45 protein-coding genes and 2 pseudogenes (2 of these 47 cut by a window edge) are annotated in these 57671 nt (G+C 57.8%); 28 read left to right on the top strand and 19 right to left on the bottom strand.

All coding sequences use genetic code 11. From position 1 onward, the window contains the following. Nucleotides 1–272: the end of an alpha/beta fold hydrolase gene (locus AABC73_RS05665; protein ID WP_065835007.1), read on the top strand. It extends 385 nt beyond the left edge of the window; 272 of the gene's 657 nt are visible here — the last part of the coding sequence; the start codon falls outside the window, past its left edge; the stop codon is at nt 270–272. A 126-nt stretch (nt 273–398) separates the two neighbouring features. Then, the gene (rhlB, locus tag AABC73_RS05660) at nt 399–1892 is read left to right on the top strand and encodes an ATP-dependent RNA helicase RhlB (protein ID WP_341522797.1); all 1494 of its coding nucleotides are present in this window, start codon (nt 399–401) and stop codon (nt 1890–1892) included. 125 nt (nt 1893–2017) lie between these two features. Here rhlB and moaE read toward each other — a convergent pair whose 3' ends face one another. From moaE to AABC73_RS05635, 5 genes are all read right to left on the bottom strand, one after another. Continuing rightward, nucleotides 2018–2467 (bottom strand): molybdopterin synthase catalytic subunit MoaE, encoded by a 450-nt coding sequence (moaE, locus tag AABC73_RS05655; RefSeq protein WP_341522796.1) that lies wholly within the window; start codon nt 2465–2467, stop codon nt 2018–2020. A gap of 2 nt (nt 2468–2469) precedes the next feature. Then, a complete protein-coding gene (locus tag AABC73_RS05650; RefSeq protein WP_341522795.1) occupies nt 2470–2715 on the bottom strand; it encodes a MoaD/ThiS family protein in 246 nt (81 codons plus the stop codon). Further along, nucleotides 2715–3200: a cyclic pyranopterin monophosphate synthase MoaC gene (moaC, locus tag AABC73_RS05645; RefSeq protein ID WP_065835003.1), complete on the bottom strand. Its 486-nt coding sequence runs from the start codon at nt 3198–3200 to the stop codon at nt 2715–2717. Before moaC ends, AABC73_RS05650 begins: the two co-directional genes overlap by 1 nt. 160 nt (nt 3201–3360) lie before the next feature. Next, a complete protein-coding gene (locus tag AABC73_RS05640; RefSeq protein ID WP_065835002.1) occupies nt 3361–4755 on the bottom strand; it encodes a PhoH family protein in 1395 nt (464 codons plus the stop codon). 332 nt (nt 4756–5087) lie between these two features. After that, nucleotides 5088–6224, bottom strand: coding sequence for a polysaccharide deacetylase family protein (locus AABC73_RS05635; protein WP_341522794.1), 1137 nt, complete (start codon nt 6222–6224; stop codon nt 5088–5090). A gap of 269 nt (nt 6225–6493) precedes the next feature. On the opposite strand from AABC73_RS05635, the gene yaaA reads away from it, so the two are divergent. The 13 genes from yaaA (at nt 6494) to AABC73_RS05570 (ending at nt 24663) form a co-directional block, all read left to right on the top strand. Continuing rightward, a complete protein-coding gene (gene yaaA / locus AABC73_RS05630; protein WP_341522793.1) occupies nt 6494–7273 on the top strand; it encodes a peroxide stress protein YaaA in 780 nt (259 codons plus the stop codon). Nucleotides 7274–8075: 802 nt separating this feature from the next. Then, nucleotides 8076–9392, top strand: a complete 1317-nt coding sequence (locus AABC73_RS05625; protein WP_341522792.1) for a nucleotide sugar dehydrogenase — start codon at nt 8076–8078, stop codon at nt 9390–9392. 167 nt (nt 9393–9559) lie between these two features. Then, nucleotides 9560–11044: a mannuronan synthase gene (gene alg8 / locus AABC73_RS05620; RefSeq protein ID WP_177325468.1), complete on the top strand. Its 1485-nt coding sequence runs from the start codon at nt 9560–9562 to the stop codon at nt 11042–11044. A 40-nt stretch (nt 11045–11084) separates the two neighbouring features. After that, on the top strand, nt 11085–12257 hold the full coding sequence (locus AABC73_RS05615) for an alginate biosynthesis protein Alg44 (protein WP_341522791.1): 1173 nt from the start codon (nt 11085–11087) through the stop codon (nt 12255–12257). Nucleotide 12258: 1 nt separating this feature from the next. Further along, nucleotides 12259–13668 (top strand): alginate biosynthesis TPR repeat lipoprotein AlgK, encoded by a 1410-nt coding sequence (algK, locus tag AABC73_RS05610; protein WP_341522790.1) that lies wholly within the window; start codon nt 12259–12261, stop codon nt 13666–13668. After that, complete coding sequence (locus AABC73_RS05605) at nt 13665–15164, top strand: alginate export family protein (protein WP_341522789.1); 1500 nt, start codon at nt 13665–13667, stop codon at nt 15162–15164. The genes algK and AABC73_RS05605 overlap by 4 nt, the downstream gene beginning before the upstream one ends. A 26-nt stretch (nt 15165–15190) precedes the next feature. Then, nucleotides 15191–16801 (top strand): mannuronan 5-epimerase AlgG, encoded by a 1611-nt coding sequence (algG, locus tag AABC73_RS05600; protein ID WP_341522788.1) that lies wholly within the window; start codon nt 15191–15193, stop codon nt 16799–16801. A gap of 13 nt (nt 16802–16814) precedes the next feature. Then, nucleotides 16815–18254, top strand: a complete 1440-nt coding sequence (locus tag AABC73_RS05595) for an alginate biosynthesis protein AlgX (protein ID WP_341522787.1) — start codon at nt 16815–16817, stop codon at nt 18252–18254. 8 nt (nt 18255–18262) lie between these two features. Next, nucleotides 18263–19378: a mannuronate-specific alginate lyase gene (locus tag AABC73_RS05590; RefSeq protein ID WP_341522786.1), complete on the top strand. Its 1116-nt coding sequence runs from the start codon at nt 18263–18265 to the stop codon at nt 19376–19378. 207 nt (nt 19379–19585) lie between these two features. Beyond that, entirely contained in the window at nt 19586–21163 is a 1578-nt protein-coding gene (locus AABC73_RS05585; RefSeq protein ID WP_341522785.1) for an MBOAT family protein, read from the top strand. 10 nt (nt 21164–21173) lie between these two features. Further along, nucleotides 21174–22349 (top strand): alginate O-acetyltransferase, encoded by a 1176-nt coding sequence (locus tag AABC73_RS05580; protein ID WP_341522784.1) that lies wholly within the window; start codon nt 21174–21176, stop codon nt 22347–22349. Between the two features lie 55 nt (nt 22350–22404). Further along, complete coding sequence (locus AABC73_RS05575) at nt 22405–23070, top strand: alginate O-acetyltransferase AlgF (RefSeq protein WP_341522783.1); 666 nt, start codon at nt 22405–22407, stop codon at nt 23068–23070. Between the two features lie 141 nt (nt 23071–23211). After that, the gene (locus AABC73_RS05570) at nt 23212–24663 is read left to right on the top strand and encodes a mannose-1-phosphate guanylyltransferase/mannose-6-phosphate isomerase (protein ID WP_341522782.1); all 1452 of its coding nucleotides are present in this window, start codon (nt 23212–23214) and stop codon (nt 24661–24663) included. A gap of 106 nt (nt 24664–24769) precedes the next feature. On the opposite strand, the gene AABC73_RS05565 is transcribed toward AABC73_RS05570, so the two are convergent. Further along, on the bottom strand, nt 24770–27496 hold the full coding sequence (locus AABC73_RS05565) for an RHS repeat-associated core domain-containing protein (RefSeq protein ID WP_341522781.1): 2727 nt from the start codon (nt 27494–27496) through the stop codon (nt 24770–24772). A 257-nt stretch (nt 27497–27753) separates the two neighbouring features. Then, nucleotides 27754–30576: pseudogene (locus AABC73_RS05560) on the bottom strand (RHS repeat-associated core domain-containing protein). A gap of 340 nt (nt 30577–30916) precedes the next feature. Here AABC73_RS05560 and AABC73_RS05555 point away from each other — a divergent pair. The 5 genes and pseudogenes from AABC73_RS05555 to AABC73_RS05535 all read left to right on the top strand — a co-directional run bounded on the left by AABC73_RS05555 (nt 30917) and on the right by AABC73_RS05535 (nt 34025). Next, nucleotides 30917–31300 (top strand): hypothetical protein, encoded by a 384-nt coding sequence (locus AABC73_RS05555; RefSeq protein WP_341522780.1) that lies wholly within the window; start codon nt 30917–30919, stop codon nt 31298–31300. A 365-nt stretch (nt 31301–31665) separates the two neighbouring features. Next, nucleotides 31666–31776 (top strand): annotated as a pseudogene (locus AABC73_RS05550) (multidrug transporter); the annotation flags it as partial. A gap of 331 nt (nt 31777–32107) precedes the next feature. Continuing rightward, nucleotides 32108–32506, top strand: a complete 399-nt coding sequence (locus tag AABC73_RS05545; RefSeq protein ID WP_341522779.1) for a hypothetical protein — start codon at nt 32108–32110, stop codon at nt 32504–32506. A 220-nt stretch (nt 32507–32726) separates the two neighbouring features. After that, entirely contained in the window at nt 32727–33191 is a 465-nt protein-coding gene (locus tag AABC73_RS05540) for a multidrug transporter (protein ID WP_341522778.1), read from the top strand. 12 nt (nt 33192–33203) lie between these two features. Beyond that, a complete protein-coding gene (locus tag AABC73_RS05535) occupies nt 33204–34025 on the top strand; it encodes an SDR family oxidoreductase (RefSeq protein ID WP_341522777.1) in 822 nt (273 codons plus the stop codon). Nucleotides 34026–34302: 277 nt separating this feature from the next. Here AABC73_RS05535 and AABC73_RS05530 read toward each other — a convergent pair whose 3' ends face one another. The 4 genes from AABC73_RS05530 to AABC73_RS05515 all read right to left on the bottom strand — a co-directional run bounded on the left by AABC73_RS05530 (nt 34303) and on the right by AABC73_RS05515 (nt 39398). Beyond that, complete coding sequence (locus tag AABC73_RS05530) at nt 34303–35163, bottom strand: HlyD family secretion protein (RefSeq protein WP_341522776.1); 861 nt, start codon at nt 35161–35163, stop codon at nt 34303–34305. Nucleotides 35164–35172: 9 nt separating this feature from the next. Then, a complete protein-coding gene (locus AABC73_RS05525; RefSeq protein WP_020294396.1) occupies nt 35173–35373 on the bottom strand; it encodes a DUF1656 domain-containing protein in 201 nt (66 codons plus the stop codon). Beyond that, nucleotides 35363–37549, bottom strand: a complete 2187-nt coding sequence (locus AABC73_RS05520) for an FUSC family protein (protein ID WP_341522775.1) — start codon at nt 37547–37549, stop codon at nt 35363–35365. The genes AABC73_RS05525 and AABC73_RS05520 overlap by 11 nt, the downstream gene beginning before the upstream one ends. 337 nt (nt 37550–37886) lie before the next feature. Then, nucleotides 37887–39398: an efflux transporter outer membrane subunit gene (locus AABC73_RS05515; RefSeq protein ID WP_341522774.1), complete on the bottom strand. Its 1512-nt coding sequence runs from the start codon at nt 39396–39398 to the stop codon at nt 37887–37889. 181 nt (nt 39399–39579) lie between these two features. On the opposite strand from AABC73_RS05515, the gene AABC73_RS05510 reads away from it, so the two are divergent. The 3 genes from AABC73_RS05510 to AABC73_RS05500 all read left to right on the top strand — a co-directional run bounded on the left by AABC73_RS05510 (nt 39580) and on the right by AABC73_RS05500 (nt 42768). Beyond that, on the top strand, nt 39580–40527 hold the full coding sequence (locus AABC73_RS05510) for a LysR family transcriptional regulator (RefSeq protein WP_341522773.1): 948 nt from the start codon (nt 39580–39582) through the stop codon (nt 40525–40527). Between the two features lie 142 nt (nt 40528–40669). Continuing rightward, entirely contained in the window at nt 40670–41644 is a 975-nt protein-coding gene (locus AABC73_RS05505; protein WP_341522772.1) for a D-glycerate dehydrogenase, read from the top strand. Nucleotides 41645–41778: 134 nt separating this feature from the next. Beyond that, nucleotides 41779–42768, top strand: coding sequence for an IS5 family transposase (locus AABC73_RS05500; protein WP_341521129.1), 990 nt, complete (start codon nt 41779–41781; stop codon nt 42766–42768). Between the two features lie 185 nt (nt 42769–42953). Here the strand turns inward: AABC73_RS05500 and AABC73_RS05495 are convergent, their stop codons facing one another. The 3 genes from AABC73_RS05495 to AABC73_RS05485 form a co-directional block, all read right to left on the bottom strand. Further along, a complete protein-coding gene (locus tag AABC73_RS05495) occupies nt 42954–45680 on the bottom strand; it encodes a TagA domain-containing protein (RefSeq protein WP_341522771.1) in 2727 nt (908 codons plus the stop codon). A gap of 421 nt (nt 45681–46101) precedes the next feature. Further along, a protein-coding gene (locus AABC73_RS05490) for an IS3 family transposase (protein ID WP_341522770.1) occupies nt 46102–47279 on the bottom strand; the annotation gives its coding sequence in 2 pieces (ribosomal slippage) (nt 46102–47006 and nt 47006–47279; 1179 coding nt in all). A gap of 120 nt (nt 47280–47399) precedes the next feature. Then, entirely contained in the window at nt 47400–48299 is a 900-nt protein-coding gene (locus AABC73_RS05485; protein ID WP_341522769.1) for a DMT family transporter, read from the bottom strand. A 134-nt stretch (nt 48300–48433) separates the two neighbouring features. On the opposite strand from AABC73_RS05485, the gene AABC73_RS05480 reads away from it, so the two are divergent. Next, nucleotides 48434–49303, top strand: coding sequence for an AraC family transcriptional regulator (locus AABC73_RS05480; RefSeq protein ID WP_341522768.1), 870 nt, complete (start codon nt 48434–48436; stop codon nt 49301–49303). A 12-nt stretch (nt 49304–49315) separates the two neighbouring features. Here the strand turns inward: AABC73_RS05480 and AABC73_RS05475 are convergent, their stop codons facing one another. From AABC73_RS05475 to AABC73_RS05465, 3 genes are read right to left on the bottom strand one after another with little or no spacing between them, the layout of a single operon-like run. After that, on the bottom strand, nt 49316–49648 hold the full coding sequence (locus AABC73_RS05475; protein WP_341522767.1) for a DUF3325 domain-containing protein: 333 nt from the start codon (nt 49646–49648) through the stop codon (nt 49316–49318). After that, a complete protein-coding gene (locus AABC73_RS05470; protein ID WP_341522766.1) occupies nt 49648–51255 on the bottom strand; it encodes a PepSY-associated TM helix domain-containing protein in 1608 nt (535 codons plus the stop codon). Before AABC73_RS05470 ends, AABC73_RS05475 begins: the two co-directional genes overlap by 1 nt. Beyond that, complete coding sequence (locus AABC73_RS05465; protein ID WP_341522765.1) at nt 51252–51605, bottom strand: DUF3649 domain-containing protein; 354 nt, start codon at nt 51603–51605, stop codon at nt 51252–51254. The genes AABC73_RS05470 and AABC73_RS05465 overlap by 4 nt, the downstream gene beginning before the upstream one ends. 244 nt (nt 51606–51849) lie before the next feature. Here AABC73_RS05465 and AABC73_RS05460 point away from each other — a divergent pair, with 244 nt between their 5' ends. From AABC73_RS05460 to fecA, 3 genes are all read left to right on the top strand, one after another. After that, on the top strand, nt 51850–52353 hold the full coding sequence (locus AABC73_RS05460; RefSeq protein ID WP_341522764.1) for a sigma-70 family RNA polymerase sigma factor: 504 nt from the start codon (nt 51850–51852) through the stop codon (nt 52351–52353). Further along, the gene (locus AABC73_RS05455) at nt 52350–53327 is read left to right on the top strand and encodes a FecR family protein (RefSeq protein ID WP_341522763.1); all 978 of its coding nucleotides are present in this window, start codon (nt 52350–52352) and stop codon (nt 53325–53327) included. Before AABC73_RS05460 ends, AABC73_RS05455 begins: the two co-directional genes overlap by 4 nt. A gap of 225 nt (nt 53328–53552) precedes the next feature. After that, nucleotides 53553–55910, top strand: a complete 2358-nt coding sequence (gene fecA, locus AABC73_RS05450; RefSeq protein ID WP_341522762.1) for a TonB-dependent Fe(3+) dicitrate receptor FecA — start codon at nt 53553–53555, stop codon at nt 55908–55910. Nucleotides 55911–55912: 2 nt separating this feature from the next. On the opposite strand, the gene AABC73_RS05445 is transcribed toward fecA, so the two are convergent. After that, nucleotides 55913–56281, bottom strand: a complete 369-nt coding sequence (locus AABC73_RS05445; protein ID WP_341522761.1) for a hypothetical protein — start codon at nt 56279–56281, stop codon at nt 55913–55915. 163 nt (nt 56282–56444) lie between these two features. Between AABC73_RS05445 and AABC73_RS05440 the strand changes: the two genes are divergently transcribed. Beyond that, nucleotides 56445–56873: an HPF/RaiA family ribosome-associated protein gene (locus AABC73_RS05440; protein WP_341522760.1), complete on the top strand. Its 429-nt coding sequence runs from the start codon at nt 56445–56447 to the stop codon at nt 56871–56873. A gap of 103 nt (nt 56874–56976) precedes the next feature. Here the strand turns inward: AABC73_RS05440 and AABC73_RS05435 are convergent, their stop codons facing one another. Then, nucleotides 56977–57671 carry the 3' portion of a FecR family protein gene (locus tag AABC73_RS05435; RefSeq protein ID WP_341522759.1) on the bottom strand. Its footprint extends 268 nt past the window's final position, so only the last 695 of its 963 coding nucleotides appear in the window; its start codon lies beyond the right edge, outside the window — the gene reads right to left on this strand; its stop codon occupies nt 56977–56979.

The following is a 57671-nucleotide window of genomic DNA, read 5'->3' as shown; positions in this document are numbered from 1 at the left end:
AGGGTCCGTTGGGCGGCGTACTTGCGCTGTCGACTTATGCGCCGACATTCAACGAGCAGATGATGCTTTCTGCCAGTCAGCAGCGCATTCCGGCCTACTGCCTGCATGGCATAAACGATGATGTGGTTCAGTACGGCATGGGACGTGACGTTTATGAGCGGCTCCAGACGCTGGGCGTCACCGTCACATGGCAGGAATACCCAATGGGCCACGAAGTGTTACCGCAGGAGATTTCCGACATCGGTAGCTGGCTAAGCAACAAACTTCGGTAACACCGTTTATAAAGCCTCTGGAAGGCGCCTTTCGAACACATCGTGTAGCCCATTCCGGATGACACTACGCCGAGCCCGATTCTTGCTTTACACTGCTCGGCGTACATTCCCTAATCAATTGACGAGATGACCGTGCTCAAAGCACTTAAAAAGATGTTCGGTAAAAGCGAGGCTGAGCAGCTCGCGCCTAGCCCTGTTACATCCTCCCCCGCCCCTATCAGCCCTGTTGCTGACGATTCTCAGGATCGTCATGCCCAGGTTTCGGCTGCGCCCAGCGCATCGGTTGCTGTTCAGGAATCGCGCGAGGAGTCCGTCAAGGCCGAACCGGTCAGCTCCTCCAAACCAAAGTCCGAGCGCCCACGTCGCGAGCGTGCACCCAAGCCGCCAGTGGTGGTCTGGAACCTTGCAGATTTCGTCGTTGAGCCGCAGGAAGGCAAGACCCGCTTCCATGATTTCGACCTGGCACCGGAATTGATGCACGCGATTCAGGATCTGGGTTTTCCGTATTGCACCCCGATTCAGGCAGAGGTGCTGGGGTTCACCCTTAAAGGTCAGGACGCCATCGGCCGCGCCCAGACCGGTACCGGCAAAACCGCAGCGTTCCTGATTTCGATCATCTCGCAGCTGACCCAGACGCCGCCGCCCAAAGAGCGCTACATGGGCGAGCCTCGGGCGTTGATCATCGCGCCGACCCGCGAGCTGGTCGTCCAGATTGCCAAGGACGCCGCCGACCTGACCAAGTACACCGACCTGAACGTCATGACGTTTGTGGGCGGCATGGACTTCGATAAACAGCTCAAGCAGCTTGAAGCTCGTCATTGCGACATTCTGGTGGCAACACCGGGCCGTCTGCTGGACTTCAACCAGCGTGGCGAAGTGCATCTGGACATGGTCGAAGTGATGGTTCTCGACGAAGCCGACCGCATGCTGGACATGGGTTTCATCCCTCAAGTGCGTCAGATCATTCGTCAAACCCCGCACAAGGGCGAGCGCCAGACATTGCTGTTCTCCGCGACCTTCACCGAAGACGTGATGAACCTCGCCAAGCAGTGGACTACCGAACCGGCCATTGTCGAAATCGAAGCCCTGAACGTCGCCAGCGAAATGGTCGAACAGCATATCTATGCCGTGGCCGCTGCCGACAAGTACAAGCTGCTTTACAACCTGGTTACCGAGAACAACTGGGAACGGGTGATGGTCTTTGCCAACCGCAAGGACGAAGTGCGCCGCATCGAAGAACGGCTGGTGCGCGATGGCGTAAACGCCGCGCAGCTTTCCGGTGATGTGCCGCAGCACAAGCGCATCAAGACCCTGGAAGGTTTCCGCGAAGGCAAGATTCGCGTGCTGGTGGCGACGGACGTTGCCGGTCGCGGGATTCACATCGATGGCATCAGCCACGTGATCAACTTCACCCTGCCGGAAGTGCCGGACGACTACGTGCACCGCATCGGCCGTACCGGTCGTGCCGGCGCCAGCGGTGTGTCGATCAGCTTTGCCGGCGAAGATGATTCGTATCAATTGCCGTCGATTGAAGAAAAGCTCGGCCGCAAGATCAGCTGCGAAACCCCGCCAGCGGAGTTGTTGAAGCCGGTGGTGCGCAAGCCAGCGCAGCCGGTGTAACGGGACTTCGCTGTCTTGTAGAGCAAGCTTGCTTGCGAAATCGGTGTTTCAGGCTCAACCCATGTGCCTGATACCGATTTCGCGAGCAAGCTCGCTCCCACACAGGCTGCACACAGCATGTCGGCTCACTTCCAGCGATTTGCCGCCGCATGATCACTGTCCCGCCCTTCTACCCAACGCGGCCCGTCTGAAGTGGTTTCCTTCTTCCAGAACGGCGCGCGGGTTTTCAGGTAGTCCATGACGAAATCGCAGGCTTCGAACGCTGCCTGACGATGGGCGCTGGCCACGCCGACAAACACAATCGGTTCACCCGGCTCCAGAGCGCCCACTCGATGCAGCACCTCCAGCCTGAGCAACGGCCAGCGCTGTTCGGCTTCTTCAACAATCTTGGCCAGGGCTTTTTCGGTCATCCCCGGATAGTGTTCGAGAAACATCCCCGCCACGTCCCGGCCATCATTGAAATCCCGCACATAGCCGACGAAACCCACCACCGCGCCGATGCCAACATTGGCGGCATGCAGCGCGTTGACTTCCGCTCCCGGATCGAAAGGAGCCGCCTGGACCCGAATCGCCATCGTCAGCCTCCCGTCACAGTCGGGAAAAACGCCACTTCATCACCCGCCTGCAACGGCTCGTTCAGCGAACACAGTTCCTGATTACGGGCGCACATCACGCTTTGTTCGGCCAACACTTGCCAGGCCCCGTCGCGCTGCAACAGGTGCTGACGCAGGTCGTCGATGGTGGCGAAGTCGCCGGTGACTTGCTCGCCATCCAGGCCGAGCAGTTCACGATAACGGGCAAAATACTGGACTTGCAGGGTCATTACGCCTCCGCTTGCGATTCATCGGCTATGAAATGGCCGCTCTTGCCGCCAAGTTTCTCCAACAGACGCACGGATTCTATGACCATGCCGCGATCAACGGCCTTGCACATGTCGTAGATGGTCAGCGCGGCAACGCTGGCGGCGGTCAGGGCTTCCATCTCGACGCCGGTCTGCCCGGACAATTTGCAGCGCGCGAGGATCAGTACGGTGTCTTCACCTTCGGCGCTGAGTTCGACCTTGATGCTGGTGAGCATCAGCGGGTGGCAGAGCGGGATCAGATCGCTGGTTTTCTTCGCCGCCTGTATGCCGGCGATCCGCGCAACGGCGAACACATCCCCTTTGGGATGACCACCGCTGACAATCATTTGCAGGGTTTCAGGCCGCATGCGAATGCGCGCCTGGGCCACGGCTTCACGAAACGTCACGGATTTATCGGTGACGTCGACCATATTGGCGCGACCTTGGGAATCGAGGTGAGTCAGCACTTGCCTTACTCCTGAACAGGAGTGGCGATTGTAAACCTAAAACAAAGAGATGGATCGTAGGAGCGGCTTCAGCCGCGAGAAGGTCGGCCCAGATAGAAGATCTATGCTGTTCATACCGGCGTCCTCGCGGATAAATCCGCTCCTACGGTGAGTTCATCGACTACAGATGCGACTCCGCATACTCGGCCAGAATGGAGCGTGGCACGCCTTGCAGCGAGATGTGCACGCCGTTGGGGAAGTCTTTGAAACGCTCCGTCAGGTACGTCAGCCCGGAACTGGTGGCCGACAGGTAAGGGGTGTCGATCTGCGCCAGGTTACCCAGGCAGACCACCTTGGAACCGGCACCGGCACGGGTGATGATGGTTTTCATCTGGTGCGGCGTCAGGTTCTGGCATTCGTCGATGAGAATCAGGCTTTGCTGGAAGCTGCGACCCCGGATGTAGTTGAGGGATTTGAACTGCAACGGCACTTTGCTGAGGATGTAGTCGACGCTGCCATGGGTGTTTTCGTCATCCATGTGCAAGGCTTCGAGGTTGTCGGTGATCGCGCCGAGCCACGGCTCCATTTTTTCCGCTTCGGTGCCGGGCAGGAAGCCGATCTCCTGATCCAGGCCCTGCACGCTGCGGGTGGCGATGATGCGGCGATAGCGTTTGCTGACCATGGTCTGCTCGATGGCAGCGGCCAGCGCCAGGATGGTCTTGCCCGAGCCTGCGGCGCCGGACAGGTTGACCAGATGGATATCGGGATCGAGCAAGGCAAACAGCGCCAGGCCCTGATAGATGTCACGCGGCTTGAGGCCCCAGGCTTCCTGGTGCATCAGCGGTTCCTGGTGCATGTCCAGAATCAGCAACTCGTCAGACTTGATGCCTTTGATCCAGCCGACGAAACCCTGTTCGTCAATGATGAACTCGTTGATGTGAACCGCTGGCAGGTTATCGGTGAGCTGCACGCGGTGCCAGGTGCGACCATGATCCTGACGGGTTTCGACCTTGCTGACGCGATCCCAGAACGAACCGGTCATGGTGTGATAGCCACGGGACAACATCGACACGTCGTCGACCAGTTGATCGGTGCTGTAGTCTTCTGCGGCGATCCCACACGCCCGCGCCTTGAGGCGCATGTTGATGTCTTTGGTGACCAGCACCAGGCGCAAATCCTTGTCGCGCGTGTGCAGGTCGATCAATTGATTGATGATGATGTTGTCGTTCAGGTGTTCCGGCAGAAGGCTGTTGGGCTCCTCGCGCTTGCTCATCAGGATGGACAGGAAGCCTTTGCGCACACCGGTACCGCGATCAATCGGTACGCCGAGTTCAACCTCCTCGGGTGTGGCATCGCCCAGGGTTTTGTCGATCAGGCGAATCGCCTGGCGGCATTCGGCGGCAACCGAGTGTTTACCGGCCTTGAGCTTGTCCAGCTCTTCGAGGACGGTCATGGGAATGGCGACGCGGTGTTCTTCGAAATTCAGCAGGGCATTGGGATCGTGAATCAATACGTTGGTATCGAGCACGTAAAGGATTGGCTGGTTTGAGGAAGGGGTGCGTCCGTGATCATCCATACTCGCTCACCTTTATAAAAGCCAAGCGACGCAGAACCACAACAATACTGCGCCACGAAAAGGCCGCCGGGCTCTTCCCTTCAGTCAGGGGAGAAATGCTCAAGGTGGGTCTGGGGGGACGCCACCTGTGTTGCAGGTTTCGGCGGTCTGTAGTGGTAATACCGCAAAACCCATGACAGAAAAAAGCTCTTTGACACTTTTTTGAAGTTTATTTCACAGTATGACGAATAGCCCTTGGCGACCTGCGTCAGTGCGCTTACAGTCGGAAGTCCGCCCCGCTCGAAATATGCCCGAAATTCCGGCAGACCCTCCATTCAAACGCGTGCAAGCCCTTATTCTGCGGGGCTCTCAGGGATGTTGCGGCAATCGTCCCAAATAAGCTCGCTTTGCGCCGTATTGGCCAGCAGCAGCGGCACTGCCGATTGCACTCTGGCACTGGCGTCGTGAAACACCACCGTCCCGCGTCGCCATAACAGCATCAGGCTGATAATCCGGTCACTGATCTGCTCGGCGGAAAGTCGACCGTTGGCATCCTGGGCATCAATCGTCCACAGCGAAACACGCAGATTCTGATCGCGAAAGAATTGCCCGCTGTCCGCGCGGCGATGGCCATACGGCGGGCGAAACAACGGCACGTAGTTGTCCGGCAGCAGTTGCTGGGTCAAGCCAGCGCTGCGCAGCACTGAACTCTGCCATTCCAGCCATTGGCTATGGGAACGATACTCCCAGCCCTGAATGCCCACGCATTGCAGTCGGTACAGGGAATGCAAGGCCGTTACCGACCCGGCTTCGAGGCGTTCCTGCAGGCTTTTGCCCAGCACAAAAAACGTCGCGGTCATCTTCTGCTGACGCATGAAGTCGGCGAGCCAGTCCGTGCCGCCATCGGCGTCGGTCGGTCCGCCGTCGAAATTCAGCTGAAAGGTTCGATCCGCCATTGCATCACCGCTCAACTCATCGGAGTTGTAGCGAGCAATTTCGCTGCTGGTCTGCGGAAACAGCGCAGCCTGAAACAGCAGCTCATTGAGATAACGCTCATGAAAGGCGGCACTGGGCGCCGCCCACTTGGCGTAGAAGGAGTCATCGGCGATTTTGAACTCGGCGGCACGCGCGCGCAGCATGTCCATGTCTTCGACCAGCACGCAAAACGACGCGTCCTGCGGGCAGCTTTTTTGCGCGCTCTGGTAGTTCTCCAGCAAGCGGTTCCAGAGCCGGTTACGGATCAGGTTCAGCGATTGAAGGTTGACGTACCGAAGGCCCAGACGTTTCTTCAGGCCTTCTTCGTCCAGACCTTCGCTGAGATACAGCGCGTGGGCGAAACCGAGAATTTCGGCCCGCGACGCTACGTCGAACAGATCGGCGGTGACCAATGCCTCGGGCCACGCGCTGCGATCGATGGTTGCCACCTCGGGCAATGCCGCGTGAGCCTCAAGCCCGAACAGACACGCGCAAACTGCTAAAAACTTACGCAAAACCAATCGCTCCCTTAATCGCCAGATTAGCGCGGCACTATAGCCCAAATGCCCGTTATGGCTGATGTCGAGGGTGATACAAAGCACAGCCGTTTGTGGGAGCGAGCTTGCTCGCGAAGCAATGCGTCATACGAAACAGTTTTGTCTGACCCGACGCCATCGCGAGCAAGCTCGCTCCCACAGGGACATTTCACCAGGCGTTATACGTTTTATTGGCTCCCGCAGGCCGAAGTACCTAGAATCGCGCCACGATTAAAGGAGACGACTTTATGCTGATGGTGATTTCCCCAGCGAAAACCCTCGATTTCGACACCCCGCCGACCACTGCCAGCTTCACTCAGCCGCAATACCTGGACCACTCCCAGGAGTTGATCACCCAGCTGCGCGAGCTCAGCCCGGCGCAGATCAGCGAGTTGATGCACCTGTCCGACAAGCTCTCCGGCCTCAATGCCGCGCGCTTCGGCAGCTGGAACCCGGCATTCACCCCGGAGAACGCCAAGCAGGCGTTGCTGGCGTTCAAGGGCGATGTGTACACCGGGCTGCAAGCCGAAACCCTGAGCGAAGCCGAGCTGACGTATGCCCAGAACCACTTGCGCATGTTGTCCGGCCTGTACGGCCTGCTGCGCCCGTTGGACTTGATGCAGCCGTATCGGCTGGAAATGGGCACCCGACTGGCCAACGCTCGCGGCAAGGACCTTTACGCATTCTGGGGCACGCGCATCAGCGAATGGCTCAACGAGGCGCTGGCCGAGCAAGGCGACGACCTGCTGCTGAACCTGGCGTCGACCGAATATTTTTCCGCAGTCAAACGCCCTGCCTTGAAGGCCCGGATCATTGACACCGAGTTCAAGGACTTCAAGAACGGGCAGTACAAGATCATCAGCTTCTATGCGAAAAAAGCCCGAGGCATGATGAGTCGCTTCGTGATTTCCGAGCAGATCAATACACCCGATGCACTAAAACAGTTCGACGCTCAGGGCTATCGCTACAGCAGCGAACAGTCCACGCCCACCAAGTTAGTGTTCTTGCGGGAAACGCCCGAATACTAAAGTCCCTTGTAAAGCGCAACGGCAAGTCTGGTTGCGCTGACGCCCCCTTTATCGCGACGCGTTTTTGACGAATTAATGACGTCAATATTAAGTCTTCAGTATTTTCAACTTTCCATTCTCAAAAAATTAACAAATTTTTTGCCTGCTAGCATTTTGCTTTTTCGCGATAGTGGCTTTTCTATATTAAGGCGCTAAAACCCCTTGTAACTATGGCCCAAAAAGAAAATGCCATCATTGTGCAACTACTTATTTGGGCGGTTTGAAATCGACGAATCTCAAAAAGAGGACGAGTGGCCAGGAACTTATCTCGAAATCAGGGGCTCCTACATCCCGTAACAATTCTCGCTGACCTTGTGAGAGATCACTTACAGAGAAGGTGGGAAAACTGGAAGTTGCCGGCCACGATGTTTGACCTGACGGGTCAAGGCGGTAGGTATCTGGAGATAAATGCACCATTTGGCAACGTTTGGTTATTGGGCAAAGCACTATCGAGGTGCACACAGCGAGACTCAGGAACGACCGCAAAGGCTTTAGCCCGCGCCTCTGACCTAGAGACCACTGGGGACACCGACCGGAGTGGCTTGCCGCGTCCCAGAGCGAGATCCTGTACCGTTACATACAGGTTACTTGCCACGAATACTCAGCAGTACTTGAGTCTGCCTTAACTATTTGGCGCTCACCTTTCAACTATGCCTGCGTTCGATATGTGACTTCAACTAGTCACGTTTTTCGAGCGCGCGATAACTGCTGGTCAAATTTTAATATCCAGCCAACTTATGGCGTGAACATCGAGGAGAATACGATGCGTATCAGCATCTTTGGTTTGGGTTATGTCGGTGCAGTATGTGCCGGTTGCCTTTCTGCGCGGGGTCATGATGTTGTTGGTGTGGATATCTCTGCAGCCAAGATCGACCTTATCAATAACGGCAAATCGCCAATCGTAGAACCTGGCCTGGAAGACCTCCTGGCGCAGGGTATTCGTAACGGCAAGCTGCGCGGCACCACAGACTTCTCCGAAGCCATTCGGGCCACCGACCTGTCGATGATCTGCGTCGGCACGCCGAGCAAGAAGAACGGCGATCTGGAACTCGATTACATCGAATCCGTTTGCCGCGAAATCGGCTTTGTTCTGCGCGACAAGACTTCCCGCCACACCATCGTGGTGCGCAGTACTGTATTGCCAGGCACGGTTGCCAACGTGGTTATCCCGATCCTGGAAGATTGCTCCGGCAAAAAAGCAGGCATCGATTTCGGCGTTGCAGTGAACCCTGAGTTCCTGCGTGAAAGCACCGCGATCAAGGACTACGACCTGCCACCGATGACCGTTATCGGCGAATTCGACAAAGCTTCCGGCGATGTCCTGCAGTCCCTGTACGAAGAACTCGACGCGCCGATCATCCGCAAGGACATCGCAGTGGCCGAGATGATCAAGTACACCTGCAACGTGTGGCACGCCACCAAAGTGACCTTCGCCAACGAAATCGGCAACATCGCCAAAGCAGTCGGCGTTGATGGTCGTGAAGTGATGGAAGTGGTTTGCCAGGACAAGACACTCAACCTGTCCCAGTACTACATGCGTCCAGGCTTCGCCTTCGGCGGCTCTTGCCTGCCAAAGGACGTTCGCGCCCTGACCTACCGCGCCAGCACCCTGGACGTGGAAGCGCCGCTGCTCAACTCCTTGATGCGCAGCAACGTGTCCCAGGTGCAGAACGCCTTCGACATCATCTCCAGCCACGACACTCGCAAAGTCGCCCTGCTGGGCCTGAGTTTCAAGGCCGGCACCGACGATCTGCGTGAAAGCCCGCTGGTAGAGCTGGCCGAAATGCTGATCGGTAAAGGCTTTGACCTGAGCATCTACGACGCCAACGTTGAATACGCTCGCGTCCACGGTGCCAACAAAGAGTACATCGAGTCGAAAATCCCGCACGTTTCGTCCTTGCTCAACTCGGACTTCGACACCGTGATTGGCGACGCTGACGTGATCATCCTGGGTAACCGCGACGAGCGCTTCCGCGCCCTGGCCAACAATGCGCCAGCCGGCAAGCACGTTGTCGATCTGGTCGGCTTCATGACCAACGCGACCAGCGAAAGCGACCGTACCGAAGGTATCTGCTGGTAAATCAGCCGCAAGCTGTAGGAGCGAGGCTTGCCCGCGAACGGAACGACGCGGACGGTCTTCATACCGCGCAACGTTCATTCGCGGGCAAGCCTCACTCCAACGGTTCCCTGTCCAGCCCCGCGTTTGAAACCGGGGGCTTGAGGCTTGCAACTGACTTTGGGATACAGATTATGCACAGGCTAAAGACCGGCCTTTTACAGGCCGCCGGTTGGCTGTTCTACCTGAGTTTATTGATGGGCCTCGCTCTGGCGCTGCCTACAAGTATCTTCGACGCCGAGTCGAAGAACTTTATTTTCCTGATTGGCGCCGTGGGTATCTGGCGCTACTCGATGGGTGCCACGCACTTTCTGCGCGGCATGCTGTTTCTGTACGTGGTTTATCCGCACTTGCGCCGCAAGGTTCGCAAGCTCGGCAAATCCGCGGACCCGTCCCATGTGTTCCTGATGGTCACCAGCTTTCGTATCGATGCGCTGACCACGGCCCAGGTGTACAGCTCGGTGATTCGCGAAGCCATTGACTGCGGTTTTCCGACCACGATCGTGTGTTCGCTGGTGGAAATGTCCGATGAGCTGCTGGTCAAGGCGATGTGGGAGAAGGCCAATCCGCCTGCGCACGTGAAGCTGGACTTCGTGCGCATCGCCGGTACCGGCAAGCGTGACGGCCTGGCTTTCGGCTTCCGCGCCATTTCCCGGCACTTGCCGGATGACCGCGCTGTGGTTGCCGTGATCGATGGCGATACCGTGCTCAGCGAAGGCGTCGTGCGCAAGACCGTGCCCTGGTTCCAGCTGTTCGGCAATGTCGGCGGCCTGACCACCAACGAGTTCTGCGAAGTGCGTGGCGGCTACATCATGAGCGAATGGCACAAGCTGCGTTTCGCCCAGCGTCACATCAACATGTGCTCGATGGCGTTGTCCAAGCGCGTGTTGACCATGACCGGCCGTATGTCGGTGTTTCGTGCTTCGGTCGTGACTGACCCGGCGTTCATTGCCGACGTCGAGAGCGATTCGCTGACTCACTGGCGCCTGGGCAAGTTCAAGTTTCTGACCGGCGATGACAAGTCCAGCTGGTTCAGCCTGATGCGCCTGGGCTACGACACGTTTTACGTCCCGGATGCCGCGATCAACACCGTGGAACACCCGCCGGAAAAAAGCTTCATCAAGGCCAGCCGCAAACTGATGTACCGCTGGTACGGCAACAACCTGCGGCAGAACTCCCGGGCACTTGGCCTGGGCATGGGTCGCCTGGGTCTGTTCACCAGCGTCGTGCTGTTCGATCAGCGGGTGTCCATGTGGACATCAATCCTCGGTCTGACGGTCGCGATCATCGCCAGCATGAAGTATGGCGTGACGTTCATCCTGATGTACCTGCTGTGGATCGGCATCACCCGCCTGATTCTCACCCTGATGCTGTCCTTGTCGGGGCACACGATCGGGCCGGCCTATCCGATCATTCTTTATTACAACCAGATCGTCGGTGCGCTGATGAAGATCTACGTCTTCTTCCGCCTGGATCGACAGTCCTGGACTCGTCAGGACACAAAACTCAGCCGTGACATGGCCAGTTTCCAGGGCTGGTTCAACACATGGTCCTCCCGAACCATGACTTTCTCGGCTGGCACCATCTTCGTCGCAGCGCTGTTGACGATGGTTTGACCAGACCCACGGATTAACCGCTTAAGTAGGAAAATTAACCATGAATACAGCCGTGAATGCGAACGTCGTCCATGAATCCGAAGCCCAGCGTCAACACGCCCGGATCCGGATTCCCGCCAAGCTGCGCCTGCTCAATGGCCAGCCCAACGCCCCTCTGGTACAGGTCGAAGACTTGTCTGCCGGTGGCCTGAGTTTCGTTGCCCCGAACAATCTTCGCCTGTCCACAGGTGAAGTCATCAAGGGTCGCCTGCAATTTCTGATCGACAACCTTGGCCTGGCCATGGACATCGAAATGCAGATCCGTTCGGTGGATTCTTCCACCGGCCGCGTCGGTTGCCAGTTCCAGAACCTGGAACAGCAAGACATCGCCACCCTGCGCCACCTGATCACCTCGCACCTGAGCGGCGACATCGTCAGCATGGGCGAAGTGCTTGCCACCTTGCAGCGCGACAATTTCACCAAGGCGCGCAAGAACAAAGGCGAAGGCGGCGGCATGAGCGCCCTTGCGCGGCTGCGCGCGGTGACCTTCAGCCTCGGCATTTTCATCGTTGGCCTTGCGGCGTTCGGTTTCATCTTCAAGACCGTCTACGGCCTGTACTTTGTCAGTCACGCATCGGCCGGCCTGGTTACCTTGCCGTCGATGGATGTCACCATGCCGCGTGAAGGCACCGTGCAGAGCCTGGCTCAGGTCAACGGCCCGATTGCCAAAGGCGCCCCGCTCGCTTCGTTCAGCACCAGCATGCTGGAAATGCTCAAGGGCAGCCTGAACGGCGACGATCTGCAACCGGCCAAAATCGAAGAACTGTACGGCAAGCAAATGGCCGGTACGTTGACCAGCCCATGTGACTGCGTAGTTGCCAAGCAACTGGTGTCCGATGGTCAGTTCGCGTCCAAAGGTCAGGTGATCTTCCAGCTGGTGCCGCGTAACACGGCCGCCAACGTTGAAGCGCGCTTCACCTATCGCCAGTTCAACGATGTCAAACCCGGCACTCATGTGAACTTCCAGGTAGCAGGCGAAGACAAGGTCCGTACCGGTCAGATCGTCAGCAGCACCAACTTGAGCGACGCCGACCTGTCCACCGACATCCGCGTGCAGATCAAGCCTGACGAAGTGCTGGACAGCTCGCTTTCCGGTCGCCCTGTAGAAGTCACCAGTGATCGTGGCCCTTCGATGAACTGGCTGATCGATAAAGCCATGGCCGCGGGTCTCTAACATGGGTAGCCCACTACGAACCTTGTCGACCCCAACGCTATTGAGCCTGGCGATTGCCTTCGCGCTGACCGGTTGTGCCGGCCTGCCCGATCAACGCCTGGCCAATGAAGCCCTGAAAAACGGCGACACCGCCCTGGCAGAGCAGAACTATCGGCAACTGGCGGACCTGGGCTACAGCGATGCACAGGTCGGTCTGGCCGATATTCAGGTAGAAAGTCGCGATCCGGCCCTGCTCAAACAGGCCGAGGCCACCTACCGCGCCGCCGCAGAAACTTCGCCTCGGGCGCAATCGCGCCTGGGCCGTCTGCTGGCTGCCAAACCGTACGCGACCGACGCTGAACACAAGGAAGCCGAGCAGTTGCTGAAGAAGGCCTTCGCCAATGGCGATACCTCTTCTCTGACGCCGCTGGCGATGCTCTATCTGCAATACCCGCACACGTTCCCCAACGTGAACGCGCAGCAGAAGATCAGCGAATGGCGCGCTGCCGGCTACCCGGAAGCAGGTCTGGCCCAAGTGCTGCTGTATCGCACCCAGGGCACTTACGATCAGCATCTGGATGAAGTCGAAACCATTTGCAAGACCGCGCTGACCACCACTGACATCTGCTATGTCGAACTGGCCACCGTGTATCAGAAACGCGGCCAGACCGAACAGCAGGCAGCGCTGATCAAGCAGCTGCAAAGCGCTTACGCGATCGGCACGGTCGGCGCCCAGCGCGTGGACAGCGTAGCCCGCGTGCTTGGCGATTCCGAGATCGGCACCCCGGATGCAAAGACTGCCCAGCAATTGCTGGAACAAGTCGCGCCGGGCTATCCGATTTCCTGGGTCACCCTGGCCAAACTGCTCTACGACTTCCCCGATCTGGGCGACGTCGACAAGATGATGGAATACCTGGACAACGGTCGCGCTGCGGATCAACCCCGCGCCGAACTGCTGCTGGGCAAGCTGTACTACGAAGGCAAATGGGTGCCGGCCGATTCGAAAAAGGCCGAAGAGCATCTCAAGAAAGCTGCGGGCACGGAAATCGCCGCGCATTACTACCTGGGGCAGATCTATCGCCGGGGCTACCTCGGCCAGGTCTATCCGCAGAAGGCTGTGGACGAACTGCTGATCGCCGCTCGTGGCGGCCAGAACAGCGCCGACTTCGCCATCGCCCAGCTTTACTCCCAAGGCAAGGGCACGATTCCCAACCCGGTCAACGCCTGGGTCTTCAGCCAATTGGCGCTGAAGCAAGGTACGCCGCAAGCCACCGATCTGGCGCAGCAACTGAGCGCCGCACTACCGCCTGAAAAGCTCGCCGCAGCCCAACGGTTGCTGGAACAAGAGCAAAAAGTCCGGGGCGCCAGCAGCCAGAACGCGCTGGCCATGCAAGCCCTGCAAAAAGAAGACGGCGAGGACGCACCCCTATGAAACTGAATTCCCTGATGGCTGCCGGCATGGGCCTGGGCTTTACCTTGTTGTGGGCAACCCCGACATTGGCCGCGATGACTGAAGACAAGAACTTTGGTCTGGAAGTGAAAATCACCGGCCAGGCCGAAGACGACCGCGACCTGGGCACCCGTTCCGGCGGCGACGTCAACGGTATCGGTCTCGACGTGCGTCCATGGATTTACGGCGAGCGCGGTAACTTCAGCGGTTATGCCATGGGCCAGGTGGTGACCGCCACCGACACCATCCAGACTGACCCGCTGGAACAAGCCACCAGCGATGGCACAGGCACCCAAACCGCTCGCGGCAATGCCAGCGAGCGGGAAGTCGACAAGAGCTATCTGGCCTTGCGCGAATTCTGGATCGGCTACAGCGGTTTCACTCCGTACCCTGGCGAAATGCTCAAGGTCGGTCGTCAGCGCCTGCGCAACGACGACGGCCAATGGCATGACGTGAACATCGAAGCGGTGAACTGGGCGTTCGACACCACGCTGTTGCGTGCCGATGTCGGCGCTGCCCAGCGCTTCAGCGAATACCGCACTGACCTGACCGAGCTGGATCCGAAAGACAAGGATCGCCAGCATGTGTTCGGTGACGTGGCTTACCAATGGACCCCTGGCCATTGGGCCGGCGTGCGCGCCCATTACAGCCACGACGGCGGCAGCCTCAAGGACAAGAATGAAGTTGTCGACGATCTGGACAAGACTTCCCGCAGCGATCTGACCTGGCTGGGCCTGCAGGCCAACAGCGATGCTTACAACTATCGCAACACCAACCCGATCAACTATTGGGGCAGCCTGACTTACCTGACCGGGGATCGTGACGAAACCCCTACCAGTTACGACACCACCACTGATCAGTACCTGGCGGGCGACAAGGCCAGCAGCAACGTCAATGGCTGGGCGACCGATCTGGGCCTGCGTTTCCGTCTCGATCCGCAATGGCAAGTCGGCGCCGCGTATTCGCGTGCCAGCAAGAACTACGAACAGAACGGCCTGGAAAGTAACCGCTCGAACTGGACCGGTACCCGCTCGCGCGTGCACCGCTTCGGCGAAGCGTTCCAGGGCGAAATGGCCAACGTGGAAACCGGCTCGCTGTTCGCCTCCTGGCAGCTGCGTGACGACTACGATGCGTCGCTGATCTACCACAAGTTTCGTCGTGTCGACGGCAATGCCCGTATCGGCGGCGCTGGGGTGAACCCGAATCGCGAGAACTTCGACGAAAACGGTATCTCGGTCAACACCTTCGATTCGTTGCCGCTGGAAGACGGTCGCAAGGATCTGGGTCAGGAAATGGACCTGGTCGTGACCAAGTACTTCAAGCAAGGCCTGTTGCCGGCGGCGTTGAGCCAGTCGATGGACGAGCCTTCGGCGCTGGTACGCCTGCGTGCCGGTGTCTTCAAGCCAGGCGACGCTTACCACAATGGCGTGGATGAATACATGCACCGCGCCATCGTCGACGTTATCTGGCGCTTCTGATGCGAGCCGCTAAAGGAGTGCGAGAGATGAACAGTCAAGCAAGCAACTTGCGAACCCGGGCCTGGCCACAAGCCCTGCTGGAAAGCGCAGTGCTGAGCAGCGCGCTGTTGCTCGGCAGCACGATGGCACTGGCTAACAGTGCTTCGGTCGCAACCGCTCCAGCCAAGCCCGGAGTCGTCAAAGAGTTACAACAGGCCAAGACCTACACCATCAGCAGCCCGCCCGTCGAGCAGCTGATGATGGACAAGCCCAAGCTGCCGGACCTGACCGGCTACACCGCCGAAGCCGCTGCGAAAAAGATCGTGCGCGGCAAGCCAGCGAAAGTACGCATGGGCCGGATGATGGCGGAAAACGGTCTGAAGGAATTCATCGGTGGCGATAACAAGATGGCCGAATGGGTTGCCCGCCAACGCGGCATCCCGCAGGCCATCGTTGTTGAAGACGGTTATGCCACCCTCAAGGACCTGGCCAAAAAAGTACCCAAGCAATACCTGAACGAAGTGTCGCCAGGTGTGTTCCTGGCCCGCGTGCCGATTCTGGTGACCGAACACGCAACCCTGGAAATCGCCAAGAACGAACTGCGTCTTTCTCAGGAAGGCGGTTCGTTCCTGGTGATCGAAGGCAAGCTGTTCATGTCTGATTCCCAGTTGAATGGCTGGCGCGAAGCGGACAAAGGCCTGGCCTCGTTCCGCTCGCCGACGGAGTTCCGGCCGTTCCTGTTGTCCTGGGGCGGTTCGCAGACTTACGTGGTCAACAGCAAAATGGCGAGCCTGGGCTACTCCAAGAGTAAGTCCTACGGTGTGAGTATTTCCCAGTACACGCCGAACATGGCCAAAGTCATGAAGCGCCCGGAACCCACCGGCTGGATCATCGGCTCCGAGTTCGCCGACATGTGGTACGGCTTCTACTGCTATGAAACCCGTGACTTCGTGGTCAAAGGCAATACCTATCGCGACAACATCGTATACGGCATTGACCCCCATGACCGTTCCCACGGCTTGATCATTGCCGAGAACGACGTCTACGGCACCAAGAAAAAGCACGGAATCATCGTTTCCCGTGAGGTGAACGACAGCTTCATTTTCCGCAACAAGAGCCATGACAACAAATTGTCCGGCGTGGTCCTCGACCGTAACAGCAGCAACAACCTGGTGGCGTACAACGAGGTCTATCAGAACCATTCTGACGGCATCACCTTGTACGAAAGCGGCGACAACCTGTTGTGGGGCAATCGCGTGATTGCCAACCGTCGCCACGGCATCCGCGTCCGTAACAGCGTGAACATCAAGCTGTACGAGAACGTCGCCATGGCCAACGGCCTGATGGGCGTCTACGGCCACATCAAGGATCTGAGCGACACCGACCGCGACATCGCCCTCGACCCGTTCGATACCAAAGTATCGCTGATCGTTGTCGGCGGTGAACTGACCGGCAACAACTCCGGCCCGCTGTCCATCGACTCGCCCTTGAGTATCGAGCTGTATCGCGTCGCGATGCTGGCACCGACCAAGAGCAACGGCATCAGCTTCAACGGCGTCTTGGGCGAGCGCCAGGACGAGATTCTCGACTTGCTGGTCCGCCAGAAGAAAGCCGTGCTGATCGACCCGGTCGAGCGCCAGACAGAACTTCAGGACTGAGGAAGATATTTTTATGCACGCACATTTGATCAAGTTACTCAGTCTGTCCGGCCTGACCGCAGCCCTGATCGCTATCAGTGGCGGTGCTCGCGCCGACGACACAACGGCACCGACGTTCACCGCCGAGCCTTGCTGCAACCTGTGCCCTGAAGCTCACGATGCCAAGAATTACGTGACCCGCTATCAGCAGAACTTCACCACACTGGTGCAGGCCCAGGGCGACTGGCTGTTCCGGACCCAGGAAGACTTGCGCACCGAATTCGACACCACGCCGGAAGGCTACCGTCGCATGAAAGAACTGCACGATGCCTTCAAGAGCAAAGGTGTGGAACTGGTGGTGGTTTACCAGCCGACGCGCGGCCTGGTGGATCGCAACAAACTGTTCCCGGCCGAACGCGACAAGTTCGACTACGAAAAAGCGCTGACCAACTATAAGGCCATGCTCGGTCGCTTCAGCAAGATGGGCTATTGGGTGCCTGATCTGTCGCCTTTGACCAACGAGCAACAGGCGCATGATTTCTACTTCCGCGGCGACCAACACTGGACGCCATACGGCGCCCAGCGCACGGCAAAAATCGTTGCCGAAACCGTGAAGAAGGTTCCGGGTTACGCCAGCATTCCCAAGCGCGAATTCGAGAGCCACGTCTCCGGCCGCATGGGCAAGACCGGCACCCTGCACAACATGGCCGCGCAGCTGTGTGGCAATACTTATGCAGTCCAGTACATGGATCAATTCACCACCGAGCCTAAAGGCGAAGCGGCGGATGGCGATCTGTTCGGCGATTCCGGCAACCCGGAAATTACCCTGGTCGGTACCAGCCACAGCGGCAAGAACTACAACTTTGCCGGCTTCCTGCAGGAATACATTGGCGCGGACGTGTTGAACGTCGCGTTCCCTGGCGGTGGTCTTGAAGGTTCGATGCTGCAGTACCTGGGCAGTGAAGATTTCCAGAAGCGTCCACCGAAGGTCCTGATCTGGGAGTTCTCGCCGTTGTACCGCCTGGACCAGGAGACCATCTATCGCCAGATGATGTCGCTGCTGGATAACGGCTGCGAAGGCAAGCCGGCCATCATGAGCGCCAGCACCACCCTCAAGCCGGGCACCAACGAAGTGTTGGTCAATGGCAAGAATGGAATCAAGGACATCCGCAACGGCAGCAATCAGATCGACATTCGTTATGCCGACCCGTCGGTGAAAGTCCTTCAGGCCAAGCTCTGGTACATGAACGGCCGTCACGAAGATCTGAAAATCGAAAAACCGGAAACATCCGATACCGACGGACGCTTCTCCTTCGAACTGCGCGAAGACAAGGACTGGGCTGACCAGCAATTGCTCGCACTGGAAGTACAGGGCCCGGAAGCGGGTGCTGCACCACAGAAGATCGAGGCGAAGGTTTGCAAACGTAACGTGTTCCCGAGAGCTGCGCAGAACACCGCGCAAGCCGGGTTATGAGGCTACTTATGCACACTCCGAAACTGATGCTCCCTACCCTGCTGTCTCTGGCAATGTTTGCCGGGGCAGCGAGCGCGGCCACGACGCTCGTTCCGCCGCAGGGGTATTACGCGCCAATCGAGAAACTCAAAACCGGCGAGAACAACTTCACCTGTGACGCGATCCCGCAGCCGTACACCGACAAGCTGGTGTTCCGCAGCAAATACGAAGGTTCCGACAAGGCGCGCTCGACCCTCAACGAGGAATCCGAACAAGCCTTCCGTGATGCGACCAAGTCGATCACCACTCTGGAACGCGGCATCAGCAAAGTCGTGATGCAGTACATGCGCGACGGCCGTCCGGAACAGCTCGATTGCGCGCTGAACATGCTCACCACCTGGGCCAAGGCCGATGCGCTGGAGTCCAAGGACTTCAACCACACCGGCAAATCGATGCGCAAATGGGCGTTGGGCAGCATGTCTTCCGCTTACCTGCGCCTGAAGTTCTCCGATTCGCATCCATTGGCAGCGCATCAGCAACAGGCGCAAGTCATCGAAGCCTGGTTCAGCAAGCTGGCCGATCAAGTGGTCAGCGACTGGGACAACCTGCCGCTGGAAAAAACCAACAACCACTCGTACTGGGCTGCCTGGTCGGTGATGGCAACTTCGGTCGCCACCAACCGCAAGGACTTGTTCGACTGGGCGGTGAAGGAATTCAAGGTCGGCGCCAATCAGGTCGACAAGGACGGCTTCCTGCCTAACGAACTCAAGCGCAATCAGCGTGCCTTGTCGTATCACAACTACGCCCTGCCGCCGCTGGCCATGATCGCCAGTTTCGCTCAGGTGAACGGCGTCGATGTGCGTCCGGAAAACAACGGCGCGTTGCAGCGTCTGGGCGAGCGCGTACTCAGCGGCGTCAAGGATCCGGACACCTTCAAGCAGAAAAATGGCGACAAGCAGGACATGACCGATCTGAAGATCGACAGCAAGTTTGCCTGGCTTGAACCGTACTGCTCGCTCTACACCTGCAAGCCTGAAGTGCTGGAAAACAAACACAAGATGCAACCGTTCAAAACCTTCCGCCTCGGTGGCGACCTGACCAAGGTCTTCGACCCGAGCCATGAGAAGGGTGACAAAGGCAGCTGAGGCTGCCGGAGCAAAACCTGTGGGAGCGAGCTTGCTCGCGAAGGCGGTCTTCAAACCGTTGGAATTGCGCCAGCAACACTGGCCTCTTCGCGAGCAAGCTCGCTCCCACGGTTCGCTCCTACAGAGGTACTGCATTAACCCCCATTTACGGGTGGGGGGTTTGGGGGGGCTTCGGCCTTTGACTGTTGGACAAACGGAGAGATAAGGATGGTTTTTTCATCCAACGTGTTCCTGTTCCTGTTCTTGCCGATCTTCCTCGGCTTGTACTACTTGAGCGGGCAACGCTACCGCAACCTGCTGCTGCTGGTTGCCAGTTACGTCTTCTACGCCTGGTGGCGAGTGGACTTCCTGGCGCTGTTTGCCGCCGTCACGTTGTGGAACTACTGGATCGGCCTCAAGGTGGGCGCCGCAGGTGTTCGCACCAAGCCAGCCCAACGCTGGCTGTTGCTCGGCGTCGGCGTCGACCTGTGCATCCTGGGCTACTTCAAGTACGCCAACTTCGGTGTGGACAGCATCAACGCCATGATGACTTCGGTCGGGCTTGAGCCGTTCATCCTGACTCACGTGCTGTTGCCGATCGGGATCTCGTTCTACATCTTCGAGTCCATCAGCTACATCATCGACGTGTATCGCGGTGATACCCCGGCCACCCGCAACCTCATCGACTTTGCAGCGTTCGTGGCGATTTTCCCGCACTTGATCGCCGGCCCGGTCCTGCGTTTTCGCGACCTCGCCGATCAGTTCAACAACCGCACGCACACCCTGGATAAGTTCTCCGAGGGTTGCACACGGTTCATGCAGGGTTTCATCAAGAAGGTCTTCATCGCCGACACCCTGGCGGTGGTTGCCGACCATTGCTTCGCCTTGCAGAACCCGACCACGGGCGATGCCTGGCTGGGCGCACTGGCCTACACCGCGCAGCTGTATTTCGACTTCTCCGGTTACAGCGACATGGCCATCGGCCTGGGCTTGATGATGGGTTTCCGCTTCATGGAAAACTTCAAGCAGCCGTACATCAGTCAGTCGATCACCGAGTTCTGGCGTCGCTGGCACATCAGCCTTTCCACCTGGCTGCGTGACTATCTGTACATCACGCTGGGCGGCAACCGTGGCGGCACGCTGACCACTTATCGCAACCTGTTCCTGACCATGCTGCTTGGCGGTCTGTGGCACGGCGCGAATATCACTTACATCGTCTGGGGCGCCTGGCACGGCATGTGGCTGGCGATTGAAAAAGCGTTGGGTCTGAACACCAACTCGCGCAGCTTCAACCCGATTCGCTGGGCACTGACTTTCCTGCTGGTCGTCATGGGCTGGGTGATCTTCCGTTCGGAAAACCTGCATGTCGCCGGTCGCATGTACGGCGCGATGTTCAGCTTCGGTGATTGGCAGCTGTCGGAACTCAATCAGGCCAGTCTTACCGGCCTGCAAGTGGCAACCCTGATCGTGGCTTACGCGACCCTGGCGTTCTTCGGCCTGCGCGACTTCTACAAAAATCGCCCTGCTGACAAAGCCGCCAGCAAAGCCACGCCGGATCTGGGCGTTCAGGCTGACGGCCCGGCCAACGCCGTAGCCGGCACCATCAAGGCTGTTCCCGGTGATAACCCAGGCAGCATTCATCAGCCTGGCTACACCGTGGGCGTCGAAGCTCAGGTGCAACCGGCTTACTGGGTTGCCGATTGGCCACGTTACGCCATGCGCGCCTTGATCCTGCTGCTGTTCGTTGCATCGATTCTCAAACTCTCGGCGCAAAGCTTCTCGCCGTTCCTTTACTTCCAGTTCTGAGGAGCCTGACATGACCCGTTCATTACGAATCCTCTACATCGCCCTGTTCATGGGGATCCTGTTGGCACTGGGGATCTGGTCGCTGCGCAGTTTCAGCAGCTTCTCGACCACAGCGCAAACCACGATCCTCAACGGGCGTTGGGCCAAGGCGGCGGAGACTCACTACGATGAAGAGTTCCCGATCAAGCGCATTGGCACCAACCTCTGGGCGGCACTGGATTACAAGCTGTTCAACGAAGGTCGTCCCGGCGTTGAACTGGGCAAGGACCAATGGCTGTATACCGACGAAGAGTTCAATGCAGTCGTCAACGGCGAGCAGAACGAAGCGGACAACCTGGCAATCATCCAGGGCGTACGTGACGCGCTGAAAGCCCAGGGCACCGAACTGGTATTGGCGATCATTCCGGCCAAGACCCGTCTGTACCCGGAGCACATCGGCGCTAACAAGCCGGCCTCGCTGCACACCGATCTGTATCAGCAATTCCATGCGCAAGCGGCTCAGGCCGGTGTGTTTGCGCCTGATCTGCTGACACCGCTGCAAGGCGCCAAGCAGAACGGCCAGGTATTCCTGCGCACCGACACCCACTGGACGCCAATGGGTGCCGAAGTTGTCGCCCAGCAACTTGGCGCTGCCATTGCGCAAAAAAATCCGCTGAACGGTGAACCAACAAAGTTCATTACTCAGGCGAAAGAAACTTCGGCTTATAAAGGCGACCTGACCAACTTCCTGCCATTGGATCCTTTGTTCAGTAATTTGCTTCCGCAGCCAGATCAATTGCAACAAAGGAGCACGGATCTTGTCGAACCCCAGGTATCCGGTGATGACGCGTTATTTGCCGACAGCGATGTTGCAGTTGGATTGGTCGGCACAAGTTACAGCGCCAACCCTAACTGGAACTTTCTCGGCGCACTTAAACAGGCACTTCACAGCGATGTCGTGAATTACGCGGAAGACGGGCACGGCCCGGTTCTGCCAATGCTCAAGTACCTGCAGACCGATGCGTTCAAGAACAGCCCGCCGCAAGTGCTGATCTGGGAATTCCCGGAACGTTATCTGCCTGCTCATAACGACCTTGGCGAGTTTGATCCGAAGTGGATCGCCGAACTCAAAAAGCCTCGTGACGATAAACAAAATCTGGCCATTAACGCCAAAACATCCGAGTCGCCCAACCGGGCGCAAAACTGAGAGGACCCATCAAATGACCTTACAGACCACTCCACACACTTTGGCTGAGAACACTATGACCACTGCAACTAAAAACACTGCTACCAAGAACCGTTTCTTCAAAACCTGCGCACTGGCCGCTGGCCTGGGCTTCATGTCCCTGCAGGCTTTCGCTGGCGATGCCGCGCTTTACGGCCCGACCGCTCCGAAAGGCTCGACTTTCGTACGTGTTTACAACGCCAGCAGCGCTGAAATCAGCGCCACCGTCGGCAACACCAACATGAACGAAGTGGCTCCGCTGGGCAGCACCGCGTTCAGCTTCATGCCGCAGGGTGACTACAGCGCCAAGCTCGGCAGCCAGACGGTCCCGGTGAAACTGGCCAGCGATCACTATTACACCCTGGTCAACAACGTCAGCGGCAAACCGCAACTGGTCGAAGAGCCACCATTCAAGAACAAGCAGAAATCCCTGGTGCGCGTGCAGAACCTCAGCGACAAAGCGCTGACCCTGAAAACCGCCGACGGCAAGACCGACGTGGTCAAGACCGTTGCTGCCAAAGGCACCGGCGAGCGTGAAATCAATCCAGTGAAAGTCACCCTGGCGCTGTATGACGGCGACAAGAAAGTCAGCGACCTCAAGCCGATTGCCCTTGAGCGTGGCGAAGCCGCCGTGCTGTACATCACCGGCAGCGGCAGCAGCCTGTCGCCAGTCTGGGTCAAGCCTCCAGTAGCCACTCGCTAAGCGGATTTAGTCAGTCGGTCCGAGCCCTTCCTTTATAGGTAAAGCGGCATGAGCGGACCGACCGACGCGGAATAAGAACAAGACAGAAACGACAGACAGAACGACGTTCAGCCCTATTACGAATGCTATTGGAGATACAAAATGATTCCAGTGATCTTGTCAGGCGGTAGCGGTTCACGACTCTGGCCGCTTTCGCGTAAACAGTTCCCTAAGCAGTTCCTGGCATTGACCGGCGAACATACTTTGTTCCAGCAAACCCTCGAACGACTGGTGTTCGACGGCATGCAGGACCCCATCGTGGTCTGCAACAAGGACCACCGTTTCATCGTTACCGAGCAACTGGCCGCCCTGAAACTCGAAACCCAGACCGTCATCATGGAACCGTTCGGCCGCAACACGGCCCCAGCGGTTGCCATCACCGCAATGATGCTGCTGGCCGAAGGCAATGACGAGCTGATGCTCATTCTGCCCGCCGACCACGTGATCGACGACCAGAAAGCCCTGCAACGCGCACTGGCCCTCGCCACTGTCGCCGCAGAACGCGGTGAAATGGTCCTGTTCGGCGTGCCGGCCACCAAACCGGAAACCGGTTATGGCTACATCAAATCCACTGCCGATGCGCTGCTGCCGGAAGGCGTGAGCCGCGTGTCGCAATTCGTCGAAAAACCAGACGAAAAACGCGCTGCGGAATTCGTCCAGGCTGGCGGCTACTTCTGGAACAGCGGCATGTTCCTGTTCCGCGCCAGCCGTTATCTGGAAGAGCTGAAAAAGCACGATCCGGACATCTACGACACCTGCATGCTGACTCTGGAGCGCAGCAAGCGTGACGGCGACAGCATCGACATCGACGAAGCCACCTTCGCCTGCTGCCCGGACAATTCCATCGACTACGCCGTGATGGAAAAAACCCAACGCGCCTGCGTCGTGCCGCTGACTGCTGGCTGGAATGATGTCGGTTGCTGGGCATCGCTGTGGGAAGTGCATGAAAAAGACAGCAACGGCAACGTCACCAAAGGCGACGTCGTCCTGCAAGACAGCCGCAACTGCATGATCCACGGCAACGGCAAGCTGGTTTCGGTGATCGGCCTGGACAACATCGTGGTCGTAGAAACCAAAGACGCGATGATGATTGTCCACAAGGACAAGGTTCAAGGCGTCAAGCAGATGGTCAACACGCTCAATGAGCAGGGCCGCAGCGAAACCCAGAACCACCTTGAAGTCTATCGTCCGTGGGGTTCCTACGATTCGGTCGACATGGGCGGCCGCTTCCAGGTCAAGCGCATCTCGGTCAAGCCGGGCGCCAGCCTCTCGCTGCAAATGCACCACCACCGCGCCGAACACTGGATCGTGGTATCAGGCACGGCGCAGGTTACCTGCGATGAGAACGTGTTCCTGCTCACCGAAAACCAGTCCACCTACATCCCGATCGCCTCGGTCCATCGCCTGAAAAACCCAGGCAAGATCCCGTTGGAAATCATCGAAGTGCAATCGGGCAGCTACCTGGGTGAAGACGACATCGAACGTTTCGAAGACGTTTATGGTCGTTCCAACAACCTGGACGCGGGCATAAAAACCCAGACCCTGGCACGCTAAAAAGAGCGGCGGGCTTCACGTTCGAAGCCTGAAGCTTTAACGAGCAGTCGCCCTCAACGACTTTCTGCGTATCCCCATCCGCAGAGGGTTGTTGGGGGTTTTTTAGTTATGACCTGGATGACAGGAAGGGGTCATGGGAAGGGCCACCTTGCCCACGAGTTCTGCAGAAAAAGCCATGTACCTGGTTATAACGAGGTAGGTGCTTCAATATCTTGCTTAGCGAAATAGTTTTGCCTCGCTTCACGATCAACACATCATGATAATTCTCACCAGTGAAATCGCGGGAAGATGCGATGACAGGCTTTGGATTCAAAAGCTGACTATGGTGCAGGAAAGCGGACATCGGATCATCGAATGCAGGCGAATGAGTAATTTCGTAGTCTCTGGACTCGGCACCGGCGGCAATAACCTCCGCAGCCAAGACCTCCACTTTTCTCGATTGAAACCGGTGCAGGTCACTACTTGAGGCCTCTAGCTGAGTATTGGCTGGCGCATAAAAGTTAAGTTTTAGAGGCGAACTGTATATTTTATGTACGGGCGATCTGAGCCGACCATGCCCATGGATTATGAGATCCTTCGGAGCGGAGGGGTTATGCAACTCAAACTGTCTGATTGTGAAATCCGGAAAGTTAACAGTGACAAATTTATTGTGAGCTGGACGATTCCAGATCTGCCAAAGCCTGGTCGCAACGCTCGGCAGAAAATGCCATGCATTTACCAACGTGGACAGTTGTATTGATTCAATCGAGCCACGTCGATGCAAAGTTCCCACCGTCAGCGTGTCTTCGTTATTTTTTAAATCCTGTCTATTTCCTGAGCCTGGTTCGAGCGGAGCGCCCTCAATTTCGTGCGGATGATTTGACTCTTGTGAGACCTCCCCCTCTCGGTCATGAAACCGCATAGGCGAATTCCTGACCATCCGATACACATTCAACCCATCAACAACCCCAGCCGGATCCGGATTAATCCAGCGCTGCAACCACGGCGCGTAATACCTCAAGCCGTAGTAATACAACCCGGTTGCATCGCGTTCCTTGCCGGAATAACGCACGGTTTTATAGCTGGCTTCGACGGCATTGCGCCCTGCCCACCATGATGTGCCGCCGAACGGGTAATAACTTTCCTGGCTGATGATTTGCGCGTCTTTATCCAGTTCGATTGTGCCTGAGCCCAGATGGTCATTGAGCGTGTAGCGGTATTGATCATTGGCGAGGTCGTCCGGTTTTCCTGCTTGCCAGTGCAGCACCCGAACACCATGGCGCCCGGCTTGCGCGCAGATCACCTGCAGGGTTTCGCCCGCGGCGGTATGGGTGCGGATTTCCAGCCCCGGCAGATAACGGACTTCATCCTGGTGGCTGACGTTTTTGGCCTGACTAATGCGGACCTTGCGCAGGCGTTGGCCGCTGGCGTCATAGACATAGCGTTCGCTGTCGTCAGCCGTTTCGCGCAGCACAGGTCGCACTAGTTGCAACTGATTGCGCCGATCCCAGCTCAGGGCTTGTCCGGCTTGCAGTTGCAGCAGATTGCCGTTGGCATCGAACCCGGCGGCGATGGTTTCTTCATCCGGCGGTTGATCATTGATAACCGGCAGGGCGCGATTGCTGGTGTTCGCAGTCACCAGCGTCCGCGAATGAGCCTGCGCGCCCACGTGGGTCAGCTGCTGCAGATTGCCACCGGCATCGTAGTGATAGGTTTGCGTGTAATTGGCCAGTTGGCTCGGATCGGCCGGGCTCTGAAATTCCGGAAAAACCGGGCCATGATTGACCGTCGCGGCTTCTCTTCCCGTGGCTTCGGTCAGTTGATAGAGCGTGTCGTATTGATAATTCGACACGGACTCGATGCGCTGATTGGCAAAGTAGCGGGTCGGCTGCGCGCGGTCTTCGATGCGGATCACGTTGCCCACCGGGTCGTAGTCGTAAAGCAAATCCTGCACATGCTCGCCGTTGTGGCGGGTGGCGGTTAACTCGATCAGGCGTCCATCTTCGTCGCGGTACCGGGCTCTGGTGATCACCCCATTGCCGGCGGTTTCAGACTGCACACGACCTTGCGCGTCGTAGCGGATGGCATCGACCAGAACCTGCTCCGGTTGATCCTTGAGCTGCACTGAAACAGCGTTGAGTTGACCCGCGACGGTATGCGCAAAAGCCTGAACATTGCCCAGCGCATCGGTCTGCCTGAGGACCTCGCCCATCGGCGTGTAAGCCCAAAGCGTGCTCGCGCCAGCGCCCGGTTCCAGCAGGGCATCGCGTTCGGACTCCAGTTCAGGCCAGTCGGGATCATCAAGCTGCGCAAGAAAGTGCTGCGTCTGCTCAAGCGCTGCGCCGGTCAAGCCAAACGCGATAGTGCGGCGCGTCCCCGCCGGGTCGTCATGACGCACCAACTGGCCGCACTGGTTTTGAACTGCCGCGTCGGCATCGCCGTACCGCAGCCGCTCCTTGCACTGGTCATTTTCGAAAATGGCGGTTGGCCTGAGCAGCGCATCGTATTCCAGCCGCCGCTCAGTACCCCGTCCATCCCAACCTGCCGACAATTGCCCGCCCTCGCCCGGCAACGAAACACGCCAACCGGCATCGACACTCTCGCTGCACAATACCCCGCCGCTCAGGGAATAAATGTTGCTGAAATTGGCCAGTGCCTGATCGGCCCACAACCTGGGATCCCAAGTGCAGACCCAGCGTCCCGCAGCATTGAAGGCCGAGCGGGTCACACGGGCTTCGGCAGAATCAGCAGCCTGCGTGCGACACCAGGCAACGGATCGCACCGTCAATCCGCGTGGATCTAACGTTGTGAGCAGCGGCGTATGTTGGTGGAAGGCGGCGGATTGTGCGTTCATTTCCCAGTCATCCGTGAGTGGTAATTCAAAGCCTAGGTGCCGAACACGGCTGAGGCAAATGCGGTGCAGTTGTTTGCGCCTGAAAACCCAAACTTTGGCACGCTAAGCTCCACGGTTCACGGAGCAGTCGCTCCAACGACTTTCTGCGTATCCCCATTCGCACAGGGTTGTTGGTTTTTTATGCCTTAAAACGTCGTCTGTTTACACCAACCTGCTTCTTTCTTTGCTTTGGCACGAAAAACTTCGTTCTTGGCACCTTAAAAAACTTCCTTTCCAACGTGAAAACCCGGAGAGCTTTCAGTTTTTCTATTCATCTTTGACATGAATCTTGCAGGCAGTTTGGTGCTACTAACGAACGCAGCATAGGTATCCGCATTACGTAACAACACCTTCGTTCTGGAAAAAATATTATTCAAGAACTCATCGCGCTGTTGATCTGGAGCGATTGTGCGTTCATTAACTTCAGCCAAAATTTTTGATAGGTGCCCTTCATTTACCGCCACCGCGTCAAGACCTTGGGTAGAGATCGTATATAGGGTTCGCCTGTTTTTTCTTGACCAATCGCTGATTTCGTCCTCACCAGCGGATTTTGATAGTCTCCCGGAGACATTATAGAAAACGTCAACGGTATCTTCGGCCGCATGACTACTCTCATGTATCAGCACTCTTGCTATATCCAGAGGATGATAATTTTCCAAAACGTCAACAGAAATACCCACCACCCTTTCAGGCTCATATTAACTTCGCTTGAACGTTATGCCCTCAACATCAGACCGAGTTTTGAAGAGACTTATGTTGAAACCTTCCCCGTTGACCAACGACTTAAGATACTCTCGCTGCCGAGCAAATGATCTCTTAAGATCATCGACTATCTGCATTTCCAGCTCTTGGCTCACTTGGCCGAATGTTGCACTGAATGATTTAGCAACTCCCTTACCGTACGTTTCTTTTGACAGTTCTTTGGTAGTTCCCGCCAGTAAATTTAGTGCCGCCTTCACGCTCAGTTTGAATGTGATCTGTTGCTCAGCACTAAAACTTGAAAATCCTCGCGCGACGTTCTTCAGGCCATATTTATCCAGAACCGACATCTCCTGCTCACCAAGCACGTCATACGGAGCAGCCCCCTCCCAATCGCCAAACCGCAACGGTGAATTCCTGACCATCCGATACACATTCAGCCCATCCACAACCCCCGCCGGATCCGGATTAATCCAGCGCTGCAACCACGGCGCGTAATACCTCAAGCCGTAGTAATACAACCCGGTTGCATCGCGTTCCTTGCCGGAATAACGCACTGTTTTATAGCTGGCTTCGACGGCATTGCGCCCTGCCCACCATGATGTACCGCCGAACGGGTAGTAACTTTCCTGACTGATGATTTGCGCGTCTTTGTCCAGCTCCAGCGTGCTGGAGCCCAGATGGTCATTGAGCGTGTAGCGGGTCTGGTTGTTTTCAAGGGCCTCGGGTTTTCCGGCTTGCCAATGCAGCACCCGAACACCATGGCGCCCGGCTTGCGCGCAGATCACCTGCAGGGTTTCGCCCGCGGCGGTATGGGTGCGGATTTCCAGCCCCGGCAGATAACGGACTTCATCCTGGTGGCTGACGTTTTTGGCCTGACTAATGCGGACCTTGCGCAGGCGTTGGCCGCTGGCGTCATAGACATAGCGTTCGCTGTCGTCGTCAGCCGTTTCGCGCAGCACAGGTCGCACTAGTTGCAACTGATTGCGCCGATCCCAGCTCAGGGCTTGTCCGGCTTGCAGTTGCAGCAGATTGCCGTTGGCATCGAACCCGGCGGCGATGGTTTCTTCATCCGGCGGTTGATCATTGATAACCGGCAGGGCGCGATTGCTGGTGTGCGCAGTCACCAGCGTCCGCGAATGAGCCTGCGCGCCCACGTGGGCCAGCTGCTGCAGATTGCCACCGGCATCGTAGTGATAGGTTTGCGTGTAATTGGCCAGTTGGCTCGGATCGGCCGGGCTCTGAAATTCCGGAAAAACCGGGCCATGATTGACCGTCGCGGCTTCTCTTCCCGTGGCTTCGGTCAGTTGATAGAGCGTGTCGTATTGATAATTCGACACGGACTCGATGCGCTGATTGGCAAAGTAGCGGGTCGGCTGCGCGCGGTCTTCGATGCGGATCACGTTGCCCACCGGGTCGTAGTCGTAAAGCAAATCCTGCAAAGGCTCGCCATTGCTCCGGGTGGCGTTTAACTCGATCAGGCGACCATCTTCCTCACGATATCGCGCCGTAGTAGTCACGCCATTGCCAGCGGTTTCAGACTCCACCCGATCTTGTGCGTCGTAGCTGATTTCACTGGCCAGAACCTGCTCGGGCTGATCCTTGAGCTGCACTGAAACGGCTTTGAGCTGGCCCGCGACGGTATGCGCAAACGCCTGGCTATTGCCCAAAGCATCGGTTTGTTTGAGGGCCTCGCCCAGCGGATTGTAGGTCCAGCGTGTGATTGCACCTGCACCCGCTTCCAGCAGGGCATCGCGTTCGGCCTCGGGTTCAGGCCAGTCGGGGTCAACAAGCTCCGCGAGAAAGTGCTGCGCCTGTTCCAGCACGGCGCCGGTCAAACCAAACTCGATATTGAATCGTGTGCCAGCCGGGTCGTCATGACGAATCAGCTGGCCGCACTGGTTATGAAGTGCCGCGTCGGCGTCGCCGTAGTGCAGTCGTTCGACGCAGCGTTCATTCTCGAAAATAGCGGTCGGCCTGAGCAGCGCATCGTATTCCAGACGCTGCGCGGTGCCGCGCCCATCCCAGCCCGCCGCCAATTCCCCGCCCTCCCCCGGCAACGAAACACGCCAGCCAGCATCGACACTGTCGCTGCACAGCACCTCGCCGCTCAGGGAATAAATGTTGCTGAGATTGGCCGGTGCCTGATCGGCCCACAACCTGGGATCCCAAGTGCAGACCCAGCGTCCCGCAGCATTGAAGGCCGAGCGGGTCACACGGGCTTCGGCAGAATCAGCAGCCTGCGTGCGACACCAGGCAACGGATCGCACCGTCAATCCGCGTGGATCTAACGTCGTGAGCAGCGGCGTATCGTGGTGCAAGGCGGCGGATTGTACGTTCATGTCCCCAGTCATCCCTGAGTGGTCATTCAAAGCCTAGGTGCCGAACACGGCCCACGCAAATTTGGGGCGGTTGTTTGCGCATGAAAAATCCAGATCTTGGCACGCTGTAGCTTTAGGCCTCAAAGAGCAGTCACTCCAACGACTTTCTGCGTATCCCCATTCGCAGAGGGTAGTTGGGGGTTTTTTATGCCTGGAATTCGGGGCCGAACGCAGCCATACCGTCCGTCGCTACCTGTCAGAAGTGACAGTAGACCTGTTGACTGATGAGATTTAGTCTGATTAGACGTCTGAGGCAATTTCGCTTCTTCAGACGAATTTCAACATGAAAAGGACCTTCAAAATGCTAAATGCAAAAGAACTACTCAAGGCGGCCGTGTCTGCTGGGCCAGCTATCAATAGCCAATTCCCTGCTCCTAGGGTGATCGAGGCTACCGACGACGTCATCAATCTTGATGTGCCGTTCACGCTGCAACTGCCGGCGATCAACTCTGACTCAAAGTTTGACGTGCTGCTTGTATTCATTAATGCGGACAGTACTTTCAGCCCGCAAGCCATTGTTCATCTTCCGGCAGTCAACGGCGTCCCAACTGAAGGACAAGTCGATAACAACACGCTTCTACCGCCTTTTCATCGAGACCAAAACGCTGTTTTGCAATGTTTTCTCAGGTTACGGGGAACGGATATCTGGCAGCGTACTCCCGACTCCGTTATTTATAGCTTCTGAATATGTATCACTATGAGGAGGCCTTGGCCTTCTCAGTTGGGGCGAGGCTTGCCCGCGATGTCTTCATTTCAGGCGATAAATAGTTCGTCTGAAACGTCGATTCGCGGGCAAGCCTCTGTCGGTTCCCTATACGTTTATTACATAGAGCTTTTGGCAGCAACCATGAAGCCGTAGGACCGGCTTCAGCCGGGAGGGCGAGACGTCTGAGGACACAATTGCTGCGAATGAACTGGCCTCCTCCCGGCTAAAGCCGGTCCTACGGAATGCATTCCAATTCAAACCGGTAAACTGCCGACTCTCTGGAATTGGCAAACCCCACCCCGCTTTCTGTACGATGCCCTCATCAATCCTGACGAGGCGTTCCCATGCTGATCGGCGCGGTGCTCATTCTGACCTGGCTTATCCTGTTACTGCGCTACCCCGCCAAAGCGTTGCCGGTTTCCCTCGCGGCGGCAGTGGGCCTGGGGCTGGTTGCAGATCGAAGGTACTGAGCACCGGCGTGTGTTGGTGCAAGGCGGGGGATTATTCGTTAATGTCCCAGTCATCCGTGAGCGGTCATTCCAAGCCTAGGTGCCGATTACGGCCCAGGCAAATGCAGTGCAGTTGTTTCCGCCGGACAAATCCAGACCCTGGCAACGCAAAGAGTTGCTGGGTTTTTTATGCCTGAAGTTCGCCTCCAAAACGCGAGCATACCGTCCGTCGCTACCTGTCAGAAGTGACAGTAGACGGCTAAATAAGACGGGAGCTAAATGAAGGCGAGCGACGGAAGCTCAACGAGTAAAGCAAACTCACAATCAGGATGAAAAGATGAAAAGTTCAAAGAAATACAAGAGCGTTCAAGCAACTTTTAAAGTCCTTACCAACAATGACAAGCAAGGGTACCCAATTCCCTACGTTGAAGGAGCAGAGGACGGTACTATCAGGGTGGGCGAAACGTTTACCATTGTTTTACCACCCCATGTGAGCCCTTCTTATGAACGGGTATTTTTCATGTTCAACACTGCTGGAATCACCGCTGGAATATATATCAGGTTGCTGGATTTCGTATCCGATGAGGCAACACGATTGGTTGTTACACCTGATGTCATAATCACCGAAAAGCCCTTCAAGGTGGGCGATGTTGCAACCGTAGAAAGTTTCTTAGACATGCGAAACGTAGGTTGGGTTTGGGGAGAGGTATCGGTTCCCTATACGTTTATTACATAGAGCTTTTGGCAGCAACCATGAAGCCGTAGGACCGGCTTCAGCCGGGAGGGCGAGAGTTCTGATGACACAATTGCTGCGAATGAACTGGCCTCCTCCCGGCTAAAGCCGGTCCTACGGAATGCATTCCAATTCAAACCGGTAAACTGCCGACTCTCTGGAATTGGCAAACCTCACCCCGCTTTCTGTACGATGCCCTCATCAATCCTGACGAGGCGTTCCCATGCTGATCGGCGCGGTGCTCATTCTGACCTGGCTTATCCTGTTACTGCGCTACCCCGCCAAAGCGTTGCCGGTTTCCCTAGCGGCGGCAGTGGGCCTGGGGCTGGTTGCGGCGTGGGTGATCTGGGAGGACAGTCGCGATACCCGCAGGCTGGAGCGCCTGGAAGTTCGCCTCAATTACGCGCCGGAACAATGCGCGGTCGGCAAGCCGCTGCTGGTGTTGATCAATAACGGCAACAATGTCCCGCTGAACGAGTTGCGCTGGCGAATCGCGGCGTATGCACCCGGTGAAAACGTGAATCTCGCCGAAGAAAACTACAGCTCACCTCGTTATCGGGGCCCGGGCGAATTGCTGGCCGAGAGTCAATGGCAGGATTGCCTGCCGCTGCCGCCTTTGCGCGCTGGTTATCGCCCGCAGACGCTGGATTTTCGCGCGGAACATCTACAAGGCAGTTTTTCCAACTAAAAGGACAGCAGCATGCCCACCGCTCTCATCACCGGTTGTTCCAGCGGCATTGGCCGCGCGTTGGCCGATGCCTTCAAAACGGCCGGGTATCAAGTCTGGGCCACCGCGCGCAAGGCTGAAGACGTAGCCGTTTTGAACGCGGCGGGTTTCACCGGCGTGCAACTGGACGTCAACGACAGCGCCGCGCTTGAGCGTCTGGCTGTCGAAATCGAACAGCAAGGCGGCCTGGATGTGCTGATCAACAACGCCGGTTATGGCGCCATGGGGCCGTTGCTCGATGGCGGCGTCGAGGCCATGCAGCGCCAGTTCGAGACCAACGTGTTTGCCGTAGTTGGCGTCACGCGCGCCTTGTTTTCAGCGCTGCGTCGCAATAAAGGGCTGGTGGTGAATATCGGCAGTGTTTCCGGGGTGCTGGTCACACCGTTCGCCGGGGCTTATTGCGCCTCCAAAGCGGCCGTGCATGCACTGAGCGAAGCGTTACGTCTGGAACTGGCGCCCTTCGACATTCAGCTGATGGAAGTGCAACCGGGGGCCATTGCGTCGAGCTTTGCGAAAAATGCCAGCCACGAAGCCGAACAGTTGATCAGCGAGCAGTCGCCGTGGTGGCCGCTGCGCGATGCAATTCGCGCCCGAGCCAAGGCGTCGCAAGGCAATCCCACCCCTGCCACCGACTTCGCCCGCGACCTGCTGCGCGCCGTACAACAACCCAACCCGCCCCGCCTGCTGCGCCTGGGCAACGGCTCGCGGGCGATGCCGCTGATGGCATGGCTGCTGCCCAAAGGTTTTCTGGATAACAAACTCAAACAGCGGTTTGGGTTGAATCGGAAGTTGTGAGCACAACTACACTATGTGCAGCAAACATAGAATCTCCAACGGCTCATCCTTCAACCTGCCGATACGGCAACGTATCGGCTGTAGGAGCGGCCGTAGGAGCGACTTTAGTCGCGAAAGCGTCAATTGCCCTCCCGGCTAAAGCCGGTCCTACAGCAAGCCTCGCTTGTAGGAGGGGACTTGTCCCCGAACTTGCAGATTTTCGTTGTCAGGACCATTGCATTCGGGGACAAGTCCCCTCCTACCGGTCGTTGGATATTCAGGACCGAGCTCCAACGAATCAGTGCAACTCAGGATTCACAATCACCGTACAGGTGGTCCCCGCTGACAGAATCACGTCTTCCGGCACCTGATCCAGATGGATGCGTACCGGTACCCGCTGGGCCAGGCGTACCCAGTTGAAGGTCGGGTTGACGTCGGCGATCAGTTCGCGGCTTTCCGGGTTGTCGCGGTCGTAGATGCCTCGGGCGATGCTTTCGACGTGACCTTTGAGCAACTGGCCGCTCATCAATTGCATGTCGGCTGGATCACCGACGCGAATGTGCGGCAGTTTGGTTTCCTCGAAAAAGCCGTAGACCCAGAACGAGTTCATATCCACCACGGCCATCTTCGCCTCGCCCATGCGTGCGTAATCGCCGCGATGCACGTTGAGGTTAGTGACGTATCCGTCCACCGCCGCCAGCACGCGAGTGCGCCGCAGGTTCAATTCGGCCGCTTCCAGTTGCGCCAGAGCCAACTGGTAATCGGCCTGAGCGGAGGTGGCGATATTGCTGGCGTCGTCACGGCTTTCAGTGGAGATCACCAGGTTGTCCATGTCGGCGCGGCGCTTGGCGTTGACCTTGCGCATCTCCCAGGTAGCCTTGCGTGAAGCCACCAGCGCCTGAGCCTCTTTGACCGCCACTTGATAATGCTCGGGATCGATCTGCATCAGCAGGTCGCCCTTCTTCACCTGCTGGTTATCGCGCACCGGCACATCGACCACGGTGCCGGTGACATCTGCGGCGACGTTGATGATGTCGGCGCGAACCCGGCCATCGCGGGTCCACGGCGTGTCCATGTAATTGACCCACAAGGTGCGACCGATCCAGATGGCCAGGGCCAGCACCAATAATGTCGCGATCAGACTGAAGAGCTTTTTCATCAAGGGTTCTCAACGATAAACAGTCAGCGCCAGCGCGCCGAAAATACAAACGAACAGGCTCATGCGCAGCAGCGCCGGATGCCAGAAAAAACGGTACAGATCGAACCCGGACAACACTCGATCCAGCGCCCAGGCCAGCACGACGGCGATCAGGAACATCACGGTGACGATGGGCATGTACAAGCCATGAAAGGCAATTTCACGCGGCATTGAGGAGTCCTTGCGGCCGGCCGCCATCGGCATAAGCGGCCAGCGGTGATTGCGGGTCGAGCAACGAGGAGCGAATGAAATGCAGATAGCTTTTCACCCGGCGCAGCGCTGAGGTATCGAAGTGTGGCGCGAAGGGCTCATCGCTGGCCTGGACGCGACCAATCGCATGATCGACAGCAGCCAGCGCCCGCTGCAGATTGCTCTGGTCCGGCTGAATGAACAGGCGAATCAACGCACGGCCCATGACGCGAATCGCCACCCGCCAAGACTGCCACGGCGCATAGGCTGGATGGATCGGCAGAATCTCCTGCTCGCGGCGCAGTTCGATGATCGCGTGGCCAACTTCCAGCACCACAAACATCCAGCGCAGCAATTCGCGCTGCACCTGCGGCTTGGCCGCCGCCAGGCCATATGCCTGATGCATCAGGTCGCGGGTCTGGCTTTCGAAACTCGAACCCAGGCGACTCAACGGCGCGCTGATGGCGAACACCACTTGCCGCCGCAAGGCGTCTTCCAGACGCCGCCACATCCAGCGGCTGTTGGGCGGCAGAATGATCGCCCCCGCCGCCGCACACAGCAGCATGCCGATGACCATCGCGATGTAATCGTTGATGTACGCATACGGGTTGTAGATCGTCAGGTTGTCCGGCACCGAGCCGATGCCGAAGAAAATCAGCAGACCCAATCCGTAGCCAGCCCATTGCGGGCGCGAACCGAGAAACGCACCGAGCATGATCACCGGCGCAAGGAACACGCACAGCAGCGGGAAGCCGTCGATGAACGGGAAGATAAAGAAGGTTTCGGTGAAGCCCAGCAGCGCGCCGAGCAAGGTGCCGCAGGCCATCTGGAACGACATGCGTCGCGGATTGTTGGTGGTCGCCGACAACGCGACGGTTGCGGCGGAAACCAGGATCATGGTCGCGCCGCTGGGCCAGGCGGTCGCCACCCAATACACGCTCATGATCGACAGAATGAACGTCGCCCGCAGCCCCGCCGCCAAGGCTGTCATCCAGCTGGTCTTGGGCAGGAACGATTCTTGCCACTGTTCCCGCGCATGATTGTGATCGGCCAGTGACGCATGGGTCTGGGCGTAGTCATGCATGTCGTTGACCAGCCGGTAGAGCAATTCGTAAGCGGTATGAAAATCCAGCAGGTCGGCTTCGCCTGGCTCGGTCTGCTCCAGAGCCGCGCGCTGGCTGCGTACCTGCGCTGGCAAGTCGGCCTTGAACTGCTCAAGTTGGCTGACCAGCTGCGCCGCATCGTCGGTGGTCAGGGCGCGGTCGGCGAAACGTTCCAGCAGTTCGGCCAGCGCGTTAAGACCCGGCTCGGTGGCCGTCGCCACTTGAGTCACGCCCTCGGCACGCAGACGCTCCAGCAATTGGTGCAAGGCGTTGAAGCGCGTGGTGATGGTCATGAATTCGCTGTTCAGGCGATTGAGCCTGCCGTTGCGTCGGCGCATGTGCGGGTCTTCAAATACCGTGACACTGCGCAGGCCTTCCAGCCCGATGGCTTCGGCAATGAAGCGCACGTTGCCGGTCTCGAACGCCGCCCGCTCCTGACTGCCGCGCAGGCCATCGGCGACAAAACGGGCGAACACGCCGAAACGTTGATACAGCGCGTTGCGCATCGCGGCAGCAGAACTTTGCGGCAGAATTGCTGCAGTGACCGCTGTCGAGCAGACGATGCCCAGGGAAATTTCCAGCACCCGCCACACCGCCGCCATGAACGAGCTTTCCGGGTGCGCCAGTGCGGGCAGGCCGACCATCGCGGCGGTATAACCGGCGAGTACGAAACCATAGGCGCGAAAGTTGCGATAACGCGCCGCACCCGCCGAACAGATGCCGACCCAGATCGCCAGGCTGCCGAGGAACAGCTCGGAGTTCTGCGCGAACAAGGCCATCAGCACCACCATCATGGTGGACCCGGCCAGGGTGCCGAGCAGGCGATAAAAACTCTTGGCGAACACATGCCCGCTTTGCGGCTGCATGACGATGAACACCGTGATCATCGCCGTGCGCGGCTGCGGCAGCTCCAGGCGCAAGGCCAGCCAATAGGTCAGGAAGGCGGCAATCAGCACCTTGAAGATGTAGATCCAGGTCACCCCATCGCTGCGTGCCCAGCTGAAGAACTCGCGGCGCCATGGGAGTTGTGTGATGCGGTTCACCAGAGCATTCATCCGAACGCCTGAACTTGGAATAATGAAATCCGGTGGGAGCGGACTTGTCCGCGAAGGGGCTGGCCAGGACACCTCAGAATGAACGGACCAGATGCAGTGCCCGCCCCATTGCCTTCGCGGACAAGTCCGCTCCCACACAGACTGTGTGAAAACGTCACGAGCGAAGGCAAGACAAGGCAAAAACAGGCGAAAAAGCGGAGTCTAGGTGTTCTAAATGAGCATTTTCCGCCTGTTTTTAACGCAGTATTGCCGAGCGCAGTAGTTTTCACACAGTCTGCACAGGGATCTTCGTTCTCTGGAAAGCAACGTCGCGTCCGTAGATCGGTGTCAGTCATATTCATCGATCAAACACCGCCAACACCGCAGGCGTTTTCGGTGCGCGGGTTTTTTCTTCGGCGGGGGAATCGCTGCCTGCGGACAAGCCGCCGCCCAGCGCCACCACCAGTTCGGCATGGGCGCTCAGGCGTGCAGCCTGGACCTGCTGCTGGATCTGTTGCTGATGGAACAACAAGGTCTGGGCGTTGAGTACGTTGAGGTAATCGGTCAGACCGCGCTGAAACGCGATCATCGCAATGTCGTAAGTCTTCTGCGCCGACGCCACGGATTCGCTGGCGAATACCTGCTGTTTGTCCATGGAATCGCGACGAATCAGCTGGTCGGAAATGCTCTTGAGGGCCATCACCAGCGTCTGGTTGTACTGCGCCACGGCGGCGTCGTAGCCAGCAGCGGCTTCGCCCAGTTCCGAGCGCAGACGGCCGCCATCGAAGATCGGCAGACTCACCGCCGGTCCGACGTTGTAATTGAATTTCTTGCCGGCGAGGAATTCCAGCATGCCGCCGCCGGTGGCCACATAGCCGAGGCTGCCGACCAGATCCACATTGGGATAGAAACCGGCGTGGGCGATATCAATGCCCCGCGCCTGGGCGGCAACCCGCCAACGACTGGCGACCACGTCGGGACGCTGGCCGAGCAATTGCGCAGGCAACGCCGACGGCAGTTTCAAAGCGGTTTGCAACGATAAGGTCGGGCGCTGCAGTTGTGCGCCTGCGCCGGGGCCTTTACCCGCCAGCGCCGCCAGTTGATTGCGGCTCAGGGCGATGGCCTCGTCGAGGGAATCAATCTGGCGATGGGTTTCCGGCAGCGGCGTTTCGGCCTGGCTGACTTCGAAATGCGTGCCGATACCACCTTGCAGGCGACGCTGGGCAAGGTCCAGCAGCTGTTTTTGCTGGGCGAGGGTTGCTTCGACGATGTCGCGTTTTGCGTAGTTCAGCGACAGCTGGATGTAGGCGCGCACGATGTTGTCCTGCAACTCCAGCTGCGCCTGACGCTCCTCGGCGGCGCTCATGTGCGCCATGTCCAGCGCACGCTCGCTGGCGTTGCTTTCCCGACCCCACAAATCAAGGGAATAACTCAGGCCCAGCGCGGCGCTGTTGTCCCAGGTCGTCTCACCGGACAGCGCGCCAGGTCCGTAGAACTGATCGGCGCCCCAATTATGTCGTTTCAGGGAAGAATCGCCGGTGATGTGCAGCGACTCGGCGGACTCGGCGATACCGGCCATGGCCCGCGCTTCCCGCACTCGGGCCGCCGCCATGGCCAGGCCTGGATTGCCTTGCCCGGCGAGTTCGATCCAGCGATTGAGTTGCGCGTCACCATACGCCCGCCACCATTGGGCTACGGGCCAATGGGCGTCCTGCGCGGCGCTCTGAATCGCCGCATCGGTGGCCAGATTGTCAGGCGACAGCGAGCTGCCTTGAGGAGCAATTCCACCGGTTCCAATGCAGCCGCTGATGACTAACGATAAACCCCAGACACTGAGGGGCTTGAGCCCTCTGATGATGCGACGCGGCACTGCTGCAAATCCCGACTTTAATGAAATAGCGCTAAGACGGCGATTCTAGGCGGCGTATTGCCAGCCGATAAGCCGGGAATACTGCGATTCTTTGTTACTGAACGGGGAATAATCCTTTGGTATAGGTGACATGGATCAGTAACTTTCTGTCACAATTTGCTATCTCATCAGAGAACTGCCCATGGATACCCTGCAAAACATGCGCGCTTTCAGCTGTGTGGCGCAAGCGGGAAGCTTTACCGCCGCCGCAGTCCAGCTGGACACGACCACCGCCAACGTGTCGCGCGCCGTTTCAAATCTTGAAGCTCATTTGCAAACTCGTCTACTCAACCGCACCACTCGGCGCATCGCGCTGACCGAGGCCGGCAAGCGTTACCTGTTGCGCTGCGAGCAGATCCTAAGTTATGTCGAGGAAGCCGAAGCCGAAGCCAGCGACGCCCATGCGCGGCCCTCCGGTCAGCTCAAGGTTCATTCGATGTCGGGTGTCGGTCAGCATTACGTGATCGATGCCATTGCTCGCTATCGGCGTAATCATCCGGACGTCGCGTTCGACCTGACCATGAGCAACCGCGTGCCGGACTTGCTTGAAGAAGGCTATGACGTGTCCATCGTGCTCGCCAGCGAGCTGCCGGATTCGGGCTTCGTGTCCCAGCGTCTGGGCATCACTTACAGCATCGTTTGCGCCTCCCCGGCTTACGTCAAAAGTTTCGGCGTGCCGGTCAAGCCCACCGACCTGCTCAATCACGCGTGCCTGCGTCTGGTCAGCCCGGTGTTCCCGCTGGAAAAGTGGCTGTTCGACGGCCCCGAAGGCCAGGAAATGGTCACGATCAATTCCTCGCCATTCCTGGTCAATTCGGCCGACGCCATGAAAGCCGCGATCTCCAGCGGCATGGGCGTGGGCATTCTGCCGATCTACTCCGCCATCGAAGGCCTGCGCAACGGCACGCTGGTGCGAGTCTTGTCCGACTACCGCTCTCAGGAGCTGAACCTGTACGCGATCTACCCTTCGCGGCAGTACCTGGATGCGAAGATCAAAACCTGGGTCGAATACCTGCGCGGCTCCCTGCCGGAAATCCTCGCCGCCCACGAAGCCGATCTGCAGAAATATGCGCTGAAGACCATCGCTTGAATGGCTGACACCGCTTTGTAGGGCCGCCTTCAGCCGGGAGCGCGCGATGATCGTCGGCAACCCGCTGACCTCAAGGATGGGCAGCGGTCGAAAGGAATGTTAGCGTGCTATCCATTCGAACCGTGCGAGAGTGACTGCCCCGATGAAAAAGACCGTACTTGCCTTCAGCCGCGTATCTCCTGAAATGGCCGAAAGGCTCGAACAAGACTTCAACGTGATCGTGCCCGACCCGAAGCTGGGCGACATGAATACCCAATTCAACGAAGCGCTGCCCAAATGCCACGGCATGATCGGCGCCGGTCGCGCATTGGGCCGCGAGCAACTTGCCACGGCGACCCAACTGGAAGTGGTGTCGAGTATTTCAGTGGGCTACGACAACTACGACGTCAGCTATTTCAACGAACGCGGGATCATGCTGACCAACACCCCGGACGTGCTGACCGAAAGCACCGCCGACCTGGGTTTCTCGTTGATCATGAGCAGCGCCCGTCGCGTCGCCGAACTGGACGCCTGGACCAAGGCCGGCCAGTGGAAGCGCAGCGTCGAAGCCGCGCAGTTCGGCACCGATGTGTACGGCAAGACGCTGGGCATCGTCGGCATGGGCAATATCGGCGCTGCCGTCGCCCGCCGTGGTCGTCTGGGCTTCAATATGCCGATCCTGTACAGCGGCAACAGTCGCAAGACCGAACTGGAACAGGAGCTGGGCGCCCAATTCCGCAGCCTTGACCAACTATTGGCCGAAGCGGATTTCGTCTGCCTCGTCGTGCCCTTGAGCGAAAAAACCAAACACCTGATCAGCACCCGCGAACTGGGCCTGATGAAATCCAGCGCGATCCTGATCAACATCGCTCGCGGCCCAATCGTCGACGAACCCGCGCTGATCGAAGCCTTGCAAAACGGCACGATTCGAGGCGCGGGCCTGGACGTCTACGAAAAAGAGCCGCTGAGCGATTCGCCGCTGTTCAAACTGAGCAACGCCGTGACCCTGCCGCACATCGGCTCGGCCACCACCGAAACCCGCCAGGCCATGGCCGATCTGGCCTACACCAACCTACGCAGCGCCCTGCTTGGCGAGAAGCCGCAGAACCTGGTCAATCCGCAGGTCTGGAAGGGCTAACAGACCGCAACTGAAGAAGACAACTTGTTGGCGAGGCGATGCATCAGGTCCGACGCCTCGCTAAGGAAACTCTGAAAAAGACTTCCAAATCTGGTGAAATACGCCAGTCCCAAACACTGAACGGTTGAGCCCCGATGAAGCAAATCTCCTTCGCTGACGCCGAATATGCTGGCAAACGCAAACAAACCCGCCGTGAGCGCTTCCTGAACGAGATGGATCAGGTCGTGCCCTGGAATGGCTTGATCAAACTGATCGAACCGCACTATCCGAAGGGCGAAGGTGGTCGTCCGGCCTATCCGTTGATGGCGATGTTGCGGGTTCATTTGATGCAAAACTGGTTCGGTTATAGCGACCCGGCCATGGAAGAATCGCTCTACGAAACCACAATTTTGCGCCAGTTTGCCGGGCTGCATCTGGATCGGATTCCGGACGAAACCACGATCCTCAATTTCCGCCGACTGCTGGAAAAACATGAGTTGGCCGGCGGGATTTTGCAGGTGATCAATGGCTATTTGGGCGACCGTGGTTTGTTGCTGCGCCAAGGCACCGTGGTCGATGCGACGATCATTCATGCGCCGAGTTCGACCAAGAACAAGGACGGAAAACGTGACCCTGAGATGCACCAGACGAAGAAAGGAAATCAATATTTCTTCGGGATGAAATCGCACATCGGTGTCGATGCCGAATCCGGTTTGGTGCATAGCGTAGTGGGCACTGCGGCGAATGTGGCGGACGTAACCCAGGTCGATCAGTTACTGCACGGAGAAGAAACTTACGTCTCTGGCGATGCCGGTTACACCGGCGTCGAAAAGCGTCCCGAGCATCAAGATCGCCAAATGATCTGGTCGATTGCGGCGCGGCCCAGCAGCTATAAAAAGCATGCAAAGAAGAGCCTGATCGGGCGCATGCGTCGCAAAATCGAATACGCGAAAGCTCAGCTGCGTGCCAAGGTTGAGCATCCGTTTCGAGTGATCAAGCGTCAGTTTGGTTATACGAAAGTGCGCTTCCGGGGCCTTGTTAAAAACACCGCACAGCAGACCACGCTGTTTGCGCTGTCGAACCTGTGGATGATGCGAAAACGATTGCTGAATGCAGGAGAGGTGCGTCTGTATTGCGGACAATGAGCGCTGAAAAGCGCTCATACGCAGAAAAAAGGGGAATTAATAGAGGAAAAGGTCTGATTTTCGATTGAGTCGACATTTTTTGAGCCTCAAGCAACGGGGCCGTTGAAAACGTCTGCCTATTTCAGACCTTCCCTAACAAGTTCTCTCCTAAAAAAGAGCAATCACAGAAATGTCGCATCGTTCGACTATTCGCTCAGTTCTCCCATGACCAAAGGGGTGAAGTCCTGATCCGCATCCTGAGTCAAAGCTTGCAAGCTAACTGTTCCATCTGCCACCGCAGTGATAAACATGCCATTGATCGCACTTTGTAGCTTGGTCAGCCCCGCAGGCGCGAGATCCTTACGTCCAGACCACTGCAAACTGAGTTGTTCGCTCCAGCATGTTGTCAGAGTCAGATCAGTATTCAGACATGACGCTGTAGAACTTCCTGTTAACGCAAAATTTCTCCCCGCAGCACTCACGACATCAAAAAAACCCCATTCCTGCTGTCTATCCCAGGCTTTGCAAGCTTGCTGGGTTAATCCAGTATTCGTCCGAGCCAGGCATAGTCCAGTCGACTTGGACCTTAAATACTGAGGGAGCACAATCGGGTAGCCTGCGTTCCCACCTACTATGATGGCCGGTGGAAAGCCTGGAGCGTGGTCGAGCGCTCTCGTATCGACTATTTGACCATTTCGCTTTAACTCGGCAACTGAAGGGTCGCGCAATGCAGCCACATTGATCGAGGCGGTGATAATGTCATCCACATCAATCGTTCCGGGAAAGAGAGGCCACTCTTCAATGGTGCCACTGGCGTACTTCACTTCCAACACAAAAACATCACTCGGAGGTGTATCGCCACTCAACAAATAGTAAACTTGCTCTGCACCTCCGATACCCTCCATAGAAATTGAATCTTCGGACGAAGCGGTAATAAACTTTCCGACTACCGTATCTTGCAACCTGATTATCGTATCGCTATTCGTAAGATCTCTTCTGAGTCCCCACATTTTAGCCGGCGCCACTACACAATTGACAATTTGCAAGTTACCGTCAAGGCAATTCCCGCTGCCACTGTTGACAAGAAGAAATGTGGAGGATCCTCGTTGACTCCATTGTTGACTGTCCAATGAGCTCTGACATACCTCGAACCCAACGGTTCCAGCGCTGAGCACCGCCAGACACTTACCTGTCTTCGATGACTGGATTTTCATGTGTTCAAAACTGGCTGAGACCTGCTTCTCGCCAGCGTGCGAACGGGTGGCAGTAGGGGCAAAAACATTTCCGTAGTTTGAAGCAATGGGAGGATATATCTGACTTATTTTCTCAGGGTCATTTACCGCACTCGACATGGTAATAACCAGCGTCTGGACAGGAACGCCTCCCTGCGTGGGGAGTTCGCCAGGGTGTATAAGTTTAAGCATCTTTCCTGTGTCAGGAATCGCGGTATCGATCCCGGTATCAATGAGTGGGGCTGATGTTTTGACCACTCCATTTCCAATGGCCGGCGCAGCAGTCGGGGGCGGACGATGGTCGTCTGTTATCTCCGCATACTCCAGGCCTTCAGGAAAGCTGCCAAAACGCTGTTGCACCCGCAACATCTGCTGGTGGGTGTAAGGCGCGATGTAGTGTTTCCAATCAGCAACAGAACCCGGCCACACGGATCGCAGCCTCTCAAATTCATCCACCAGCGGCGCCGAGGCCGTTGCGTTTGGCCATGCAGGCTCCGTCAATGCCCCCATAACATGGCCAAAATAGTGATAACCGAGGTAATCCACGCCAAGCCCATAATTGTGCGGGGCCGGATGATAGTTAGGCAGAAACCGGAGATCATACGAACGGTATCCCCACTGTTCGTAACGCGGTGGCGTATCATGCGGAAGTCCGAGGCCATGGCCAGTTTCATGCCAGAAACCCGCTGGGTAGGATGGATAGTTACAACTGCTGCCACCGCAGCTAGCACCCACCCCCTCTGGAAACAACGGGATGTCATCCGGCGCATCCAGAAGCTGCCCTGATATCGCTACAAACTTGCCCGGCTGCTTATCTCCCAGATCAGAGGCCGCCCTCCAGAAATTGCCCATACCTACCTTTGCAGGTAAGGTTTTGTCCCCAAATTCAGCCCATTCATGATAATCACGATCGGAAGTAGAATAACGATGAGGTTTCCCATCAGGGCCACGGGCAATCACATAAGGCCAATAGCTTTGACCCATCCCCAGAACCAACTGTTTGACCGGTAATTCAGAAAACATTTCCCGTGCTGCGATCTTGGCCAGTTCGGGATTTTTCTGCATGTCCCATTGATCAAGGGTGGTTCTACAGCTGGTTTGCTCTTTGAAAATACAGCCTTTGATATTCATCAATACCAAGCCTTCGCTTTCATTGTTCAGAAATAGGGTCTTATTCCTGTTCAAGCTTCCGACCACGCTGGAGTTCCCGTTAATAAAAAATTTCAAGCTCGATGCCGGACTGAAGAGATACCCCGGCATGGTGCTTGTAAACGCTCTATCCCGAAACTTTGGATATTCACCTACAATCGGCTTTCCGGAAAATGTATTACTTTGATCGAACGTCGCGCTGGTTGGGAACAACGAAGGTGGCGCCATAGCAAAAACAAAATCTTGTTCACCTGAGTGCAGAACCATACTAACTGACTGCGTCAACTGTAGTGGGGAAGGTGTAAACATAACCAACACTTCTCGACCTGGTACAAGTAAAGGATCAAATATCGCGCGCTGCGCTCCGATCACATGCGTTTGTGCAAAATCGACCTGGCCTTGAATGAGACCATCCAAATCATTCCGGTAAACTTGAGACGGGGTAATCACGCCGTTTGATGAAGGCGACGGATCCGCAGCTATTGAAAGCGGACAAAAAAACGCAGTGATCCACACAACGATGGCGAGAACCTGAATTCTATTGCTGTCCATGATTGAGTCCTATGAAACATAAATTTTATGTTACAACAGATTATCAATGCCACCCGCTCAAAGACATCAGAGGATTAGAAGTGGCATGGCACACATAATGCGCCAACAGATAGGTTCGTCTACTGGTAGTTCTGACAGTTGACAAATCTGGAATCAACGATAGCCAACCTCATTATTACGGCGACTTACTCCGTTTAGCGATAAGTACTATTTTAGTACTACAACAGATAACTATTGGCCGCGGTTCAAACTGCGCAGCGCCCTGCTTGGCGAGAAGCCGCAGAACCTGGTTAATCCGCAGGTCTGGAAGGGCTAACTGTCATTTGTGGGAGCAAGCTTGCTTGCGAAGGCGGCTTTCCAGCCAAGTGGTGACCTTGCCCCCGAGAAACGTATCCCTTAACCCAGCGTCCGGGTTGAGTATCTAAGGTTGCAGCATTTGCCAGTTCTTTTCGTATTGCACCGGACTTACGTAAAGCAGTGTTGAGTGCAGGCGATCCTGGTTGTACCACAGCAGCCAGTTCATGACCTCGTCCTTGGCGGCGCGTCGGGTTTTGAATTTCAGACCATGCAGGCGCTCCACCTTCAGCGAACCAAACACGGTCTCGCTGCACGCGTTATCCCCGCAGTTACTACGTCGACTCATGGAGCTGGCGATCCCGTAGGCCAGGAGAGTATTTCGGAAGTCGAAGCTGGCATATTGGCTTCCGCGGTCGCTGTGAAACAGTAGTCCTGAGTCATTTCGCGGGTGTCGTTTGAACCAGGCCATGCGCAGCGCATCAATCACCAGGCTGCTTTTCACCCGCTCATCCATCGACCAACCCACGATCTGACGGCTGAACAGGTCGATAACGACGGCCAAAAATAGCCAACCCTCGTCGGTCGGGATGTAGGTGATGTCGCCAACCCAAGCCTTGTCAGGCTCTGTCACCGCGAACTGACGATCCAGTAGGTTGGGTGAAATAGGCAAGTCATGGGCGCTATCCGTAGTGACCCTGAAACGCCGCTTGCCCTTGCCGTAAATCCCGTGGAGCTGCATCAGCTTCTGCACACGCTCCTTGCCGACACGAACACCGTCAGCCAGCAAACCCCGCCAGATCCGAGGCCAGCCGTAGCTGCCACGGCTGCGGGCATGAGCGACGCGGATGTGCACGAGTAATGCGGTGTCGCTGACCCCTCGTCGAGGACAATTGGCTGCACAGCGGACTTGGTGGTCGTGAAAGCCGGTAGCACTGACGCCCAGCACCCTGCATTGCACGCCAATAGGCCAGAGACGCCGATGATCAAAGATGAACGCGTACTTCAGCTGGATGCTTTTGCGAAGTACGCCGTCGCCTTTTCCAGAATGTCGCGCTCCATCTTGACGCGCGTCAGCTCGGCTCGCAGACGGCTTATCTCCATCTGCTCGGGAGTGACAGGCTTGATGTCAGCGCCGGTCAGTCTGCCTTGGCGATGAGCCTTCACCCAGTTGAACAGAGTTTGGTCAGACATACCCAGAGAACGGGCAGCGGCAGCAAGCGTCAGGCCGGTATCAACCAGTCGCACGGCCTCAAGCTTGAACTCGAGGGTGTATTTAACGCGGTCTGTCTTGGACTTAGTCATGTCGTATCCTTGCGGCTATTGAGATGCCTGGCAAGGGATACGTTTTTCAGGGGCAAGGTCAGGATGTGCTGGATGTGACTGGCCTATTCGCGAGCAAGCTCGCTCCCACAGGTCATCCGTTTACACCAGCCTCCCCACCTCAGGCATCACTACCTTCGCCTTCCTGAACACCAACACATTCCCCAACATCACCAACACCAGCCCCATCAACGCGGGGGTGGTCCATTGGTAGCCTTCGGCGAAGGCCGAGATGTTCAGCGCCACGATCGGGAACAGCACGGTGCAATACGCGGCGCGTTCCGGGCCCATGCGGCCGACCAGGGTCAGATAAGCGGTAAAGCCGATGACTGAGCCGGGAATCACCAGGTACAGCAACGAGCCGATATAGCGCGTGTTCCATTCGAAGGTGAACGGCGTGCCGCTGAGCAGGCAATACAGGCTGAGCATTGCCGCGCCGTACAACATGCCCCAGGCATTGGTGGTCAGCGGGCGCAGGCCGGCTTTCTGTTGCAGGCTGGAGAGCATGTTCCCGGCAGAAAAACACAGCGTACCGAGCAAGGCCAAACCCAGACCGATCAGGGTTTCGCGGCTGGCGCTGTGCCCGGACAATTCCGGCCAGAACAGGCATGCCAGACCGATCAAGCCTAGCGCGCCACCGGCCAGCACATTACGCGCAACTTTCTGCTTGAAGAAGATCCGCGCATTGAGGGCGTTCCACAGCGTCGAAGTGGAAAACACCACGGCGATCAAACCGCTGGGAATCCATTGGCTGGCGGTGTAGAAACACATGAAGTTAACGCAGAACAGGCACAGCCCCTGAGCCAGGCAAATCAACTGGCCGCGCCGATTGACCGGTTGCAGGCGACCGCTGAGCAGCAACATCGCAAACAACACCAAGGCCGCCAGACCGAAGCGATAAACGATCGACACCGGAATAGCCACGTCGCCCAGTTGCAGTTTCAAGGCAATCCAGGTGGTGCCCCAGATCAGCACGGTAAGCAGATAAAGCCAGATGTTCATGACGCGACTCCTGTTTGAGCCGTCAGTCTGCGGCGCGGCCGGTGTCGCCACTTGCATAAACTTGCGCATTTGATGCTGACAAGGCTGGCAGCAGACGAGCCACGGAGTAGGATGCGAGGCGTAGAGGACGCGTTATGCCAGCCATCGAATCCATCCAGGTCTTCCAGGCCTTGAACAGTTCACCCAATGCCCGACTTGAGCAGAGCGCCGCGCTGGGCGACGGTTTGGTCGCGGCGTTATGGAACAACCGGCACGACGCTCAGGAATATCACGCGCCCAGTCATCACACCTTGTCGTGCTATATCGACGGCGGCACCGGCACCTTTCGACGCGACCAGCCGGATCAGAAAGGCAGCCCGGATAAACTCTGCACGCTGCCCGCCGGACACGAATCGGCCTGGGTAATCAACGGCGAGATTCGTCTGGCGCACCTTTATATAAGCCCGGAACAGTTCGCGTTGAGCTGCATCACCCTGCTCGACCGCGAGCCCCGCGAGTTGCAGTTGCGGGAAAGCACCTTTATCGACGACGCCGAACAGGCCCGGCGCTTTCGCCAGTTGATCCAGCTGGACTGGAGCGAACCCGGCGAGCGCCTGCGCACCAGCAGCCTGGCCCACGACATGCTCAGCCACGCGATTCTCGGTCAGGTCGGGCTGCGCGAAGGCTTGCGCCTCAAGGGTGGATTGGCTCCGCATCTGCGTCGGCAACTGGTGGAGTTCATCGACGCGCACCTTGCTGATCCGCTGAGCCTGGGGCAACTGGCCGGGATCTGTGCGTTGTCCGAATACCACTTCGCCCGGATGTTCCGCGAAAGCTTCGGCCTGCCGCCCCATCAATACCTGCTGGCCCGCCGCATCGCCCACGCCCGCCACCTGCTGCGCTCGACGCGCCTGGCATTCGGCGATATCGCCCTGGACTGCGGATTTGCCAGCGCCAGTCATTTCAACAACCGTTTCAGGCAGATTGTCGGAGCTACGCCGGGAGAGTATCGGGGTGCGTTTTGAGACGAGACGGACTCAACTCCACAACTGACTGGCTGCCAGAAACGGAGTGAGCAACAGCCCCGCCGCCGCCAGCATCAACACCAGTTTCGGTCGATACGGGATAAGGAATAACAGGATCAGGGCGCTGGTCATCAACGCCGTGCACCACTGCACCAGGCCGATGCCCCAACCCGCCGCGCTGATTGCCGGCCATAACGAGAGAATCAGCGCCAACCAGCCCGCCACACGTAACGAGCGTCCGCGCGTGATGCTGAGTTTGCTGTGCAGCAACTCGCCGTAATGCTTGGTCATCGACAGGCACAGGCCGGTAAATCCCAGAAAACACAACAGGCTTGCCAGCAGCATCAGCGGGCCTCGCCTTCAAAGTGCGGGGTATCGACGCTTTGCTGCTCGCGGCGCTTCAGCGGTTTTGCGGTTTCATCGATAGCCAGCAGCGGCGGGGTCGGGCGAAACTTGCCCGCGGCCCAGGCCAGGAACAGGCCGGTGGCCAACGCGGTCAGGTCGAAGCCGAGCAGCACCCAATCGCCGTGGGCCAGAGAATCCAGCAGATAACGGCCGCTGGTCACGATGTCCAGCAACGGCAAACCGGCATACAGAAACGCCCCCAACGCCAACTGTTCGCGCCAGGCGTTACGCCCGCTGCGCAATGCAGCGTGCAGCAGGGTCAGTCCCCAGGCGATAAAGAACATATTGATCTCCCAACCGCCGCGTCCGGGGAAACTCACCGGCAACAGGCGATTGGTCCAGAAGAAGCTCGCCACGGCGATCATCAGGCCGCCCATACCGGCGATATTCAGCACTTCCACCAGCCGCAATTCGAACGGCAGTACACCGGTTTTCTCGTGTTTGACCCGACGTTTCTTCAGCCACATCACCAGCCCGGTGCCGATCATCGCGGTGCTGGCAATGCCGAAAATGAAGTACATCCAGCGCAACAGCGGCCCGGCAAAATGCCCCATATGCAGCCCGTAGAAACCGCCGGAAATCAGCAACGGCGCTGGACGCTCGACGGCAGTAGATTGCAATGCGCCCGTGATGCCGTTGAAGGTCAGGCCAGCGCCGGGATCGTGAACGATGCTGTCCGCGCCACTGGGAAACAGCACCACCGTGGCATTGGCATCACCGGGATTGTTCACCGTTAACCGGCCGATATGCCCGCCGGGCATTTGCTGATCGGCTGCTTTGAGCATGGCTGGCAATGCCGCCAGCGGCGCCGGAACGCCCGCCGGCTTGACGTTTTCAGAGGTCGGAAACAGGTCGGCAAAAAACGCCTGAGTATCTTTGCCGTAGCTGGCGACGATGCTCGCCGGCATGACCATCGACATGAAAATCACCAGGCTGCTGTAAGTAATCATCAGGTGAAACGGCAACGCCAGCACGCCGATTGCGTTATGTCCATCAAGCCAGGAACGCTGGCCTTTGCGCGGGCGAAAGGTGAAGAATTCCTTGAAGATTTTCTTGTGGGTGATGATCCCGCTGATCAGCGTGATAAACATCAACATCGCCGCAGCAGTGGCCAGCCAGCGACCCCAAGGGTGCGGCATCTGCAACTGGAAGTGGAAACGGTAGAAGAACTCGCCGCCGCGACTGTCCCGCGCCTGCACTTCGGCACCGGTTTGCGGATCGAGGTTTTTCTGCACGAAAGTCCCGCGCTGTCCCGGCTGACTCGGCGCCTGCCACATCACCCCAAGCTTGGGATCGCGCTCGTCTGGCAAATTGATAAACCAGCGCGACGCACCCACGGCATTTTGCTGAAGATACGCCTGGGCAAGCTCGGTGCTGGCCTGGGTGTCCAACGCGCGCACGGGAATTTCCGGCTGGGTCCAACGGGTGATTTCGGTCTTGAAATAGGACAGGGTCCCGGTGAGGAAAATCGCGAACAGCAACCAGCCGAACACCAGACCGATCCAGGTGTGCAGCCAGGCCATGGTCTGCCGGAAACCTTCCCTCATATCAGCCACCGCCCGCAGGCAAACGCGGCGCCCAAAAGCGCGCTGGGCAGCAGAACGCCGATCCAGGCCTGCCACGCGGTACGGCAGGCAAAACACCAGAGCACGACCACCAGATACGCGAGAAACGACAGCAACATGCCGGTGATCACCGCGTCAGCGCGGGCCATCGGCATCCATTGGCTGACACAGACGCTGGTCAGCGCCGCGACCAGATAGCCGCCGAACAACGCCGCCAGAATCCGCGAAGTCACTGCCAGCCGATATGCCAGCGACAGCGCCACGCCTTTGCTCGGCCGGGCTTTGCTCTTCGCCCGCGCGCTGCTTTGCGAGCGGGTCTGCTGATCAGCCATGGCTGCGCCGTCCATCAACGAAACTCAGTTCGGAGCGGGCACGACACAAGGTGTCTGCGGTCATGGAGCGGCATGGCGGGTTCCTGATTCGGGATCATCGAGTGCGACGGTTCGTAGCCAGGTGCAGGAAGCGTCACGAACCGATATACGAGCAGATCGCAATATTAATGATAAATATTCTCATATGCAAAAGAGTCTGACAGAATCTGCGCAATTATTGATTCATCGCGGACTGCAGTCGCTCATGCCCATCGCCCACTACGCGCCCAATCACACCGTCGAAGGCCTGTATAACGCCCATCACAACTGGCTGACGACCTGGTTACGGCGCCGACTCGGCTGCCCGCATAGCGCGGCGGATCTGGCCCAAGACACCTTCGTCAAGGTGCTGCTGGCCCGGGACACGGCACAGATCATTGAGCCACGCGCCTTTCTGACCACGATTGCCAAACGCGTGCTGTGCAATCACTACCGCCGCCAGGATCTGGAACGCGCTTATTACCAGACGCTGCTGGAAATGCCGGAATGTGTCGCGCCTTCCGAAGAAGATCGGGCGATCATTCTGGAAACCCTGCTGGAGCTGGATCAGCTGCTCGATGGCCTGCCTATTCTGGTCAAGCGCGCGTTCCTGCTGGCGCAGATCGACGGCCTGAGCCACGGGGAAATCGCCGGGCAACTGGGGATTTCCATCGCCACGGTCAAACGCCATCTGCACAAGGCCGCCCTGCGCTGCTATTTCGCTCTATGAACCAGAACGCCGAATCCCTGAACAAATCCGATATTCCTGCGCCGATTGCCGAGCAGGCGGTGAGCTGGCTGATTGAAATGCAGAGCGGCACGCTCGAACCGCGCCGTCAGCAAGCCTGGCAACTCTGGCTCAACGGCAATCCCGAACATCAGCGCGCGTGGGCGCATATCCAGCGGGTCAATCAGCGCTTGAGCGGTTTGTCCTCGCCGCTGGCCCACGCCGCGATCAATGCGCCGAAGTCCAGCGGACGGCGTCAGGCTTTGAAGCTGTTGCTGTTGTTGGGCGCCGGCTCTGCCGCTGGCTGGGGTTTGCGCGAGCAGGCGGTGCTGCAACCGTTGCTGGCGGATTTCCACAACGGCATTGGCCAGCGTCGCAAGATTGCCCTGAGCGACGGCAGCCAGCTGCACCTGAACAGCGCCAGCGCGGTGGATGTACGTTTTGATGCCCAGCAACGTCTGATCAAACTGCTGCAAGGCGAGATCCTGCTCACCGCCGCCGACGACCCGCGCCCGCTGCTGCTGACCACCGCCGAGGGCAGCATTCGCCCGAACATGGCGGGCAGCCGTTTCGACGTGCGGCAACTGGACGGCCGCAGCCAGATCGCGGTGTTCAGCGGCGCCGTGCAGCTAAAGCCCGACAACTTTCCGGGACCGGGCTTGCAGTTGCAGGCGTCACAACAAGTCAGTTTCGGGCGCAATTCCTGGGATGCGATTCGCCCGCTGGACGCCAGCAGCGGCGCCTGGGCCGATGGCATGCTGGTGGCGGCGCACATGCGTTTGCAGGACTTCCTCGGCGAACTCAGCCGCTATCGACGCGGCCATCTGAATTGCGACGCCAAAGTCGCCGACCTGCTGATTTCCGGCAGCTACCCGCTGGCCGACAGCGAACGCATTCTGGACCTGCTGGAAGTCGCGCTGCCGGTTCGGGTCAAGCGCTTTACCCGGTATTGGGTAAGCGTCGAGGCGCGGGTTTGAATCCGACCATTGCGAATCGCGAACCCGTAGGACCGGCTTCAGCCGGGAGAGCACTTTCCGAACCGAAGAAATACTGCCGATGTACCGGCCTCTTCCCGGATAAATCCGGTCCTGCAAGGTTGAGTCGCGCCCGGCGAAAATCTTTGCAAACCCAGTGAGCCGTTTTGCTCATCTCGCGTGACAGACAGGAAAAGCACCTTAATCGTCTCGCCAAAGGACTCCTGCATGTCAGCCCGCCCAAGTCGTGTTTCTCCCCTCGCCCGCTCGTTGCGCCATATCCTGTTTGGTGCCGGTTTGTCCTTGAGCGCTCTGCCGCTGGTGCAGGCGGCGGAGGTTGCCAGCAAGCCTTATCACATCGCGCCGAGCGCACTGGAAACCGCACTGAACCAGTTCGGTCGGGAAGCAGGCGTGCTGATTTCCTTTGGCTCGCAGATCACCAACGGCTTGCAGAGTCGCGGTCTGGAAGGCCAATACACGCCGGAACAAGGCCTGGCCGCATTGCTCGAAGGCACCGGCTTGCAAGCGCGGGCCGATGGCCAGGATGGCTTCACCTTGCAACCGGTCAGCGTTGCCCAAGGTGAAGGTCCGGTTGAGCTGGAAGCGTCGACCGTGGTCGGCGACTGGCTCGGCGAGGCGCAGCAAATCAACGTCTTCGAGCACCCCGGCGCGCGGGATGTGATCCGGCGCGAAGAAATCGAACGCTCCGGGGCCAGCACCGCGCGTGAAGTGCTCAACCGTATTCCCGGCGTCAACGCCCCGGAAAACAACGGCACCGGCAGCCATGACATGGCGCTGAACTTCGGCATTCGCGGGCTCAATCCGCGCCTGGCCTCGCGCTCCACGGTATTGATGGACGGCATCCCGGTGCCTTTCGCGCCCTATGGCCAGCCGCAGTTGTCGTTCGCACCGATCAGCATGGGCAACATGGATGCCGTCGACGTGGTGCGTGGCGGCGGCGCCGTCAGATATGGCCCGCAGAACGTTGGCGGGATCGTCAACTTCGTGACCCGCGCCATCCCCGATGCGCCAACAGTCAAAGGCGGCTTCCAGACTGAAACCAGTCCGTCATCCAGCCACGACGGCTTCAAGACCACCGGCAATCTGCTGGCGGGCGGCACCGCCGATAACGGTCTGGGCGGCGCGATTCTGTATTCCGGAGTGCGCGGCGGCGACTGGCGTGAACACAGCGACACCGAGATCGACGACCTGATCCTGAAAGGCAAATACCAGATCGACGAAGCCAACAGCCTCAACGCCATGGCGCAGTATTACGAGGGCAACGCGAAAATGCCCGGTGGCCTGAACGTCGCCGATTACAAGGCTGACCCGTATCAATCGACGCGCCCCAAGGATGAGTTCTGGGGCCGTCGCACGCTGGTCAATTTCGGCTATCGCTACGAGCAGGACGCGCGGGTGTTCACCACCAATACGTTCTTCACCAAGACCTTGCGCAGCGGTTATCTGGATCAAGGCAGCTTCGTGTCCCTGTCGCCCCGCGAATACTGGGTGCGCGGTTTGGAAACCCGCTTCTCCCAAGGCTTCGCGCTGGGTGAAAGCTGGAACGAAATCGGCGTCGGCTATCGCTACATCAACGAAGCCGGTCACGAATTGCGCTATCGCACGCCGTCTACTTCCAACGAGCTGCCCAGCACCGCCAGCCGCAACGACCGGGACACTCGCGGCGCAACCGAAGCCCACGCGATCTATATCGACGACCGTATCGATATCGGCAAGTGGACGTTCACGCCTGGCATTCGCTACGAAATGATCGATTCGGCGCAGACCAACAACCTGACCAACGTCAAATACCAGGGCGATTACAACACCGCGCTGCCTGCACTGAACGCGCTGTATCACCTCACCGATACATGGAATCTGTACGCCAATACCGAAGGTTCGTTCGGCAGCGTGCAGTACAGCCAGATGCCGAATCGGGTAGCCGGCGGCGAAGTGAAGCCGGAAAAAGCCCGCACCTGGGAACTCGGTACGCGCTATGACAACGGCAACTTGCGCGCCGAGATCGGGGCGTTCCTGATCAACTTCGACAACCAATATGAAAGCAACCAGACAAACGACACGGTGATTGCCCGAGGCGAAACCCGGCATCAGGGCATCGAGACCAGCATCAACTATGCGTTGAATGGTTTGAGCCCGGCGCTGGCCGGTTTCGATGTGTACGCCACGTATGCGTATGTCGACGCCAGCATCCGCGAAGACGGCCCGAACAAAGGCAACCGCGTGCCCTTCTCGTCCAAGCACAAAGGCACCTTGGGCGTGGCGTATACCGAAGGGCCGTGGAAGCTGAATCTGGACAGTTCGTATCAGAGCGACCAGTTCGCCGACAACGCCAACACTTCAGCGGAAAGCGCCGATGGCAGTACTGGCAAGATTCCCGGCTACATGCTGTTCAGCACCCGCGCTGGCTACGATTTCGGTCCACAACTCAATGACCTGAATGTCGCCGTCGGGGTGAAGAACATACTCAATCACGAATACTTCACCCGCTCGTTCGACGACAACAACAAAGGCAAATACGTCGGCGAACCACGCACGGTGTATGTGCAAACGTCCGTGGCGTTCTGACCTCAGGCGAGGTTCAAACGATTCGCGAGCAAGCTCGCTCCCACAAGATGAACTGTCATCCGTGCAGACTGGGAGCGAGCTTGCTCGCGAAACCGTCGGTATCTGCGCACAATCACCACCGATACGTAGCACTCGCCTGCACGGTGCGTTGCGAGCCATACCAGCACCAGGAATAGTAAACGCAGGATCTGGTTGAGGCTCTGATCTTTGGTGACCACGGAAATCGATTGCGGGGTTTCGATCAAGGCCGAATCGGTCTTGGTGCCCAACAACAGGGCGTGACATGAACGATCCTTCACTGTGAAACCAGGTTTTCCATAGCCATAACGGACATACGGGAAAAACAGACAGTGAATGAGAGCGATATGCATTCAAAGCCTGACGATTATTTTTTGCGGCGAAATATTTCTTTCTCAATGGGGTTGAATTGTTCCTGCATAGGCGCCAACACTGTGAATGAGCGCAGACGAAATGAACCAGTCAACCGGTCGTGTCGTCCGATCTCATACGAGCAAGCCTTATAAGGGAAGAACTATGCAAATCCAGGTCAATTGCGATAACCACATCGAAAGCAGTATTCGACTGGAGGAGTGGGTACGTACCACCGTTGAAAGCACGCTCGAACGCTATGACGAAGATCTGACTCGGATCGAAGTTCACATCCGTGATGAAAACGGTGACAAGCCCGGCCCGCACGACATGCGCTGCCAGATGGAAGCCCGACCAAAAGGTCATCAACCTATTTCCGTTACCCACAAGGCCGATACGCTGGATCAGGCCGTAGATGGCGCAGCTATAAAACTCGACCACGCCCTTGAACATCTTTTTGGCAAACTGCGTACCAAACGTCCGGGCGCTCCCGTGATCAATGACGCAGAACAGGAATCGGTAAACCCGGACGCCCTGCTGCAAGAAGAATTTCTGGAAAAAGAGCAGGCTAAAGACACCGCCCTGCTGGGATGATCCAAACCGTTAGCTGAACCATTCAGCAACACTATAAAGAAGGGCGGGGTCGCCAAAACGACCCCGCCCTCTTTCGTTGTGCACTGCTCCTCTTGAGCCTTGCTTATTGGGCCGGCTTGACCCAGACCAGCAGATCGGTGAAATGCTCGACCTTGATCGGTAGGTTGTCAGCCAGAGTCGCTAGCGCAGCGTCGGTATCATCCAGCTTAAAGACGCCGGACACCCGCATCCCTTGCAGAGCCGTCGCATCGAACTGCAACAGCCCATGTCGATAATTCCCCAGCGCCTCCAGCACCTCGGCAAGCGGTCGGTCATCGACCTTGAGCAAACCGCGCGTCCAGGCCGCAGGATCTTCATTGCTGATCGATTGCGGCGTCTGCACCAGCCCATCCTTGAGCCTGGCCTGCTGACCGGCGCTGACCCGCACCGCCACGGAACTGTTGGCGTTGGCGGCGATGGCGGATTCCAGCACGCTGACCTGCACCGCGCCGTCCGCCCCACTACGCACCAGAAACCGCGTGCCCAGCGCTGTAATGGTGCCCTGATCAGTGCGCACCACAAACGGTCGTTGCGGATCCTTGGCGACCTCGACCCACACCTCACCGCGATGCAAGTCGATCACCCGCCGCCGCTCGTCGAATTCGACGTCTATCGCGGAGTCACTGTTGAGCTGCAAATGGCTGCCGTCGGCCAGGGCGATCTCGCGGCGCTCGCCAACGTGGGTGCGCTGATCGGCCATCCAGATGGGTGCCTGGTCGAAACTGAACCAGGCCAGCGCCAGGCTGCCGCATAAAGCAA

The organism is Pseudomonas sp. G.S.17 (assembly GCF_038096165.1).
Taxonomy (GTDB): Bacteria; Pseudomonadota; Gammaproteobacteria; order Pseudomonadales; family Pseudomonadaceae; genus Aquipseudomonas.
Note: the sequence above shows the minus strand (reverse complement) of the source record. Positions and strands in the feature narration are given on the sequence as shown.

Coding starts and splice junctions, on each gene's coding strand:
- rhlB (WP_341522797.1), top strand. CDS start 399: ATGACCGTGCTCAAAGCACTTAAAAAGATGTTCGGTAAAAGCGAGGCT.
- moaE (WP_341522796.1), bottom strand. CDS start 2,467: ATGGCGATTCGGGTCCAGGCGGCTCCTTTCGATCCGGGAGCGGAAGTC.
- AABC73_RS05650 (WP_341522795.1), bottom strand. CDS start 2,715: ATGACCCTGCAAGTCCAGTATTTTGCCCGTTATCGTGAACTGCTCGGC.
- AABC73_RS05640 (WP_065835002.1), bottom strand. CDS start 4,755: ATGGATGATCACGGACGCACCCCTTCCTCAAACCAGCCAATCCTTTAC.
- yaaA (WP_341522793.1), top strand. CDS start 6,494: ATGCTGATGGTGATTTCCCCAGCGAAAACCCTCGATTTCGACACCCCG.
- AABC73_RS05625 (WP_341522792.1), top strand. CDS start 8,076: ATGCGTATCAGCATCTTTGGTTTGGGTTATGTCGGTGCAGTATGTGCC.
- AABC73_RS05615 (WP_341522791.1), top strand. CDS start 11,085: ATGAATACAGCCGTGAATGCGAACGTCGTCCATGAATCCGAAGCCCAG.
- algK (WP_341522790.1), top strand. CDS start 12,259: ATGGGTAGCCCACTACGAACCTTGTCGACCCCAACGCTATTGAGCCTG.
- AABC73_RS05605 (WP_341522789.1), top strand. CDS start 13,665: ATGAAACTGAATTCCCTGATGGCTGCCGGCATGGGCCTGGGCTTTACC.
- algG (WP_341522788.1), top strand. CDS start 15,191: ATGAACAGTCAAGCAAGCAACTTGCGAACCCGGGCCTGGCCACAAGCC.
- AABC73_RS05595 (WP_341522787.1), top strand. CDS start 16,815: ATGCACGCACATTTGATCAAGTTACTCAGTCTGTCCGGCCTGACCGCA.
- AABC73_RS05590 (WP_341522786.1), top strand. CDS start 18,263: ATGCACACTCCGAAACTGATGCTCCCTACCCTGCTGTCTCTGGCAATG.
- AABC73_RS05585 (WP_341522785.1), top strand. CDS start 19,586: ATGGTTTTTTCATCCAACGTGTTCCTGTTCCTGTTCTTGCCGATCTTC.
- AABC73_RS05580 (WP_341522784.1), top strand. CDS start 21,174: ATGACCCGTTCATTACGAATCCTCTACATCGCCCTGTTCATGGGGATC.
- AABC73_RS05575 (WP_341522783.1), top strand. CDS start 22,405: ATGACCACTGCAACTAAAAACACTGCTACCAAGAACCGTTTCTTCAAA.
- AABC73_RS05570 (WP_341522782.1), top strand. CDS start 23,212: ATGATTCCAGTGATCTTGTCAGGCGGTAGCGGTTCACGACTCTGGCCG.
- AABC73_RS05565 (WP_341522781.1), bottom strand. CDS start 27,496: ATGAACGCACAATCCGCCGCCTTCCACCAACATACGCCGCTGCTCACA.
- AABC73_RS05555 (WP_341522780.1), top strand. CDS start 30,917: ATGCTAAATGCAAAAGAACTACTCAAGGCGGCCGTGTCTGCTGGGCCA.
- AABC73_RS05545 (WP_341522779.1), top strand. CDS start 32,108: ATGAAAAGTTCAAAGAAATACAAGAGCGTTCAAGCAACTTTTAAAGTC.
- AABC73_RS05540 (WP_341522778.1), top strand. CDS start 32,727: ATGCTGATCGGCGCGGTGCTCATTCTGACCTGGCTTATCCTGTTACTG.
- AABC73_RS05535 (WP_341522777.1), top strand. CDS start 33,204: ATGCCCACCGCTCTCATCACCGGTTGTTCCAGCGGCATTGGCCGCGCG.
- AABC73_RS05530 (WP_341522776.1), bottom strand. CDS start 35,163: ATGAAAAAGCTCTTCAGTCTGATCGCGACATTATTGGTGCTGGCCCTG.
- AABC73_RS05525 (WP_020294396.1), bottom strand. CDS start 35,373: ATGCCGCGTGAAATTGCCTTTCATGGCTTGTACATGCCCATCGTCACC.
- AABC73_RS05520 (WP_341522775.1), bottom strand. CDS start 37,549: ATGAATGCTCTGGTGAACCGCATCACACAACTCCCATGGCGCCGCGAG.
- AABC73_RS05510 (WP_341522773.1), top strand. CDS start 39,580: ATGGATACCCTGCAAAACATGCGCGCTTTCAGCTGTGTGGCGCAAGCG.
- AABC73_RS05505 (WP_341522772.1), top strand. CDS start 40,670: ATGAAAAAGACCGTACTTGCCTTCAGCCGCGTATCTCCTGAAATGGCC.
- AABC73_RS05500 (WP_341521129.1), top strand. CDS start 41,779: ATGAAGCAAATCTCCTTCGCTGACGCCGAATATGCTGGCAAACGCAAA.
- AABC73_RS05495 (WP_341522771.1), bottom strand. CDS start 45,680: ATGGACAGCAATAGAATTCAGGTTCTCGCCATCGTTGTGTGGATCACT.
- AABC73_RS05485 (WP_341522769.1), bottom strand. CDS start 48,299: ATGAACATCTGGCTTTATCTGCTTACCGTGCTGATCTGGGGCACCACC.
- AABC73_RS05480 (WP_341522768.1), top strand. CDS start 48,434: ATGCCAGCCATCGAATCCATCCAGGTCTTCCAGGCCTTGAACAGTTCA.
- AABC73_RS05475 (WP_341522767.1), bottom strand. CDS start 49,648: ATGCTGCTGGCAAGCCTGTTGTGTTTTCTGGGATTTACCGGCCTGTGC.
- AABC73_RS05470 (WP_341522766.1), bottom strand. CDS start 51,255: ATGAGGGAAGGTTTCCGGCAGACCATGGCCTGGCTGCACACCTGGATC.
- AABC73_RS05465 (WP_341522765.1), bottom strand. CDS start 51,605: ATGGCTGATCAGCAGACCCGCTCGCAAAGCAGCGCGCGGGCGAAGAGC.
- AABC73_RS05460 (WP_341522764.1), top strand. CDS start 51,850: ATGCCCATCGCCCACTACGCGCCCAATCACACCGTCGAAGGCCTGTAT.
- AABC73_RS05455 (WP_341522763.1), top strand. CDS start 52,350: ATGAACCAGAACGCCGAATCCCTGAACAAATCCGATATTCCTGCGCCG.
- fecA (WP_341522762.1), top strand. CDS start 53,553: ATGTCAGCCCGCCCAAGTCGTGTTTCTCCCCTCGCCCGCTCGTTGCGC.
- AABC73_RS05445 (WP_341522761.1), bottom strand. CDS start 56,281: ATGCATATCGCTCTCATTCACTGTCTGTTTTTCCCGTATGTCCGTTAT.
- AABC73_RS05440 (WP_341522760.1), top strand. CDS start 56,445: ATGCAAATCCAGGTCAATTGCGATAACCACATCGAAAGCAGTATTCGA.